This window comes from Paenibacillus contaminans, from assembly GCF_003285015.1.
Lineage (GTDB): Bacteria > Bacillota > Bacilli > Paenibacillales > NBRC-103111 > Paenibacillus_V > Paenibacillus_V contaminans.
On sequence record NZ_QMFB01000004.1, the window covers coordinates 230687 to 288357 of the forward strand.

Below are 57671 nucleotides of genomic sequence, written 5' to 3' on the forward strand. Positions count from 1 at the left end.
TTAACCGGGCCAGAGTGGATTTCCCGCTCCCATTTCCCCCAACAATCGCTACAAACTCGCCTTCATGAATTTCGAAGCTCACAGAAGCAAGGATGGTCTGTCCTTTGCGATAATAATAATGAACCTGGTCAAAAGTAAGCATCTATTACTTCTCCTCCCGATGCTTCCATGCAGTAAAAAAGGCCTCTGCTCCGTTAATGGACAAGACGGGCAGCGGCTTCTGCCAGAGGGTTACTTGAGAGCCATTTACGCCAAAGACTTCACCTGTAAGATCCGGATCCCGCTGCTCCAGGAGCAAGCCCACAAACCGAGCCACATCATCAGATTCCCCTACCTGCCAGAATGCCGGTAACGGCTCATTGCGTCTAGCGTACTTTTCTTTTAAATATTCAATTACCGGGCGAGTCATATCGGTTAAGGCAGCAGGAGCAACAGCATTGATCCTGATCTGATTGCTTCGCAGCTCGGCTGCGAGCGTCCACACCATCCCGAGCATACCTGCTTTAGCTGCGCTGTAATTAACCTGACCCACAGAGCCCATTAACCCGGCTGTTGAAGTCATCAGTAGAATGTCACCCCCATGAGAGGTCATAAAGGGGAGAATGCGCTGGATACAGTAAAAAGCCCCGCTCAAATGAACATCCAGAACCGACTTCCATTCTTGATCCGTCATCTGCTCGCATTTGCGATCGTGCAAATTACCGGCATTATGGATCAAGACATCAATTGCACCATAACGCGCCGCAACCGCCTCCACCATTGCCGTCACAGCTGAAGGGTCCGCAACATTCGCACAATACCCCTCGGCTGCGCCTCCTGCTTGACGAATTGCCTCCACAACGGAGTCTATCCGCTCTTCATGCAAACCATTAACCGCCACCTGATAGCCGCTGCGCCCGAGCTCCATTGCGATGCTGCGGCCAATCCCTCTGCTTGCTCCGGTAACCAACGCTGTTCTCACGGTGAGAAGACCCCCTCCTTCACTGAAAAAACACCTTCGGCAATGACTTCCCCATCCTCATCTTCTTCCGTAACCGTTACCTGAATTTCACCATTTCGAACTTTATAGGCAAAGCATGCCACTGCTCCCTGAATGAGCGGCCTGTTGAACTTCATGCTATAGGACTGAATCCAGTATGTCCGATGCTCTGTCAAATAAATAGATTGTGCCAACCCCATAAGATACATCCCATGGGCAATAGGAGCTTGATACCCGGCTTGTCTTGCAGCTTCGTCCTGAAGGTGAATAGACGCATGATCCCCGGTAAGATCGGCATATTCCCGAATGGCCGCTGCAGTAATTTGTTTTCTCATGATTTGTCACCCACCGAGATTAACACGGTTTCCACTGTCACGATGTGTTTGCCAGCGCATGAACAGGTCAGGGAATGCGTATATAAAGTCAAAGCGCCTTGACGTCCAGCCTTTGTCTCCACCTTCGTTAAGGATAGATCGCAATCCAGATCCATGCCTGCTGTCAGCGGAGCACCATAATGAAATTGCTGTTTCCCGTGAATCAGCGGCTCTGGCATGTCCAGCCAAGGCGCGTCGGCTATTTTCCAGAATGTTATCGGCATCGTTGAAGGTGCAATCAATGCGCCGCCTATTCGCTGCAAGGGAGCTTCTATACGGGTTGCATATTGGATGATAGAATCCTCAGAAAGATGAACCTGGAATCGAATGCTGTTCATCCAACCGCCTCCACTAAAACGGCGAGCCCCATCCCTCCGCCAATCCCCAATGTTGCTATCCCCCGCCTAAAGGGGTTCTGCAGCATCTCAGCGAATAAACGGGTCATCAGTATGGCGCCCGATGCTCCATAAGGATGTCCTAACGCCAACGCACCGCCTCCAAGATTAACCTTGTCCTGCGGAATTTGCAGCTCCCCCAGCGACGCTAGAACCTGGGAAGCAAAAGCTTCATTAAATTCCACAATGTCCAGATCGGTTGTCCTGAGTTTCTGGCGGCATAGCAGTTTGTGTACTGCTGGAACAGGTCCGATCCCCAAATAATTGGGATCTACTCCTGTGACCTGCGCATCTACGAAGCGTAATACAGGCTGAAGGTTTAGCTGCTCGCACTTCTCACGCGACATGAGCAGCACAAGAGCAGCCCCGTCATTAATAGGACAGGCATTGCCAGCAGTTACGGTGCCGTGGTCCATAAAAACAGGCTTTAATCTTTGCAATTTTTCTATGCTGGTATCCGGCCTTGGACATTCATCCTCCATAACCCAATTGCCGTTCACTTGAAGAGGCACGATCTCCTGCCGATACCTGCCTGTTTGTTGTGCGTGAACGGCCTTCTGATGGCTTTTCAAGGCGTAGAGGTCTTGCTCTTCTCTGGAAATTCCGTATTTCCGGGCAACATTTTCCGCTGCCAGGCCCATATCAGGATCGCCATAAGCGCTGGGTGTAAAGGGAGCGCGTGTATACAATCGAGGTGTACCCGTAAGTACCTCGGGCTTAAACATTTTCCAAGGTGCCCGGCTTGTGCTCTCAACCCCGCCTGCTAGATACACCTCCCCAGCTCCACTCTGGATGAAACGGGCAGCTAAATGAATAGCTTCAAGTCCCGATCCGCACTGGCGGTCAATCGTCAGACCCGGCACTGTAACGGGAAGCCCGGCTTCCAGAGCAGCAACCCGTGCAATATTTCCCCCGGGTCCTACAACATTGCCGATGATCACATCATCAATCCATTCCTTGGGCACATGCGTCTCCGAAACGATATGGCGAATTAATGGCGCAAGCAGCAGCTCAGGCTCAAGTGTGCTGAATCGACCGCCAATTTTGCCGATGGGCATACGTTTTGCCATGACCATTACAGCCTCGATCATTTCACCACTTCTTTCACGTATTCTTTCATCTGCTGACGCGCAACCTTCCCGCTGCTCGTATAGGTGAACCGATCCACGGTGATGAGCTGCTTGGGGGCTTTGTAGCTTGCCAAATAGTTGCGGCAGTATTCCTTCACTTCATTCAGGCTCAAACGTTGGTCTCCACGCCACTGAACAACCGCGGTTACCTTCTCCCCCCAGCGCTCGTCCGGCATTCCCAGTACAATAACCTCCTGAATAGCGGGAAGCTGCTGCAATACCGTTTCCACTTCTTCAGGAAAAACATTCAGGCCGCCAGTGATCATCATATTTTGGGAACGCCCGGCCAAAAATAAATACCCCTCAAGATCGACTGTCATGTAATCCCCAGTCTTAAGCCACCCATCCCGAAATACCGCTGACGTCTCCTCGCTTAACTGATAATACCCCAAGAACATCATACTGCTTCGAACATAAAGCTGCCCCACCTCTCCAGCGGGAACCTCGTGACAATGCTCATCGCGAATCGATATTTCAACACAAGAGAAAGGACGGCCCACCGAACCGGGTTTCTTCGCCTCATAAACGTCCATATAACTGATATAACTCGCTTCAGAAGAACCATAGTATTCATACAGCTTGGACTGTCCAAACACTTCACGGCACCTTTGCTTCGACTGCTCCGACCATTTTCCGCCTGAGCTGATCAGGGCTTGAATAGACGCTCTTCCTGGATTAGCCTGCTGCAGCAGCGATTCAATCATTGTGGGTACAACAAACAAAATCATATCCGGAACAGCCGTACATAGCTCCAGCACCTTATCCGCATGGAACTGCTCGACGAGATGAAAGGTGGCGCCAAAGTACAGACTTTGCATCAAGGCAAATAACGACAAAGAGTGAACAAGGGGTCCAGGAGCCATACAGTGCTTCATATCGAGCTGGAATGCTTCCCTCGTGGCATCAAAGCTTGTTTTCCAGGAAAGCGGTGTGCGCATAAATCCCTTCGGAACTCCTGTAGTTCCTGAAGTAAATCCGATAAACAACAATTCATTGCTGGCGCCAAGTTCTGCTTCCGGCGCGAATGAGGCTATCCATTGTTCATAAGCACCCGGGTTCTTTTGAGATAGTGTAACGATTTCAACTTGCCCAGCTTGCCCGCTTGGCAAATGAATATTTCGAACATAAGAATCCTCTGCAAAAATAATCTCCGGTTCACATTGCCGTAACACGGCGTTTACTTCAATAGAACTCCACTTGGGGTCCAAAGGCACAGGCACATACCCAGCGTAGACAGCCCCTAGAAAAATCTCCACAAACTCCACTCGATTTCCAGTTAAGATCGCTACTTTCCCTTGGCTACGGCCGCATTGCTTTAGACCGTTAGCAATTCTCTGGACACGCTCTGCCAATGCCGAATAAGTAAGACTGCCCCGGCTGTGGTTGATGGCGACCCGATCCGGTATTCGTGATGAATGACTTTGTAGAAAGGTTAGCAGATTCATTTGGATTCCACCTAAGTATAAAATTTTTCTTGTGAACTATTGCGCCTTCTCCTCTATAGGACTGATAGTTTTCAGCTGGAATGCCACCGCCGCTGCTATAATCGCTTTCATAATATCGCCCGGTAGATAAACAGCCGAGCTGATTAGTGCTGCCCAGATGGATGTATGCGTAACAAGTGCCATAACCGGAGCTCCAATCAGGCTGACTAGGAGCACGCCAAACAGGATATTAATTGTAACCAGCTTCCAAAGCCTGAGCTTGGGCCAGATCTTTTCTACTGTGTATCCAATCAGAAATGCGGCGATCGGCCAGCTAAATATGTACCCTGAAGACGGTCCAATAAGTACAGCCATGCCCCCGCGCCCCCCTGACAATATCGGCAAACCCAGCGCAACCAGGATGATAAACAAGATTAAGCTCACAGCGGCGGTCCTCTTTCCTAAAAAACAGCCTGCAAGCATAACGCCAAGAGTCTGTGCAGTCACAGGGACAGGAATAAAACCTAACGGAATCGGTGGAATCATTCCTAGTACAGCCATGAATGCAGCAAACAATGCAGCGAATACGATTTCCTTTGTCTTCAATTGTGTTCTCACTTGGCTACCTCCGATTTGTACCTGTAAGGGATGTATTCGAATGATGTAAAATGCTCCCTATCATTGATCTACTTGAGTCGGATCAAATAGATGCAGATGCATTATAGTCTTATCCATTCTCAATTGTCAACCAAAATAATCAGTACAGGTTAACAATTGAATAAACTTTTCATTGGCCATTTATTCGTGAGGAGAACCGCATTGTCCTTAGCAAAAGCCCCCTTTCCTTGGCAGCTGTTCGAGCATGTGAATCATCCCGTTTAACCCGCGGTATTCCTCTCTGAAGCCGTAAAGATTGTAGTGGGCAATATATCCGCAATATTGGTGCAGAAACTACACGGAAATAAAAAATCCCCGCTTGAATAAGCGTGGATTCATTGAATACCAATATTGCGAAGTCTCCGTTCTGTTCGTTTCAAAGCGTCTTGAGCGATTTGATGCACCCGATCGTTCGGGACGTTGCGGATACCCAGTTTATAAACGCTCCAGCAGCCTCAATAAAAGCCCCTTGCGCGGCTCCTGCGCCTTGCGGGCTAATGCAGCCAGCTTCTCCTTCTTGCCCCAGATCGGGTACAGCACCCGCTCAACCTCGTAATCCGGCAAGGGTTCTACATGCTGCAGCAGCATCGACAGCTTGTCTTCGCTTTCCAGCTCCTGTTGGAGCTTCTTAAGCTTTAGCGAATCGTGGGAACGACGCAGGCAGGCGACCACGGCGGGAAGCGAACGCTCCGTTACGCCGTTGGTTTCGGCAAAAACGGCTGTGAACTTATCATGCGCCAACTGATGCTCGTCATCCACTAGGGCCATGTAAGCTTCCACGAGCGGAAAGAACCGCTCATCCGTAAGACCCAGCCCGAATACGGCATAACTGCCCGGCATGACGCTGCTTTCGCCTTCCGTGTCGCCGTACCATTCATACTCCTCCATGGCTTCGCGAGCGTATTCCTCCAATAACGGATGCAGCTCGGAGTACGCCAGCGCATTCGCGAAGAAACGGTGCGTGTCCGATTTGGCAAGCCCCTTGACAGGCAGCGCTTCTCTTCTGCTTGATTTCAGCTTGATTTTGTAGCTTTTAGGGAAGTCCTTTCGGAGCAGGGAGAGAATAAACGTAATCGCCCGTTCATAGGCCTCCGCTTCTTCCTTGCGGATAACGATCGCAATGAGAGCAAAAACATCGTTCGCTTGGCATTCTACGAGCTCATGCCGCATTTGGACATCCTCTTGCGGGAAGCTCCCGCTGCCCTCCTTCAGCATGCGCCCGGCTTTGCCGCTGCCAAGCTGCGCGGCCAGTTCCAGAAACGTTTGGCCTTTGCTTTTGCTGTAGCTCGGCTCGTAACGAAGAATCATCACGGCGCCGTACAACAACAGATCGATAGGCTGATTCGGCTCTTCTTTGTTCTCCAGAGCGGCACCCGGTTTGATCGCATACTCGTTGCCCCTGTATTCCGACCGAACGACATCGTAGTAACGCGGCAGGAAAACCTCCTCCGACCAGCCGGTCAAGGCTTGTATGATGTCGCGCCGATGCTCGGCCAGCGCTTGCGTCCGTCCTTTATTCAGCTCCTGAATCCGGTCGAATAAAGCAATCGTCCTAGCGGTATCCGGTTCAGGAAATAAATGCGGGTCCAGCAGATGACGCGTCAAAAAGAAGGTTTCCAACGGCTTTGTCGGGTAAGCGCCTTTTTCCAGTTTGTTCTCGATATAGGATTGAATCCGCTCCAGAAGCTGTCGTTTCTTCTCTTCGCAGACGATTTCCAGCACCGTTACTTTCACAGGCCCGTCTGCCGCGGCGAAGGTTCCCTCCATAGTAAACCGGTAATCGATCAACAGCGACGTCTTCAGCTTGTCCAGCTTCTCCTTCACCATTTCGGCAAGCAGAGGCCGAACCGCATGCAAAATCTCTTCTCGCGTAAAAGGAGAAGCCTTCATCGTCTTGCCGTCCGCATCATGCCATCCAAAGTGCAAACCGTCAACGATGGTCCTGCCCGGCCGATAATCCAGCTCAACGCCGTTAAATAGGCCCGCTTGTAGCGTGGTACGCTTGACCGCTGCCTCTGCATCCTTGCGGTTTTCCTGCTCGTCAAACCATTCCCGGATCGCCGTTTTCATTTCCTCCAGCGCTTCTTCCTGCATGGTGTTCATCGTCTCCCGCCTTTCTGCGCAGTCCGTGGGCTGATCTCGCCGCATCCGTCAACGCCTCGCATCTATCTATTAAAATATCTTTTAACGGTGTGTTACCTATTATTGTACTCACCGGCACGCTCTTGAAACAATGAGTCTAACGTCCGGTTATCGGGATGAAAACGCCCCATGTTCTGCCAAACGCAGCCCTCGGGCATCAAGACCTCGGAGCGCGAGGATATTGGCGAAGCGGTATGGCAGCTACGCCGGTCCGCCATTCCATCCTCTTTTCCCATCGCTTAAATTCCTTATCTTCATTCCATATTACATTACCACGGTGTTTCAAACGGTGATGATCTGCTTCAACGAATGTATCTAGATCTGAGATGACGTAGATATACAGGCTGGTGACAAAAACATCCCGTTCTAGTCAAATTGGTGGGGCTTTAATTGGAAGTATGCTGGCAGGCAACGCTGGTGCTATTATTGGTTTCGCTCTGACCGGTCATTAATCAACCTCTATGAATCATTGTGGCTTCTCCAAATCCGTCTCGTTCATAATCATCATAAACTCCGTATCCTCATCGCCGCTTTTGGAGGAGCCGCTGCGCGGAGGGGCATCTTCGGCGTAGACGGGAAGATACCCAACATACAGCATGGATGGGCGGAAATAGAACTGCGAGAATATATTGTCCATGAAATCGACGGCAGGCGCCTTGTTGAGCTTGTCGTCCTCTCGCATGATGCCTGCCCATTCCTCTGGAAACGGCATCGCTCCGTACGGATGCTCCGTTACGTTGACGAGCTCTTCCATTTGCACGCGCGGTACATAATAATTCACTCGGTCCGACATACCGGCATTTCGATCCCGAATGAGGTAGAAGCGGAATTCCTTCACTTTCTCAAGAGGATTGTTATTCCATACCACATAACGGCCGGATGGATCCGATTGATCGGTGACTCTTACCTCCGGCCTTCCGCTCATGTCCACCCTGGTCACGCTCCACTTCCGCTTCTCCCATTTTAGGAATCCCATTCCGTGAATGCCTTGACTGGATATAAAAGGGACAAAAACATGTTCTTCGGCCAGCCTAACCCTGTCGAGCAGGACTGCCGCGTCGGCTTCCGAGTCGTACTCGTTTAACGCCGCTGTGATTTCGTCCTCACTCGGAAGCGGTCCCGGCTTACCGTCATAGGTACGGAAGAAGACGATCACCGCAGCCGCGATTATAAGGATTAGGACTATCAACAGTCTTCTTCCTCTCATTCTTCTACCTCCCTATTCAACATCGGCGTCTCAGAACGGTAGTAGTAATAACGATCCTTTGTAGCGAGCAATAATCCCTTTCCGTCCGCTTCCAAGTAAGCGGCGGCATGCAGACCGCTCCCCCAGCGAGCTTCTGCTCCGACCAGCGCATAAGGGAACCGTTCTTGCTGATAATGAGCGCCGTCCTCGCGTATCGATTCATAATGCCATTCCAGCGTACCCGACATATCGGCAGCCTTCACCTCTGCCAGCGAGCTCGCGAACAGCTCTTCTTCGAAGGTTGCCTCCCTCGCTGACGGATGAATGGAAACGAGCTTCGCTTCCTCCAGATTGGCCAAGTAAGTGGAAGGATCATTTCGGTCGTATAAGGAACCGTGTATGAATCCGGCAAGCAGAGCCGTCGCCAGAAACAAGTAGTTTGCCGCGAAGCCAATCCAAGCAAATTTGCGATAGTCCGGCCAGGACCGATTTCGTAGAAATAGATACAGAACCCAGAGGCCAAGCGGCAATAATGCGATATTCACGATTTGTCCGAACAAAGGGATTTTGAATGAAAACGAAAATAAGCCGGCGAGTGCCACCAGAAGCATCTTCCAGATAGGGAGCTTCGTCTCTTGCTTTCGGCGTTGGCGAATCAGCAGACCGATCACTGCGAGCCAACCAAGCAATCCCGCCGCCAGATCCACCACATTCCAGGAATAAAGCCAGTCAAATTGCATGCCATCACCTCGAGTTCTCTAGATGTTCTCGTAGAAAAAAGCAGCCTCCGTTCGGATAGCGAATCGAAGGGCTAGCCCCGGCTCGAATACCGAGCCTCTCTATTCACTGTAACACACCTAATTTGGAAAGGTCATCCTTTTCATTCATGAAGGATGGGCTGACCGCTAGAGCAGAAGTCGCGTTCCGTTCGATTGCATCGCTTTGCAGGAGGATTTAAGGTCCTAACAGCAACTTATTGCGGCTAGTGTTGATTATTAGCTAAAAGAAAACCACCTTGATGAAAGGTGGTTAATTAAGCTATCGTTCTCCGTTAGTTTAACAGCTGCCGATCCGTCACAGTAAGGTATCATGCTCATATTATTTTGCTGGGGCGTCTTTCATTTCCATAAATAAAACGCCTGACTGTTATGTTATAATATTCGTAATAATCCCCCTAAACTGTTTTATCCTGGAGAGATTCCTGATGCAATCGAAACTCGGCAAACCCGTCGGACTGTTAAATGTAAATAAGGAAAACCCCAAATTTTCAGTTTCTCTTCACTCGCCCTCCGCCGATGTAGCCCATTTTATCGAACATTACTGGGTCGTCCGCTGGGATCTTCGAGGGCAAGAACCGCATCTTCAGGAAAACTTGCCTCATCCCTCCGTTCATCTTGTTTTTGAAAAAAACAACTCCCGGATTGTAGGAGTTATGAAGGGGAGATTTTCCGTTCTTCTCCGGGAACAAGGTACAGTCTTCGGCGTCAAATTCCGACCCGGGGCCTATTATCCTTTTCTGAAGAATCCCGTTTCAGAAATAACAAACCGTATGGTACCGTTCCGGGAAGCCTTCGGAATAAGCAGTCAGGCATTGGAACAACAGCTTTTTGCTCAGGAAACAGTGGAACAGATGATTCCTCTTGTAGAATTTTTTATTCGGGAATGGCTACCTGAACCCGATATTCATGTCGATTATATCCATACGATCATCCAATGTGTCATTTCCGATAGAAGCATCGTCAAAGTTGACGATATTGTAAACCGCTTCTCCATTCCAATGAGACAGCTTCAACTGTTATTCCGTCAGTATGTGGGGATCAGCCCCAAATGGATTATTCAACGCTACCGACTTCATGAAGCGGTAGAAAAAATGACCAACAGGAAAATTCCCAATTGGTCAAAACTTGCTCTGGATCTTGGCTATTACGATCAAGCCCATTTCATTAAAGATTTCAAATCCATCGTTGGAAAATCTCCAGAAGAATACACCAAGTTACTGGGTGAATAAATCCTCGTAAGCTCCATTAAAGCGGATGTTTGTATAGCTCAATCACATTGCCATCGGGATCCTTTAAATGTACGACTCTGGCATTCCATTCCTTTCGATCATGAGGCTCGTTAAGAAATAATACCCCTTTATGTTTCAAACCGACGTAAGCCTCATCGACTTGATCCACCGCAAAACTGAGTAGAAATTTCGATTGCGACTCCACGTCGTTTGACAGATTTTTTTCGCCAATCACTTCGGATATTTGATGACGGGAAAAGATTTCGATTTTGGTTTCGCCGGTATTAAACGATGCGAACTGCATCCCCTCAGCGTACGTTCCTAAAGGAAATTCCATCACGTCTCTATAAAACACAACACACTTATGAAAATCATTGGTCATCAATCGGATTTGCGTTAGTTTCATTGTTTCACTACCTCTCTCTACAGAATGGAATTACACAGATGGTACAAGGTTTTCCTACGCCCAATGTAACAAAATCACAAAATCCTGTATTGTAAAAACACGAAAACGTTAGTTGAACGACATAACTAACTATTCTATTCAATCTGCTTCATCAATCTCATATTCTCCATCGAGAATACGGTCTATAAATACACTTGGGGACTTATTGAATTTTTTCCAATCTGCATCATGAAGTATAATTAAATTCTGGTGTTCAACTTCTTTAATCACTTTTGTTCTCTCTTCACCCCTCCTATTTTTCATCAAGGAGGTCAGATGAAATCCGCTGCGGTAAAAATGACCATTTGTTTCAGAATTAATTGAAAAAAAATTGAACACTGAATGATTCACTAAATGCATAAATATACAATAATCATTTGGGCTAACTGCAGATTCCCGATAAAGGTTTATTGATCAATATTGATTGACGAGTTTTCTCCATTCCAACTTACCTTTTTTCCAATCGACTCACCAATAAATCGAAGTGGAACATATGTTGAATCATCATTTATCAAAGGGGCAACGTCTAGTTTTTGTGGTTGACCGTTTACATAAGCTGTCATTTCACCAATGATCAATTGAATAGTCAACCCTTCTTTTGAGCCGGTTACCGTTTTTGAAATTTGATCCCATTCAACTTTTAGACCAAAAGATTCGAATAAGGATCTAAAAGGGACAAGTACGGTTCCTTCGACATTAATGGGATCGGATGTGACTGGAAGGCTAATATTATCTTTATAGACTTGAATTTGTTTTTTGCCAAAACTAACAAGACCGATATCATGATTTGTAGAATAAATATTCCCGTTTGCCCCAATTAAAACATTTGTTATTTTAGACCAAAACCCATTTCTTAAAAATACAAAGATTTCCTCCCCAGAGCTATTTAAAGCAATAATATTACCTGCATCCGTTGAGAAGTAGACATTTCCTGCTTTATCTGTAACCGGCTCTCTGAAGAAACCAAGACCATTTTTCTCTGAATCTCTGAGCTTATACTCCCAAATTTTTGCGCCGCTGCTGGTAATTTTTCGAAATCCCTCCCAATTGATAAAGTAATATCCACCTTCTCCATCGAAAGGAACACCTGCCGACTTTACATCCATTAAATCAATATTTTTCGACAAATCAACGATGCTGCCGTTTTGACCATTCAAAGCATGTAGTCCGTTTTCAATTAATATATACAATAGACCTTGATCGGAGAAATATGGATGAAAGCCTAAGTGCTTAGTAACAAAAGGTAATGGCTTCGTCCGCCATCGTTCTATACCTGTAGAATCAATTGAGATTACCTCGCCAAATGCGGAGTCTACATAAATATTGCTGTGCGAATCCAAGTAGATACTTACACTATGAGAAGTGTGCGAAATGTCATTCGGTTTAGAACTTGTTATCGATTTATTGACCCAATTTACATCTCCATTGGAATTTCGAGAAACTAATCCTTCATTTGAAAAGTAAATCAAATTCCCACGCGCGTCACCGGCAAACTGGCTGTCAAAATCACTATAAATATCACTGGACTGAAGCTTCCACTTTACCTTTCCTTCGGGCGTTAATGCATAAATCGATGATAGCCCATTTTCTGTATAATGATCAGAGCTGTGAGCATAGATTGTCCCGTCTTGTCCCACTACCAAATAAATAACGGAATTTTTTATTCCCATGTCCAAATGAATATTCCATTTTTCTTTACCATTAGGAAAAACTGCGCGCACAACATTTTTTGAATCTGATGTATATAGTATTCCTGTTGCATCCTGTACAAGTCCAAACATGAGGGGATTATCGATTTTCCATTTAACCTCATAGTTCTCTGGGTTAAGAATTTTCGGTTGCGGTCGCTTCGGAGGAGTCTCCGTAAATGTCCAATCTAATTCAAATCCCATGTCTTCGGGTAAGTAGGTAGAGGATTGGGCAAAAGCAAGATTTGAGATTCTTAAGAAACTACTCAGAACCAAAATGCTTATTAGGATTTTACAAATTTTCATGTGTGAATGGTTCCTCTCCCTTTACTATTTATATAGATGTGATATTCCAGAATGTATATTTGTTGCAAATTATCCTTTTGATTTGATATTGATTATTGAGTTTACTTCATCCCATTCCACTGTCGTCCCCAAAATTTCGGTTATGAACCTCAGTGGTACCATAGTTGTATTTTGGTACAACTGCGGCTTTACTTCAAAATACAAATCTCTATCGTTCACTGTTACTTTTCTAGAGCCGATTGTAAATCTCACTTTAGTGGTACCACTGTCCGCAGTTATAGTACTTGTTTTTTCATCCCATCCCACACTAACACCAAGTAGTTCGAAAATCTTCCTCATCGGAACCATCGTCCGATCGTATGAAAGTATAGGTGCTACATCGAAATTTGGGTTTTCTCCGTTTACTTTAATGATACTTTTGGAGATATAATCGGGCGGGATATCGATTTCTACTCCGCGAGCTTTTAAACGCTCAAGTACTACCTCCCCGTGAGCATCCATAGGCAGGTTTTTTACATATAAAGTATTTAAGCTTGTGATTTTTTCTAATGGTGTTAAATCAGAGACCTCCGTATCACTAATATTCAATGAATTAATAGGTTGATTTTCTAACGGAGTCAGGTCAGTTATTGAGGTATTCGCCAGGTTGAGTTTATGAATGTTTTGAACTTGACTTAACACTGAAATATCTTTTAAATATGGATTGCTTTCCAAAGATAAGCTGCCAAGCCTTAGTCCCCTGAGTGCGCTAATATCAACAATATTATTAAAATCTAGTCCAAGACTTCTAAGTTTTTTGAGATTAGAAATAGGAGTAATATCTGTTATTTCGTTATGATTTAGACTTAGAAACCATAAATTATTCAGGTTACGCAAAGGTGTGAGATCGGAAACTTCGTTATACTGAATCAAAAACTGACTTAGATTACTTGCATTCTCCAGGCCGTTCAGAGATTTAATATCATAGTCTTTATAAATTAATAGATAATTTAAGTCAGTCAAATTTTGTACGGTTAGTTCTGACACCTCTAATTTATTTTTAATGGCCGATTCTAAGTTGGCATCTTCAATTAGCGAATCCTTAGCCATTGTAAACGAGGGCAGTATTAAACAAGCGGTAATGATTAACGAAACAGTTGTTTTTAATTTCACGTTTTCGCCCCCCATAAGTGTGCATAACGGCTTTTTCAATATTAATTGGACCATTGTAAATCTTTCTATGAATTTTGAATTGAATGCAGTATATAATTATTCGCTTAACATTTCCAATCCCCTTTTTAGGAAGCGTCTTCCTTTAAATCCCGAAGATAGGAAATAGAAAAGAGAAAGAAAAACGGCTCAAAACCGAAATCAGTACTTGACTGACCCGGATGGTTATTGAGCGCCGCCTGTGTAAAGAGATGAACCCCTGTGGGCTAGCCGCTGGATGTGAATTTTCATATTCATTTGGGCTATCTCTCCTCGCATTTAGCGCGTCTGTCCTGGAATCAAGCACTAAAAAAAGAAAAAGAAAAAGAAAAGAAAAAAAGAGTTAAAATCTTGAAATGCTGCTTTTACTTGAGTTTTCATTTATTCTCTCCTTAGAATAAATTTTCGATTGCAACCTTCCAGATGATTCCATCGTATTAGATACAAATGAAATCGAGGTGATCTAAATGATAATTTCATTATTTGGAGTTCTTTTCTTCCTATTATTTTTCTTTGTACTTCATATCGCTCTTTGCGTTTGGGGATACCGCGATAGTATTAGAAGAGGGAAAAGCAGCGAATTTGCAATTATCGTTTTGGTTGGATTGTTGTTTTTCCCAATCGTCGGACTCATTGTTTATTTGATAATTCGAAACGATTAGGCTGATTACTTGGCAGCCTTTTTTTCTTTGTTCTCCTACCGTTTCTTGACCGTATACTCCTCGATTGTGATCCAGGCACCGAATTTCTTACAGTAGTCATCACGACGAGTGGCGGGAATTCCGGAAAGCTGGCGCCGAAAATCTTCAGAAAATAGAAATGTGTGGCGTCAAAATTAGTGAGAAAATAGCTGCGGAAAACCTTGATTTATCAAGGGCCATTTTCAGAGTTAGTGAGAACGACATTCCCCCGAACGGTGTTGTATTAGCCTGATTTTCACTATTGATGAGAATATCCTCCAAAGCCAAAATGTATATTTATTCACGAGATGAATAATCATAAATACTCCCTTCTAAGCACCTCTTCCGTTTAAAACAAACAAAAAAAATGCTTACCATTGGAAAACCAACGGTAAACATTTTATTACAAATCCATATTAGATCCGGCCAGAAAACAAGGCTAGTATAAAATCCCATTGATTAAATTAGAAGTTAGAAAAAATCTATAATTCTTTAAAACCTCGAACTTGAGTCCAAATCCAAAGAGGACGATTACAACAACCATAACTCTCAACCATCCGAGTAATAAATCGAAGAATTGAGCCGTTTTCCAAATAACTAGAATTACTGATCGCAATCTTGAGAGAAAATTAGCTAATCACAACAAGCTTATATCCTAATCCATCAAACCTTTCAAATATTAGCATCGAATGAAAAAGGGCTGTTCTTGTTGTCAAAAGCCGTATAAGCTCACCATCATCAATTAAATGCCGTATTAGAATCGAATAGCCAGAGGCTCTTGCTCCAAACGCACCGAATCCGCCCGCAAGAGGCATAAATTTTCTCCTTTCGATATTCGATGGGATAGAACAGCGATAAAATTAAAGATGACCGCAGCAACCGCAGCCTTCCTTAATTGATCCAGCTAAAGAAGCTAAGATTGAAAATATATTAGTCGTACAGTTATGGTAGCGGTATGACGCGAACCGGAATAGCTTTAATCGCAAAAACCGCCTAAAGGCTGCGTCAGCCGATTCAGACGGTTTGGTTTGGAGAACGCACTATTTACAGATGCCTACCGAAATATTTCCGCATTCTCTTGCAGAAATCCGTCCAGCGTCCGGGGCTGTTTGCCGAGCAAACGCGTGACGTCGTCCGTCGGGCTTTCTGGCACCAAAGTAGACATCGTCTGAATTTCCACAATGTGGTTTGCTAGCCATGGTGGCATGTGCCCTCGCTCGATCAGATTGCGAAGCATCTCTTGAGGCTCAACGTTTATATAGCGAATCGTCTTGCCTAGCAAGGCGGATAGCTTATCCGCGATCTGCGGATAGCTGTAGATCTCCGATCCGGTAAGCGTATAAATACGTCCGGCCGCCTCCCGGTTGGTCAGAACCTCTGCGGCAACGTCCGCGATATCCCGGCAATCGATGAAATTGCAAGGCGCATCGCCCATGACTCCGAAGAAAGCACCTTGAGCTGTAATCGTCGGTACATGGCGCAGCAAGTTTTGCATGAACGCATAGGGACGCAATACGGTGCGAGTCAAACCGGACTCGTCCAAAAACGATTCGATATTGCGATGCCAGCCGGCGACTGCCACTGGCGAACGTTCCTCGAAGGCTGGACTGGATATTTTGACGATATGCTCGATGCCGGCTTCGGCGGCAAGGCAAATGATCGAGGTTTCCATTTCGGCCTGTCTCGGGCTGTTGGACATGGCCAAGAAGAGCTGCTTCGCTCCGGCAAACGCGCGGCGCAGCGATTCGGGATCGGCGGCATCGGCCGCTGCCACCTCGATCGTGGGCTTACCTCCATCTCCGAGCCGGTCGCGCAGCTTCTCCGGTTCTCTGCTTAGCGCTCGAGCGGGCACCCCAAGATCTGCAATACGTTTCAAAAGTTCGCCCCCAATCATACCAGTTGCTCCAATAATCGCTATCATCTTCTATCTCCTCCGTTTAATGTGTAATTTTCTTCGAACACCTTGCGCCAACGCCATGTCATGATCGAGCTTGCGATCGTGCCGGATAACGGAAAATCGATCCAGACGCGATCAAACCAAATCGAATAGTCGCTCAAACCAATCATATCCGGCACTCTGTTCGTCACCCATGCGGCAAAAAAGCCGAGTGAAGCGCAGACTAGCGCGAACATGACAACGACTAGCAAACGAGGCGGCTCAACAAACCATCGTTTGCTCCTCCCGCGTTTACGCAGCCAAAGTCCCAACAGCCATGCGATCAGCACGGACGTTCCCCCAATCGTGGTCAATGCCGCGATCTGAAGGCTCCTGTCGCCCGTGATCAGTCCCCCGATGCCTGCCATGACGGCGGGCGAGACATAGGCCATCAGCACTTCGCGCCATAGCACAAAACCTTTCTCTTCGGAACCAGCCGATGCAAGGGCATAAGCAGGATCCGTTTTGTGCGAATGCTTCACATTGCTCATGTTGTCACCTCTTTCGTCCATGATGTGTTGCAGCTGTTTATATCGCCATATAATTAGCCGCCTAACCATATGGCGATAAATAAGGGCTAGCATGACTAGCCCGTTTTACCCTTTCTGTATGCTTCCCTTTCCCTTAGATGCGACCGGATCGTCGGTCAATGCCGAAATGCCTTGCGTCACCCGGCCTAGCAGATCGAGAAACACACTCCGCTCCTCGACCGTAAGCAAGCCGACCATGGCTTCCAGTCTCTCGAAGTGCTCCAAAGCCATGTCGCGAAGTTTGCTCGCTCCATTCTCCGTTAAGATGACCGATTTCTGACGGCCGTCCGCCGAACTGGTTCGGCGCGATATGTAACCGTCCCGTTCGAGATTGTCGATAAGCCCCGTCACGGTAGCGCGCGTTACGCCAAGATGCTCCGCCAATTGCGAGGGCAGCTCTTCGCCCTGATGATCTTCAAGATCCGCCAATAAACGATACCGCCCCGTTGATAAACCGAATCTGGAAAAATGAATCTCCGCGGCATGTTCAAGCTTGGCTCCGGCGGCCATCAGCCTAGACGCGACGAGTACGGCTTGTGCATCGACGTTCAACCCGTAGCGTTCAATCTGACGTTTCGTTTGGACAAGTGAAGGAACAGCATGATTATCCGTCATTACGTTTTTATCGTTTGCCATGTATGTAGTATGGCGCCTAATCACTTTTGTGTCAACACATTTTTTCGCTGCCATCGCCGATCCCGGTTTCCGACAGCCAGTCGGGAGAAATCCAACCTCTATCATACATAGTAAGCATTCGTTCCTTGCCTATACTTCGCACGCAGGAAAGGAAAACGCTATTGAGTTATTCACCAATCCCGACCGCTCCACGCTTGAAGTTTTTTTAGCAAATCAGCTCTTCCTGTTTTCTCATCCTAACTATCTTTCACTTTCCCATGTTAAGGTAGAGAACCGCCAACCTGCTACAGCGCCAACCTCACAATACGGCGATAATAACCTACAGTGAGAGCGGCAAACACGAAATAGACGAGCGTGTATATCGCCATAGCAATAACTACGGGAAATGTGATGTCCGACAACGTCAGCGCGGAGGCTGCTTTTACGGCAAAGATGGAATGGACAAGCCCGATCGCCAGCGGAATCGCGAACACAAACAGCTGTTTACGGATAATGCCGCCCATTATCTCACGCTCGCCGAATCCGAGCTGCCGCAGAATCGTATAGCTTTTCCTCTCCTGCTCCGCCTCTGTCATCTGCTTGAAATACAGAATGCTGCCTGTCGCGATTAAGAAAATAAGACCGAGAAAACCTGCTATGAAAATGATCAGCCCGAATTTTCGAAGCGACTCTTTATAATACGCGTAGAAGTCAGGCCTGAACTCATCTGCCTTGACATATTTCTTATAGAAACCGGATGCCGCTGCGCGCTCGCTCTTAACCGCAATCCGGTAGGTATCAATGAGTAAGGCTTCCTGTTCGGGGGAAGCAGACATCTGCTCGCGAATCGCATGCAGCGTCGCCTTCGGTACGACCAGTTGACTGCCGTTCACGCTGTAGTTCATCGCATAGCGATCAATGCCTTTGGTCACATGGATGTTGAGGCGACCCCCACTTGCTCCAAAATCGACCGCTTGAGGAAAAGCAGCCATTTCCGACTCCTTGCTTAAAGCTTTCTTCTGGCCTTTGTACCAGACGGCCTCGCCTTGCAAAGGCATGACTACATCGGCACCGCTCGCCTGCAGTTGTTCTGCTGCGAGCAGTAAGATGCTGCGTCCCTCCTCCATCCCTTTGCCGAAAGCGCCTGTCAGCCGAACGGCCTCGACAGGTTGATGAACAAACGAAATTCCGGCCTTCTCCAGCTCGACACGAAATGACTTCGCATCGCGCTCATTATTTTCAAAGATGAAATCGTAGGGCAGCATAGCCCGGGACTCGCTCTCGGCCGAATAGTAAAGCGAATAAGCGATTGCCACCATGGTCAGCGTCATCGCGGACAAAATCGTAATCAGCGTGAGAGAGTTCGCATTCGCTTTCATCCGATGCATGATCGGGGCCAGCGACAAACTGTTATTCAATCCGAGTTGTCCGTTCTTGCTCCTTCGAACCTGGTAGAGCAGCCAGCCTATCGTTACGCGAAACAGCAGATAGGTTCCGAGAATGGTCGAGGCGAGTATGGTCAGCAAATGCGCGAACAGATCCTGGCCGGGCGTTTTGCCGGAAAGCAGATAGCCGGTTGCGATCAACGCAATGCCGAGCAGCCCCATCATAGCGGACAAGGCCGCTTTGGGCTGTTTCGGATGCTCGCCCTGCCGATCCGCCTTGAACAGCTCGAGAAGCGTGGTGCTGTAAACTTTGACCAGCATTTGGATCAAGGTTAGGCCGATGAGTACGGCAAACACATTGGCGGTTTGAATGGCAGCCGAGCTGGAGAACGAGAGGGTGATGACGCTTTCGATACCGATCAATTTCATCAGAATGAGCAAAAAAAGCCGCGACACGAGCGCACCGGCGCCAATCCCGATTAGAAGCGCCCCCATCCCAAGGAACACATTCTCGGCAATGAGCAGAAGCCCCACTTCTCTGCGCGACAGGCCTACCAGCTGATAGAGACCGATTTCCCTGCTGCGCCGTTTGAGAAATATGCTGTTTGCATAAATCATGAATATGACCGCAATCGCAAGCAGCAAAATCCCTGACGCTTTAAACAACGAAGCGAATTGTACGTCTCCGAATGTCGCCGCCATAATGGAAGAATCGTTCTGCAAGGTAGCAAACACGAAGTAAAGGGTTGCACTCAAAATAAGCGCGAAAAAATACAGATAGTAATGTTTCATGTTTTTCCGCATACTGCGAATAACCAGCTCAAACAGTGACAACGTGGTCACCTCCGAGCACGGCCTGCACATTCATGATCTCTTTGAAGAAAGCTTGCCGCGTCTTGCTGCCGCGATATAATTCGGAATACAGCATACCGTCCTTCAAAAACACGACGCGGCTGCAATAGCTCGAGGCTACCGGATCGTGAGTCACCATCATAATGGTGATGCTGCGCTGCCGGTTAAGCTCCTCCATCATGCCGAGCAGCGCGGAGGCTGCCTTCGAATCCAGCGCGCCAGTCGGCTCATCCGCAAATACGATAGAGGGCCGGTGGATTAGTGCGCGTGCCGCAGACGTCCGCTGCCGCTGACCGCCGGAAATTTCATGCGGATATTTATGGGCAATCTCCAAAATACCGAGATCTGAAGCAATTGTATGAAATTCGGCTTCCGCCGCTTGCTTCTTCATCTTACCGAGCGAAACGGGCAGCAGAATGTTCTCTTTTACGGTCAACGTGTCCAGCAAATTGTAATCCTGAAAAATAAAACCGAGCTTGTCGCGCCGGAAAATGGACAGTTCCGCGTTGTTCATATTCGAAATGTCCGCATCTTCGACTACTATTTGTCCTTCCGTCGCTTTATCGATTGTCGCCAGGACATTGATGAGCGTAGACTTCCCCGACCCGGACGGCCCCATAATGCCGACAAATTCCCCTTCCGTTACGCGTAGGTCGATGCCCTTCAGCACCTGCTGAACATTGCCCCTGACACCAAACGATTTACGGACTTGCTGCGCATGCAGCACGGTTTTTTGCTTATTGTTTGGATTCATCTCTATAGCCTCCCGCTCTGATCTACCGTTCATTTTAGAGAAAAAGGTCTTGCCCGTCGCTCGCATCGGATGACAAGCAGGAGGTTGTACGTGACAATTTTGTCATTTTGAATGGATTTGAACACATTGCCCCCTGCATGACCGTCATGCCCGGACAGCTTCGAACGCATTACGTACCGTAAAGGTCATCTCCATCTCCGTTCCAGCGTGCAGCACCGACTTTACCGTCAAGCCAATCCCGATTTTGAGCGCAACAGTCCGTGCCAAATAAAGCCCCAGCCCGGTCGCCGCATTTTGCAATCTTCCGTTTCCCCCGGTAAATCCTTTATCGAAAATACGCGGCAAGTCGTGCTCGGCAATGCCCGGCCCTTCATCTTTAATCGTTATTCGGACATGGCCTTCAGGCGCGACTGTCGTCGACAGAAGGATCATCCCGCCCTCCGGACTATATTTCACCGCATTCGTGAGCAGCTGCCGGATGATGAACCGGCACCATTTCCGGTCCGTTCTAACGAAAGCCTCTTCCCCTTCAAACTCGACGGCTATATTTTTGTCCACGCACCAGGAAGCCAGCTCTCGCACCTCCAAGGCGGCAAGCTGCTGAATCCCGGCCTCTTCCAGCACGAAATCCGCCTCCAGCGACGGCATTCGTGAAATGTACAGCTGCTGGTCGATGAGCAGATGAATCCGCAGCCAGTCCATTTCCATTTTGCGCAGCGCCGGATTGCTCCTATGGGTATCTATCGTTAATTTCATTGCGGTCAGCGGCGTTTTCACTTCGTGCACCCAGGCGGCAATATAGTCCTCCTCCACCGTTCGGGCGGCACGGCTATCCGAAAGTTTACGCCGATACCAGCGACCCGCTGCCCGCAAGAGCCGATTGGTTGTTTCTTCGTGGTAAAAATGGGCAGGCGGCAAAGTTTCCACCCAATCTTCCTCTATCTCTTCAGCCAGATCCGTAAGCAGGCGCGCATATTTCATTTCTTTGCGAAAGCGGCACCCAAGAAAGACGGCCATGGACAGAATGAGCAGCGAGTTTAAATACAGCATCGAAACGGCTTGGATGGCAATGCCATTGTCGATCCAGATCAGTAAATCCACAAATAACAGGGAAAGCAGGTAGAAAACAATCCAGCTTTTCCTGTCAGCCAAATAGCGGAACAACAAGTCATTTCCCCCTTATAACGTAGCCGCCATATAGCCAAGCCCTTTCTTCGTTACAATGGCCTCTTCCAGCTGGAAAACCGTAAGCTTTTGGCGCAGCCGGGTAATATTCGCCGTCAGCGTATTGTCGTTGACGAAACGTTCATCATCCCACAGCCTGCGGATGAGATCGTGGCGAGAGATCACGGTATCCTTCGCCTTGACGAGCGCAACAAGTATAAAGAACTCGTTCTTGGTTAAAATCACGTCCTGTCCATCTTTACGGATCAGACCGCGCTTCATATCGATAATGGAACCGTTCCATTCGATTAGATCGGTTGCTTCCTCCCCGTAAGCATACGCCCGGCGAAGAATCGCCTGAATTTGGGCCAGCAGCACGTCCATGTGGAACGGCTTTTGAATATAGTCGTCCGCCCCCATATTCATCGCCATCACCATATCCAGAGGATGATCGCGCGAAGACAGGAAGAGAATCGGCACTTTCGACACCGCTCGAATTTCCCGGCACCAGTGAAAACCGTCGTACATCGGGAGCTGGATATCGATAATGACCAGTTGGGGCTGTACGTGAACGAAAGCGCTCATCACATCGTCATACCGCTCCGGTCCCATGACGCGAAACGACCATTGCTCCAATCTCTCCTTCAAAGAACGAAAAATAGCGGCATCGTCTTCGATTATAAAAATGTTCATATCCATAATGGCTAAATCCCTTCCCTCGATTGTTGCGCCAATGCGGAACAGCTCGCAATCCATCTATCGATTTCTCCATCATATCATTCCGGGCTTCCATACAAAAAGGGGCGGCAAATCATCGCCGCCCCTGATCAAGCCTGTGCTATTTCACAAAATGATTGCCCTTATTCCGGAAGCAGCATTCTGAACAGCAGCGCCGCCAGCTCTTGCTTGTTCAGCGCCCGTTGCGAGCCGTAGTCGATCGTACCGTTCGATTCGGTCACCTCCGGCCCGTGCAGCTTCCATTTCACTGCGGAACTGACGGCTTCGACTGCCCATTCCGACGTGCCGGGTGCCAGAGCAGCCGTAGAATCCGGCATCCTGATCCCCGTTCCTGCCAGCAAGCGGAACACGATAGCGGCTGCTTCTTCGCGAAGAATCGGACGGTCCGGTTCGAACGAGTCGTCCCCCGTCCCGTTCAGCATGCCGGCCTCGACAGCGGCTTGAATGTCTCCACGGTACGGAGAATGTTCAATGTCCTGAAAGGAGGACGGATTTGCGGATGCGGGAATGCTCCATATCTTGTTGAAAGCATGGATGAACGCTCCGCGGGTGACGGCTTCTTGAGGTTGAAACGGCTTTGTCGCATCGTCCGACAAGAAACCGAGAGACTTCAGACCGAAAATGTAGCCGGCATACGGATGACCTGCCGTTACATCCGGGAAGCTTTGCTGAACGTCCGGTATTTTGGCCGCATAGCTGAATAAATTAAAGTACTTCAGATAGCTGATGCGACCGTCTTCATCCTTCTTGAATGCAAGTGGCTTGCCCTGTTCATCCACGAACAGCAGATCGTCGACCTGCTTCAGTTGGTGACGGCTGGAAACATCGCTCACCAAAAGGGTGCCGTCGCCTGTCGCTTCCACCTTTGTCAGCAGTTTGATCCGCAAATCCGAATACAAGCCTTCGAACTTGGCGAGAACTTCTTTGGGCTGCGGCTTAAAGCCCTCCTTTCCAAATGTCGCATGACGACCGGCATAATAATGATCCATAAATGCGGTAAACAGGTCGTTTCGCAAATCCTGATTGGCATTATAAGAAACGAAGACACCCGTTTTGCGGTCGGGCAGCAGCCATAAGAGCGAACTGAAGCCAAGAATATCGCCGCCTTTGGAGATGACACCTTCACCGTTCGTATGGGACGGATCCACAGGCGATTCAAAGCCGTACGTCATATCCGGCAAATCCGGATGGATGAAGATGCGGTAGGTCGACATCGCCTTCACCGATCCCGGCGAAAGGATCGCCGTGCCGTCAGCCGTCCGACCTTCGTTCAGGAAAGCTTTCATAAACAGCGCCATATCGGAGGCTGTCGATACCATACTCCCCTCCGGCCACTCTCGCGGCGATAAATGGTACATTGGGATGGCGTCATTCGCCGGATTGTAAGAAGTCACCAGACGTCCAGCCAAATCCTTTGTCAAAGTAAAGCTGCTTGAAGACATGCCGAGCGGTTCGAACAGTTGCTTTTGTACATAGCTCCCGAAGGGCTCTCCGCTTGCTTGCTGGACGATGAATCCCAGCAGCCTCGACGCGAAATTATCGTACATGTATGACGTTCCCGGCTTGCGGACAACCGGCGGGAATACATCGAAAATGCTTTCTTTTAGCGAGACCGGCTTCTGGGAATCATCGGTCAAATAGTTGGCATCGGAAGGTTCCCGCACTTCAAAACCGGTCGTGTGCGTGAGCAGGTTCTCGATCGTAACCGGAGCATCGAAAGGATTCGTTACTTTGTAGCCGTCCAGATACTTTTCAATATTGTCCTGAAGCGAAATTTTCCCTTGATCGACGAGCTGCATAACGGCAGCCGCCGTGAACACTTTGGAGATGGAGGCGATCCGGAAGGCGGACCCGCTTGCGTCTACCGGCGACTTCGACGTTTGGTCGGTTACGCCATAGCCTTTGGAGACTAGCACGTTCCCTTCTTGAACCACGGATACCGCAACGGCGCCGGCTTTTTGCTTGATGGCATCTTGGGCAAAAAAAGCATCAAGAAACGCCTCGACTTCCTTGGCATCGCGCGGCCCGCTCGTAAAATCTTTGGAGGCCGCATTGTCCAGTAGCGCAAGGGCCGTGCTGCCGAAAGAGGCCAGCTGTTTAACGGCGTCAGTCGGATTCGGTTCCGGCTGCTGCTGCGCGTATACGCTTGCCTCCCCGGCGAGACTCAGCGTCAGCAGAGCGGTCAGGATGCCGTACGTGCGGCGGGTTCGTTTCTTATTCTTGTTCAACTAAAATCCTCTCCTTGCTTTCTTCTAAATTGAACTTGGACTGCCTGCAGCTGCATTCAGACCTAGTAAAGGGATAACCCAACCAGATTGAACAGGCCATTCGTACATACTTATTGTATGGTTTAGATCAGACACCGTCGTTCGATTCTGATGACAATCAAGAGGAGGAATGTTACATTCTTGTCACGTTCGGATAAGCTCAAATAAAAAAGGGAGATAAGACTCTTGTTTCACTCCCTTTGGATATACTGTGTTTCTGCTAGCGGTCGTAAGCGGTGAAGCCATGCCGACCCTATTTTCTTGTTACAAATTGGCTATAAAACGCGCATCCCGGAGCAAATAAGCGGCTGCCGCGTCGGCAATATGTTTGCCGCGCTGTGCTTCCACTTCATGAATGAACACCGCCAGCTTGCCATGCTGAAGCTTCTTCATCAAGCTGTTGGAAATACCGGCCCGATCGATCCAAGCGTTGTCCGTAAATAGCGTCACCAGCTCTTTCATGGAATCAAGATTGGCATAGGTCGTGAATGTCATCGTTACGCTTGCGGTATTCCCCGCCGTATCGGATGAAGTCACGACGAATGTGTGCATCCCCGGCGTCAGCGTGTAAAGCGGCAGTGGCGTTCCCCGCTTATAGGCATACGTATCCAGCGTAACTGTCGTCTTGCTGCCGTCGACACCGGACAAGTTATCGCTAAGCGTAACCTGAGGCGATAGTTCACCCGCATCGCTGAGCGTACTCCCGTTAACAAGACCGGCAACGGCGATAATCGGTGCGGTCGCATCGAGCCGGAGACTAATCGATCCTACCGCTTCCATGTTCCCGGCAAGGTCCGTCGACCGATAGCAGAACGTATATTGGCCGTTCTGGTCAAGTAGCACCGCATTCGAATAGCGAATCCATGTCGCGCCGCCGTCGAGGCTATATTCGGTCTTCTCCACACCGGTCAAGTTGTCGCTCGCCAGCAGACTCACGGTAATGGGGTAGGTATACCACCCATTCCCGCCGTCCGGCTGCGCCGGACTGAGTGATACGGCGGTCGCAGGAGCGGTTACATCGATCGTCACCTCGTGCGTGCCGATCGCTCCAGAGCCGTCGCCCGCGGCCGCGTTCACTTGAACGATCCCTTCCCGGGCGGCCGTAAGAAGACCGCTGCCGTCGATCGTCGCGGATTCGGTCGCCGTACCGTCAAGCCGGTAGACCGCCCATGTTACGCTTTTAGCGGTCGCATTGTCCGGCTTTACGACAGCGCTCATCTGCAGCGTGCCGCCGATCCGATTGAGCATGGAAGCCCCGTTCTCCCCGCTCACCGTAATGTCCGTGACGCGAACGAAGAGAACAAGCGCGTCGATCGCCGCCTGAAGGTTCGCCGCCGCTTCATCAACCTGCTGCTGGGTTGCGGAGGGATTGTCTCTTACCCCAACTGCGGCGGCAAGCGCCTCGCTCATGACCGCCCAAGTCGGAGCGGTATAGGCTTCGCGATGCAAAGACGGGGCCGCCTCGATCTTGGCCGACAAAACCGCTTTATCGGCCGCCGAATCGACTTTGACCAAGCCAAGCCAATCCAAATTCATTGACCCCTGAACGTCCCACATCTTGAGTGTAACAGGACCCTCAGGAAGATTCGTCCTGGTATGGACGATCCACGCTTTCCAATATTCCGGCTTCGTCCCCCAATCCGTGGTTGTCGGCGCTTCCGCCGAATAAAGCTGGGAGCCCAACTGAATTAAGCGCGTCGTCTTTCCGCTCGTTAAATCCCAGCCGCCAACGTATTTCATCACGAGATCGTATAGGCCGGCTTCAGGAACATACAGCTGATAGGTTATACTTTGCCCCGGATTGCCCCATCCGCTGACGCCTTTCCCGCCAGAGAGAAACGGACGCGTGCTGTACACGGATAATGCCCCGCCTTCGGTATCGCTATAACTTTCTGCTTCCGCAAAGACGTCCAAATTAGCTTTCACGGTATCGTAATCGTCCGTTGCGTCAGCCGGTGATTTGGCTCCCGAGCCTGCGCTGCGAAGCTTCAGGGTTCCGGTCGGGTTAGGCGCAATGATCTTGGCATTCGCTCCAAGAAACATTTGCGGTTTGGCACCGCCCAGTCCCTCGAAGAATATGCCGGACGGCGCCTCGAGAACCTCATAAAACCCTGCCGCATTCGTTAATGCTCCCCAAGCGGCAATGCCCCCGTTTCCGTCACCATAAGCGGACAGCGTTACGGTAGATGCTATGCCGTTAATCTCGACCGGCAAGGATACCGAAGGCATAGGTACCGGAGCCGGGACATGGCTCAAGCGCAGCTGGTGCTGGCCTGAATCGACATTGAGCGTTAAAGTGCCGGCCGATGAAACCCAATGTACACCGCGTGCATACACGGCCTCCGTGACGCTGCCGCCTTGCGGAATCGTGCTGTAGGACTCATCAAGAACCGTTGTAACGCCGGATTTGTGAAGCATGACTTGCGTGTCTTTCGTGCCGGTGATGGACAGCTCGTCGCCTGAGAGGGCAATGGTCGCCGTCTGCGTGCTGTCGATCAGCGTGACGCCGTGTCTGACCATCTTGGTGCCGCCTACCAACATGATCGAGTTGCCTTTGATCACAGCCGCAATGCCGTCGAATTGTATGCTTCCGGTATCGACCATACCGCTTTGCCCTTTACGAACGAAAACATCCGTTCCATCGTTGAAATGCAACATCCTGAAGGTGTCGTGATCTTCGGTGACGATGTTCTCCGGCGTTGAACCCACCTGGTAGGGTACATAAGTGGAAACGATCGTCGCATAATCCGTTTTGGGAGTTGTAAATCCGGCATGCTGCCGTACGCGCCCCAAAAACCTGCCATTAGAACCTGCGGACACTCCAGGAAACTGTTCGATACCGTTAGCATCGATGGCTTTGTCGGTTGTCGGTATCGCAGTCAGACCAGGATAATACAGATTTACCTTCAGCGCCGCTTTGTTCTGAACGATCGTGGCTTCGCTTTTTGGGGCATCCAGCGTCAATTTCGTATCGGCATGCAGCCAGTATTCAAAGCTGGAACCGCCAGGCTCCCGCGCTTTTAGATTATCGACGACCACGAAAGCGCCCGGCTTCACATAGATGACGCTTCGCTGAGCCTGATCCAGCCCAGTCTTACCCGAATCGGTATTATAGGCTGTTGTGGCGTCGCCGACTGCCGCGTCGAAATCTTTGTTCGTCGCAAAGCCCGTAATTTGCCCCGACGCCTTCATATCGAAATTTTTCTGGCCTTTTTTACCATCATACGTAATTGCATTTTTGGCAAAGGTTTGTCTGGTATACTGCTGATAATAGGCGCCCCCGTAATCATCGTAAAATCCGCCGTCTACCATAAGCTCCTCGCCAAACGCGTTGATGACCAGAGCGTTTTGATCGTTATGACTATGATTTAAGCTGCCGTAAGGGCTGGACTTGAAATAAGCCGATATCCGCTTCGGATCGTACAGACTGGAGTGCATGGCGACCCAACCGATATAATCGAAATACTTGGCCGTCGGCATCTCCACCGGCGGGCGTGCCGCCAAGCTGTTGTCGGCATATAAGTAGGTGAACAAGTTATTATCCGTTTGGTACGGATTCTTCTGCGCATACCATTGCATCCTTGAATCCTGAAATATCTGTGCGTTGCGAATCACACTTGCGTTGATATCAGCTGTAGACATGATATTAATGTCGTCGCCGAATACACCGCTTTTCTGGCCATACGGAAACACGTACATCGGGAACCAGGACTCGTTCCTTGTAAATGCTTTTTGATAGACATTAAAGCCCGTCGCCGAGTAGAGTACATCTATGAACCATTTGTCGCTGGTGGTGGACCACTGCCAGTAGCCTACTCCATTCCCCCAACCGCCGTCTTCTCCGCCCCAAGGCGGCATTAAATTAATGTAAGCCGGAACGACCAAACGAAACCATTCCTGCGCTTTCTGCGATACGAGGCTTCCGTTGATGACGATATTTTCGTGCAGAAGAGCGGTAGAAAGGATGCCTAAGTAAGCATAGACGGTCCAACCATGGGAATCGAAGGGCTTTGAAGAAATCGGGAAAGCGTCGTACAGAACATCGTCAGCCATCGTTTGAGTTCGATCCACAATCATCGTCAAAGCCGTTATCTTATCCTGCTCGCTAAGAAGATCGTAAATCCAGTCATACGTCATGGCGCTTTTCCGGGCAATATCCCTGTGTACTTGGTCATCGGCCGCATAAGTGGTGGCACCTGCTTGGGTTCTCCATGTGCTGATATTCAAAAGCCTCGATTTTGCATAGTTTCCATATGCGGAATCTCCGGTAATTAAATACACAAAGGCGGCGTTCATCATTCTATTCGTTTCCCTAACCGATCGCGTCAGAACGCTTTCTCTGGCAAGGTTGTCCGGATCCTGCGGACCGCTTATCGGAGGAATCGGCTTCGGTTCAGGCGGCGGCGGAAACAAATCTTTATCTCTCAGATCGATTTGGGACTTGCTATACACTTTATCGAAAGTTAACTTTCCGTCACCGTCCTTCCTGGCTCGGAATGCACTCAAATCATTGGTATTCGTCAGGATGCGCGGATGCGTGGCCGGTACGTCATTCAACAGTTGCGAAACAGGAGGCACAGGAAAGGGTACTGCATTCGCATCGATGCGGAATTTGCGAATATCGCTCCAACTCGACCAGCCTGCCGGCTTGTGAAACCTCACTCTCCAGAAATACGATTGACCGGCTGTAAACGTTTGCGGGAAATTATAATAGTTGTTGGCGATATCGTTCTTCCCGTAGGCAATGTTGTTAAAAGTGTTGTCTGTCGCTACCTGCAGTTCATATACATCGGCGCCCGCAATAAAAGGCCAGCCGAAATCCGGCGGATTCTGGGTCGTTACGAGATGATCGCCGGGTTGAAAGTGTCTGGTTTGGGCCGGATCAAGTCCGGTTGGCCATAAAAGCGACCCGGCAGGCGGCGTAGACGTTGGCGTGACAGTCGGGGTCGGGGTCGGTCCCGGCCCTGCATCGGCTGCTGCGAGCGTCACCTGATCGAAATAAACATCGGCTGTCCCGACCCCGGTCGTGGACAATTCCATCTGTACACCGGTCGTACCGACAGGCGGCACGGCAGACACCGATAAGGTTTTCCAACTGCCCGCCCCTGTTGTTTGCGCTTCCACAAATTGTTGGCCGGAGGAACCTATGAAGTGCATAATCAGAATCCCGTTGCCTGACAGCACAAGGGTATTGACGGTTGCCGTGTACGATTTACCGGATACAACAGGCGTTGCCGGACTCTTCACACTGTAAGCGTTCGTCGTGGAGCTATCGGTAATATGCAGCGACCTCGCACCGTGAGCCAAATAAGCAGAAGCGGTAACCGTCGCTATACTGGAAGACAGTCCATGATCGATCGCCGTCCAATCCGTCGGTCTTGTGCCTGCAACAGCTTCAAAGCTCGGATTGAGGAGCAACTCGGTTGTCTTCAAAGATACATCATCAAAGTAAGCGGTGCCGGTCACGGAAGAGCTCGGAATAACAAGGAGGACCCGCATATTCACGGTGTTGTAGGGCGGTATGTCGCTGACATCAAATGTCTGCCAGCCTGCAGCGGCGGCTTTCGTGATGCCTTTTTGCGAAATGAAAACATCGTTGACATCGAAATACCGGATAAGCAAGGTAGCCGCACCTGTTTCGACTTTCACTTTGACGCTGGCCTGGTAGGACGACCCTGGGGAATAAGGAATTTTCTGGCTTTCCACTGTTGCCGCATCAAGGGATGAATTGTCTGCGATCTTCATACTGCGTGCTCCTCCCGAAACCGGGTCGGTAACCCATCCATACGAAATATCGGCCCTCGGATATATTTTCCAGTTGTCAGGTGCACCATTGGCCCCCTGTTCGAAGCCGGGATTTACAACCAGCTCGGGCCCCATGACCGGATTGCTGCCGGCGGCGGCGAATGAAAAGGAAAACAAGTTCAGAATCAAACTAAATACCATTACGAATACCAAAGAAACAGCCGTGTCTCTAATCCTCTTTTTCAAATAGAACACACCTTTCTTTGTTTTGCGTTTAAAATATTACCTCTGCTCTTAGTTCGACTACATGGCGAACACGATGTCAAAAGCCGATGAAGTGCTATTTCTTCGATTTTTTCATCGAAACCGCTTTCTATCTTATCGTTTCACCTCTTTCGGGTATCGTATTGAAAACCGTTACGCGTTTCCCTCTCGGATGAATAAACTTTGATGCCTTGTATGCCTTACATGTCTTGCTGCCGGTTGCCATCCCCCCTCTCTGAAATGTTAATCAAGCCCTTTTCTCGTTTTCGTACCGAAACGATACTCGTAGCCCCCACCAGCAGAAGCCCGCATAGGATAACGGCCGCAGAAGGGCGATTGCCGAGCAGCGTGTAATCCAGCAAGGCCGTAAAGGCAGGCTCCATGCAAAATAAGATCGACACGGTCACGGGCGGCAGCTTTCGCTGTCCGAGCGATTGCAGCAAGTTCGCTGCGAAAGATACGAAAACGACCATATACGCGATGCCTGCGAGCGTCCCCGGCTGCGACGGCAGGAGCTCCGAGGATGACCATTCGGGACTGAACAGCGCGTACCCAATCGCAGCCATGGTGAAATACACGGCGGAACCCGCCACGCCGAGGAAGGATACCTGAATGACGGTTGAACGCTCGGCCGTTAACAAGCGGTCCATGATGACGATCGAGTAGGCGTATCCGAGCATCCCAGCCAAAGCCAGGCCATCTCCCAGGCGCAGGGTGAAGTCGCCCGGACTCAGCATCAGTGCGAAAGCGGCTAACGAGATGCCCACAGCCCATTTCTCACGGACGTTCGGCCGACAATTATAATGGATCCGTCTCAGCAGCGGAACGACGCCGATAATCAAACTATTAATGACGACAACCCGGGTTGGCGTCGTATGCTGCACCGCATAAATCGAGAATAAGCTAAGCGTAAAGTTAGCCAATCCGAGCCGGAGCAGCCCCTTCTTCCATAAGAGAGCGGGAATGCGTTTGACGGAAGGGTAAAAACAAACGACACAGATCGCCGTTACCGCCGCATACCGCCAAAATTGAAAAAGCACTTGAGGATAATCGGCAGCCGCGGTTTTCATCACGATATAGGACAATCCCCAAATGATAACGGCGCAAATAACGGCTATATAACCCAGCAATGAACATCCCTCCGCTCGGCCGCGCGTGCTGCCTCCATCCTCTTCACTACCCCTTCACCGAACCGATCAGAACACCTTTTACGAAATGCTTCTGGATAAAAGGATAGACCAGCAGAATCGGCAGCGTGCCGACCAGTATAAACGCATATTTGAGCGATTCCAGTACGACCCCTTGCTCGCCTGCGCCGTTATGAGTGACCGCATCGCCGATTTGCCCGACGATCACGATATTCCGGATGACTAGTTGGAGCGGATACAAGTTCGGTTCCCGCAAGTATAGCAGCGCAGAGAAGAAGTTGTTCCAGATCGCGACCGCGTAAAACAGACCGATCGTCATCATTACCGGCTTCGACAAGGGGAGAATGATGCTGTACAGCAGACGAAAATCCGATACGCCGTCGATCCTGCCGGACTCTTCGATTTCCCTCGGAATGCCTTGAAAAAAAGTTCGCATGACGATCAGGTTCCAGGTCGAAATCAGTCCCGGCAGCACCATCACCCAGACCGTATTCATCAGCCCGTAGCTGCGGACAACGAGATACGTAGGGATCATCCCGCCGTAGAACAGCATCGTGAACACGATGAACAGCATGATTGCTTTGCCGAATACAAGCGATTTCCTCGACAGCGAATAAGCCCCCATCGCGGTGAAGATCAGCGACAAGGCTGTTCCCAATACGACGTAGATAATCGTATTCTTATAGCCGACGAGCAGCCGCTTATCGCCGAGCACGTCAGCGTAGACGTCGAGCTGCAGCCCTTTTGGCCACAGGCCGACCTCATTGCGAACGACATGCTCCGGTGAGCTGACTGAAACGGCCGCCATGTGGATGAACGGAAACAGCGCAGCCAATGCGACGATTCCCAGGATAACAACGTTGACGATATCAAACAGGCTAATGCGCTTATGCATGCCACTTCTCCTTACCATAGGCTGGTATCCCCAAATCTGCGGCTCACTTGGTTGGCGGAATAGACGAAAATTAAGCCGATTATCCCCATGAACAAGTCGATTGCCGATGCGTAGCTGAAATTCGACTGTACGATTCCGATCCGATAGACGTAAGTCGAGATAATATCCGACGTTTCGTAAGTAGCCGCATTGGAGATCAGGAATACCTTTTCAAAGCCGAGTTCCAGAACTTTGCCGATCTGCAGAATGAACAGAATGACGATGGCCGGCGCAATGCCGGGGAGCGTCACGTGCAGCGCCTGCTTCCATCTTCCCGCCCCGTCGATTTTGGCTGCTTCGTACAACTGCGGGTCGATCGCCGTCAGCGCGGCCAAATAAATGATCGAGCCCCATCCGATCTCCTGCCAGATCTCCGAGCTCACATAGATCGTTCGAAACCAGGAAGCCTTCTGCAAAAAATTGATAGGCTCGAACCCCAGCCCTTGAATGACTTGGTTCACCCAACCGGTGCTCGGCGATAAAATCATGACCATAATGCCGGCGACGACGACGGCCGACAAAAAATGCGGCATGTAGCTGACTGTCTGGACGAACCGCTTGTATCTTTTCAAGCGAAGCTCGTTAAGCAGCAGCGCCAGCACGATCGGTGCCGGAAACCCGAACAGAAGCTTATACGCGCCAAGCAGAAAAGTATTCTTAAAAATGACGAATGCATCCGGGTTTTGAAAGAACATCCGGTAATATTTGAGTCCGACCCAGTCGCTTTGCCATACACCTGTGAACAGATTGTAGTCCTTGAACGACACGATAATCCCGAACATAGGCACATATTTGAACAGCAAGTAATACAGCAGCACTGGGGCGAGAAGCAAGAGATAGGTCCGATCGCGTTTCAGCTTTCGGATGAGGGACAGCTCCACGGTGCAGCTCCTTTCTGTGGCTCATGGAAAGGGGCCACCGATCGAAAAACGATGACGGCCCCTCTTTTCCTTATATCGTTATTTGCCCGTCTTATTCCGATCCAGTGCGGTTTGATACGTTTCCAGCAGCTTCGGCAGCCCGTACTGGTTCAACGAGGAGATGAACGAATCCCATTGCGTCATCGGTGTCTCGCCCATAATGAATTTGCTGATGGATGTCGCGTAATACTTGTACAACTGCTCGGATGGAATGGTGGTCGCGTCGAGCTCCTCCTTCGTGAGATTAGGCAATATATTGCCTACAGGGAACTGATATTTCTGCGCTTCCACATACGGCTCTTGTTCGTTCTCTTTCACAAGCGCTAGCCAAGCGTCAAAGTCGAACCAGCCGTACGCTCCTGCGGTCTGAATACCGGCTTCCCTGCGCAGGTCGTTCGCCTCCTTGAAGACCGGCTTGAATTTGCGCTTGCCGTTCTCGACCGTGTACGTCTCCCCTTCTTTGCCCCAGCTGAGAACTTCGCGGCCTTTCTTCGAGTAAATGAAATCAAGATAACGAAGCGAAGCGTCGAGATTGGCAGTTTTGGACGCTACGGCGAAGCCGTAATCTTCATAATTACCCTTCGGCAAATACGCTTTGCTGCCTGCTCCGAGGGGCGGAGCCATAAATTTGAGACGGCCTTCCTTCAGCTGATTGTTCATGATTTCGATCTGTCCGATATATTGGAGGGTGATAAACGATTTGTTCGCCGTTATGAACTGGGTCCACGCTTTATAGTCCATCGACAGCCAATCGGGCGGGAACAACCCTTCCTTATAAAACTTGCTCAAATACTCGATCATGGTTTTGTAGTTCGGGTCGGCTATGCCGTATTGCATATTACCGGTCGTCGGATCCTTATAAAAATCCGATAATACGCCAAATGTAGGAGCAAACGTCCCCAGGGTGCCAATCCCGTGGCGGAAAACGATCGGGTAGCTTTCCGGATAAAGCTGCTTCAGCTTTTTCGCCGTGGCGTACAGTTCATCCCAAGTCGTCGGCGCCTTCAAGCCGTTCTTCTGAAAGACGTCCTCGCGGTAAAACCAGACACTCTGATTGCCGGCGCCCGCACCGTCGTTGATGATGTTGTAAATCTTGCCGTCCGGCTGCGTGACTCTGGCGCGGATATCGGGCTTGGCGTCCAAATAGGCTTTCACGTTGGGCATTTTGTCCATATGCTTGGACAAGTCCAAGAACGCTCCCTGTGCGCCAAATTTCCGTACCTCGATGGGGAACACGGACATGACGTCGGGCATCTCCCCGGAAGCGACCGCAAGGGAGAGCGATTCCGGCGATGTTGCCGTTATCTGATTAATCGTTATGTTCGTTTCTTCTTTTACCCACTTCCACACGCCCCAATCTTTCTTGGCCGGCCATGCGGTGGAAAATTCGGTAAACAAGCTGATCGTCGCCGGAGCCGGGGTCGCAGCCGCAGTCGGCGAGCTGGACGCGCTCTTGTTCGGGCTGCCGGTCCCCGCCGAAGGTTCCGTTTTCGTGCCGCTTGCGCCACCACAGCCGCTTAGCGCAGTCGCCGTCACCGAAGCCAAGACAATCGCGGATACGATATAACGTCTTTTAAGCCATTTTCTCATTTTGAAAAACCCTCCTTTTAGTTCTAAAGCGCTTGCCATCCTAATAGATTGCGCTTACATCGCTTTTCTGCACCGACTTGCCGTCAGTCCGTCCACCCCCTTGCCCATCATGATAGGGAGGAACCGCCGTTCCCGTAAATGAACGAATTCAATTACTCCTTCACCTTTTTTCGAATAGCCGAAAAAAATCCCATCTTTCCGAAATAGTGCTCAATACCTGGCGGGGAAAGAAGAAAGCCCCGCAGTGCGGAGCTTTCGGTCAAATGTCAGAATCGGGCCTTTTCCGGAATTCGCTCGGGGTCGCCCCGATGTATTTCTTGAACATACGGTTGAAAGAAGTGATGTTCCGATACCCGACGGCTTCGGCGACATCCTGGATCTTGTACTTGTTGTCGGCCAGGAGGTTCGTCGCTTTCATAATTCTCGTTTCGTTAATAAAGTCCACGATATTCATCCCGGTCTTCTCTTTGAAATACGTAGACAAATAGCCTCCGCTCAAATTGAGCCGTTCTGCCAATACGTCCAAATAAATTTCTTCCGCCAAATGCTCGTTTACATATTCGACGATGAACGAGGTGACGGGATCCTTCAGTTGCTTTTTCTCTTTGAACGCTTCCGACGCTTTCGTACACCATTCGATCATCAGCCGTTCCAAATCTGCCATCGTCATGCACACCTGCATCCGGCTGTCGGCATGCTCGAAAATCGCTTGCAGCTTGCCGGGACCTATGACTAGCGGAGACGCTTCGCTTTTGATTTTGCCGATCAAGTCACCGCCGAATTCCCATAATGCTGAAGCCGTTGGCTCTTTCCCTTGCCACTTCCCGAAGGCGCGCTTGATCAGGTTCGCCAATTGTTCGGCATTCCCTTCGCGCAGATTTGCTTGGAACTCTTTCCACTGATCCGCCGTAAACCCGATCGCATCCTGCGGTTCCTCCCGTTCCGTTACGATCTGCGTCTTGTTTATCATTCGGCGCTCCCGGACAAGTCTCTGAACCTCCCGGTAAGCATCCGCGATTTGGCCGGAATCGTCGTACACGGACGAGACCGCGATCGTAACCGTTCCGAACGCTTTGTCCTGCTCGAACAGATGATCTAGCCTTGTCAGCAGAGCGATCAATTGCTCCCTGCGATCCGAATAAACGAGACTGACGATCTGATTATTCTCGATTCGGAACGTCAAGGAATCCGGGAACGCCTTGGCCATTCGATCTTCCATACATACGTTCATGTAGTTGAGCCACGTCTGAAACGAGCTGTGCTCCCTATCCTCCTCCCTTCCGCTCATCGCGTGAAACAACACGAACAGGAAAGGCTTGTCCGCGAAAGCGGAAGGCGCCTTTTCGTCAGGACTTCGGATTGCCTTCAACTGGTGCAGGAAGGATAAGTGCTTGTGCATCTTGTTCTTGTCCTGGATTTGGTGCCGGATAATATTGAACTCTCGGATCGATGAACGGAAGCCGCCTACGTCGTTCTCTCCGCGAATCGCTCCGATCATCTTCTGAAGCGGATTGTTAATGCCGGCGGCGAAAACCCAGGAGATGACGATGCTAGCCGCAACCGATATCACGAGCGCAGCGATCAGCGTGATGTTCAGCCTTGTCTGCGAAGCGATTCGTTCGACTGGTACCCGCTGGACATAGGTTAACCCGCTGCCCCCTCCCTTCACCTGGAAATAGTACGTGTCATCCAAAATGAATGCCGTTCCTCTATGACTACGAAGCTCGGCGGAATCGACGAACTGCCCTTGGGCCGATCTTCGGAACAACGTCTGCCCGTTGTCGTTATAGATCATAAAGTCCTCGTTGACCGTCCGATGAAACGCCTCGTTCATTTTGCTGGAATCGAGGAATACCACCATCAGGAAGTCGCTGCTGCCTGCTTTTTTAATAACGACCGGAATCAGTTCCCCGTGTGTCAACTGCTGGTCCCGGTATATATGATTGCCGAAAACCGCTGCAGGAAAGATGTGAAAGCTGTAGTCTGCATCAAACTGCCCACGCCAAAATTCGGGGGGATACGCTTCATTCTTATAAAAGACGTTGAACATCGTGTTCACGTCCGTGCTTGCTCCCTTTTCCAGAATCAATCCGTCGCGCTTCGAATAAAACACGATATTGTATACGAACAATTGGGCGTTCGAAACAAATGCAATGATGTCCTGTTGGATGACCGGAAAATCGATATATCTCGGATTTGTATGAAGACTTTGCGCTTTTTCGCTGAGAAAAAAATACTGCATTTGCTTTTTGATCATGTCGAAATGCTTCTCGTAGCTGTCCATCGTATGGTTCAGCATGAGCGTATTGTATTTGACGATTTCCTTGCGGACGTTCTGCTTGGAAACGAGGAAGGAATAGACGGTGAGGGAGCTGAGGAGCAGGATAATGCACAGAAATCCGAAGAGGAGCCGCAGGAACAAGGTGGTTGATCTGTCTTTGTTTAAGAAGAGCTGATGGAGCTTTCTCACGCGACCTCCGCCTTTTCCATTTATTGACGATGATACTAATCATTTAATCAGAGGAAGTACAGGTCTGTAAAGCGGATATCTTCCGGCGTGAACCGGTTCAAGCGTTCGTATAAAGCCGAATAGGCAGACATGTCGATGTCTACCCGGCACTTTTTTTGCGGTTATGTATGGCGATCTCGCCGTAACCTAGAGCTCCGGCAAAGCCAAGCTGAACCGAAACATCTCTTCGAATAGCATGAAATGACTGTCCAGAATCTCATCCGCCGTCAATTTCGTCCCTGGCGCAGCGAGCCCCATGTTCGATTCGAAAGTCATGCTCATCCCACCGCATACGTGATGAAGGGCTGTTGTCAGATTGAACGACGGACTCCGATACTCCCCTTGATCGACGACAACCTGGTTACGCTCCGTAAACGGCAGCCCCTGCTTCGCATAAGCGAGACCCAGACTGTGGTTGAACGCCTGATGCTTCAGCATGACGAATTTCGGGACGTGATGGACTTCGCAAAAATGAATGTGGTTGTTGGCGCCTCCATGCAGCAAAACCGTGAAATCCGGGGCTTCGCCGTCCGCAAGCCCGAGCAAAGCGGCGGTTTCCTGCGCCATCGGGGCGAAAAAATTGTCATGCATCAGATTGACGCCGTCATCATTAAAATAGCTGCCGAGGTAATCCGAATCGTTCTTGATCGGATGAACCGCTTTGCAGTCCGGCCATGAACAAAGTGAGCCGTCCTTCCACGTTCCTTGCATGTAATAGACGAACTTCTCGTAAGGCACGTCGATTAACGAGTCGATCGGCAGCCGGGCCCGTCCGTCCGGATTCATGCAGGGAATGAGCAGAAGACGGAACCGCTCGGCGTTATCGAACAAATAGTCATGTCGCTCCCCCCGGTAATCCGTACCGGTCTCGAGCAGATGGATGAGGTTCAGGACGGCGACGATGCCCTCCAGCTCGCCCCCGTGAATGCCTCCGACGATAAGCAGAACGGGCTTTGCCTTCTCCCCCTTGCTTGCGTAATGCTTCGGATTCCCCGCGCCGCAAGCCGAGCTGTAATTGGCTTTTCGCCCGAAATCCTCCTTCACTCCATATTCCGCGACAGGGATCGTTCTCCCGCCCGCAGATGTAGCTAACATACGTACCTTCCCCTTCTTGACGCTCGACATGCCTGCTTCGATATCCGTCAGCCTGCTTTTCCAGTACTCCGTCACATTATGTCCTCCCTGCTTCTTCCTTTTGCCTTCGACCAATCCGAGATGCTCCAAATCGCACCCCCTCCTTTGCACACCATGATAGGGGGAAACCGCATACCCGTAAATGGACGAATTCAACTACTCCTTCACCTTTTTTCGATTAGCCGAAAAAAATCTCATTTTCCTGAAAAATCGCTCAATCTTCTGCCGGATAAAGAAGAAAACCCCGCATTGCGGAGTTTTCGGCCATACTCGATAATCGGACTTTTATGCGGAATTCGCTCGGGGTCGCGCCGGATCGAACGCCTCCCCCTCCGATTCCACATCGATCACGCCATGTTCTCATTCATCTGTCCTTTTCCGATATTCGCTCGGCGTCAGCCCGGTATATTTTTTGAACATGCGGTTGAAAGACGTCAAATTTTGATACCCGACTGCCTTCGCGGCATCGTGGATTTTCATATCGTTATCGGCGAGGAGGCTTGCCGCTTTCGCGATGCGGGTTTCATTGATATAGTCTACGATGCTCTTGCCCGTTTTGCCTTTGAAGTAAGTAGACAAATAGCCGCTGCTCATCTTCAGTTTTTCGGCCAACACGTCCACATAGATATCTTCCGATAAATGATCGTTGATATAGTCGATGACGAAAGACGTAACTGGATGCTTTTCTTCTTTTTTTTCTTTAACGGCTTCGGCCGTCCGTTTCACCCAATCGAGCAGAAGAAGCTCCAGTTCCCGGATCGTGGCGCATTGCCGTATCTTTTCTCCCGCTTTCTCCAGTATCGATTCCAATTGAACCGGATCAAGCTGGAACGGGGTTACGGCGTTCCGGATTTTGCCTGTCATCGATTCGGCAAACCGCAGCATCGCGGCAGCCGTCGGCTCCTTGCTTCGCCATTTGGCAAATAGACGTTCCATAAGCACGGTCAGCTGCGGAATATTCCCTTCCCTCAAATTCGCTTCAAGCTCTTTTTCCTGATCGGGCGAAAAGCCCACTGCCATTTGCGATGCCGTACGACTGCGCACAATCTGCGTTTCGTCGATTAGTTGACGCTCTCCGACCAGTTCCTGCGCTTCCTCATAAGCTGCAGTCAATCGCGCCGAATCCGAATAAACCGAACTGATCGATATCGTCACGATACCGTGCTGACGGTCGTGATCGAACACATATTTCATTTGCTCGAGCAGCCTGGCCAAGTCCTTTATTTGCTCGGTAAAGACGAGGCTCAATATTTGACCGCGTTCGATTTGAAACGTCAGTGAGTCCGGAAATACCGGTTTCAGCATGCTGTCAATATACGTTTTCATATAATAAACCCAACGCTGGAGGGATGCCTGCAAGCTCGGCTCCTGTTGGTCGTACTGAATTTGAAAAAGAACGAAGACGAACGGCTTGTCCGCAAAATCGAGATTTATTGTATCGTGCTCATGATTTCGAATGGCTTTCAGATGGTTCATAAAAGACAATTGCTTACGCATCAGATGGTTGCCGTGAATTTCATCGCTAATAATATTAAATTCCTTGATGTTCGACCGAAAAGGCGCATCGTCATTCATGCTTCGAATCGATTCGATCACTTTTTTTAGCGGGTTATTGATTCGTGCCGCGAATAGAAACGCAATCACCACGCTAAGCGCAATCGCTGCCGTCATGATGACCACAAGCGTAATATTCAAACGGGACTGGTTGGCAATGCGTTCGACAGGAATCCGGTAAACATAGTTGAAGCCCGTTCCCGCTCCTGTCGTAACAAAATGATACTTGTTACTTTCAATGAACTCGCTGCTTCCGTATTTCTGTAAGTCGTGCAAGCTCATGAAGGACTCTTGCCCCTCGCTCTTGAACAAGGTCTGCCCAAGATCGTCGTATATGATGAAGTCGTTATGTGTGCTTTGATGAAACGCCTCGTACATTTTGACGGCATTGAGAAAAACGATCATATAGAAATCTTGATTTTCTTGGTTTTTGATCATAATCGGAATCAATTCGCCCTGCGTCTGCGGCCGATCGCGAAAAATGACGTTCGTAAAGGTAGCAGCCGGAAAAACGCGATATGTATAGGGTTCCGTGAACTGCTGCCGCCAAAAATCCAATGGATATTCGCGGCTCTTGTAAAAAACGTTGAACATCGCATCCGCATTCGTAGTCGTCCCCTTCTCTTGCACCAGCTCGCCATGTTTCAAATAAAAAACGATGTTGTCGATAAACAGATAAGGATTGGACACCCAAGCCGAAATTTCGCGCATGATAAGAGGAAAATTGACATATCTAGGGGAGTTTTGTAACCTCTGAACTTCTTCGCTGAAGAAATAAAGATACATCTGCCTTTTAATTAGATCCAAATGCTTTTCATAGCTGTTCCTCGTATTTTCGAGCATGAGCGTATTGTACTTCACAATCTCCTGCCTGACATTTTGTTTGGAAACCGAGATGGAATATATCGTAAGAGAGCCGAGCAGAAGAATGATACACAAAAAGCCCCCAAGGAGCCGTAAAAAAAGAGAATTCGAACGATTTCGGACGAAAAGGATCTGTTGAAGATTTTTCATCAAATTCGCATAGGATACTCCGACCTCTAAGGTCGGGGAGGAATAGGCGTCAAGCGTCAGCTTGAAGGCTCTCTGCCTATGCTTCTCTCCTTCGCTTGTGATTGTATCCACATATTGCTATAATGGGAACATATGTTTCCACAGGTGGTGAATCTATTGCTAATAACGATCACTGCTAAAATCAAACTCGTACCTTCACAAGAGCAGATTGATCTGCTTCAACAAACGGTTCAGACTTACTGCGAGGGATGCAATTGGGTATCGAGCGTAGTGTTCGACATGGACCACGTGATTCAAACGAGTCTACATCAGCTGACGTATCGAACCTTGCGTTCCGCCTTTGGCCTTCGCTCCCAGATGGCACAATCCGTTATGAAGACGGTCATGGCGCGATACAAATCGATGCGAACGAGTCGCCAAATCCGGTCGAAAGTGGTGTTCAAACGACCGAAATACGATCTGGTGTGGAATCGCGACTACTCCCTTGTGCAAGGCAAATTTTCTGTAAATACGTTACAAGGTCGGGTCAAGGTTCCGTTTGAATCCAAGGGCATGGAGAAGTACTTCAATGGTTCCTGGTCTTTTGGAACAGCCAAACTCGTAAGCAATCACGGCAAATGGTATCTGCATATTCCGATGACCAAAGAGATTGAACCTGCTTCCGAGCACGACATCCGGCAAGTGGTGGGGATTGATCTCGGCGTCAATTTCCTCGCTGTCAGTTATGATTCCAATGGCACCACAACGTTCGTTAAAGGGCGACCTGCGAAAGACAGGCGCAGGCATTACCAACAGCTGCGAAAGCAGCTTCAACAAAACGAACCAAGTCTGCACGCAAACGATTGAAAGCAATCGGTTCACGAGAAAACCGTTGGATGTCCGATGTCAATCATCAGCTATCGAAGGCACTCGTGGAACGATACGAACCAAACACGCTCTTTGTCGTTGAAAATTTGACCGGCGTTCGTCAAGCAACGGAAAAAGTCCGCAAGAAAGATCGCTATTCCACTGTATCCTGGGCGTTTTATCAGCTACGTCACATGCTAGAATACAAAGCGGCCATGAAAGGTGCAAAGGTGATTGCGGTCGACCCGAAATATACGTCTCAAACATGTCCCAAATGTAACGGTAAGGCACAAGAGAATCGGGATAAGAAGAAGCATGTATTTCATTGCACGCATTGCGGATATGCCTCCAATGACGACCGAATTGCAGCGATGAATCTGGAGCGAAAGGGAACCGAGTACCTCGCTCAAGTGACAGCTTCGGTATGACCGTTGTTGTCGGGTAGCCGTCAGCCTGCCCTGATGTTGGAACACGCCCGTTAGGACGATAAAAGGTAGGAGTGCGTGATGCACGATAGCACTACCGGTTACTGACAAGCCCCAACCTCTATGCGTTAGCGTAGGTGAGGGTAGTTGACGCAACCCCCGCTTGTCCACTTGCATATGGTTTTAATATCCACATCGTAACAAAAAGGCTGAAACGTGTAAATCGACCTTTTCATCCGTACGGGTAAGACGTCTACTGCTCTTTCTGTTTCATCAAGAAACGGAACGACTCTTCAACCATCACGAAGTGGCTGTCCAATATTTCGTCCGCCGTCAATTTCGTACCGGGAGCGTCTAACCCCATATTGGATTCGAACGTCAAACTCATTCCTCCGCAAACATGATGAATGGCCGACGTCAGATTGAACGACGGGACCGGGTAGGCGCCCCGGTCCTCCACGACCAGATTTTGATTGGCGTACGGAAGCCCCTTCTTCGCATACGCATCCGCAAGACGGTTGCCGAACGCCTGGTGTTTCTGCATAACGGCTGTCGGAATATAGGGGATCGGAATAAAATGAATATCGCTATTCGCTCCCCCATGCAGCAAAACGGTCATATCCGGCGCCTCGCGGTCGGCCAGTTCGAGCAAGGCTCCCGTCTCGCGAGCCATCGGGGCAAAGAAATTGTCATGCATCAAGTTGACGCCGTCATCGTTAAAATAAGAGCCGAGAAAATCCGAATCTTCCTTGATCGGATGAACCGCTTTGCAATCCGGCCACCTGCACAGCGTGCCGTCCTTCCACGATCCTTGCATATAATAGACGAACTTCTCGTACGGCACATCGATAAGCGTATCGATCGGCAGCCTCGCCCGCCCGTCCGGATTCATGCAGGGTATGAGAAGAAGCCGGAACCGCTCGGCATTTTCGTATAAATAATCATGCCGTTTTCCCCGATAATCCTCCCCGGTTTCGAGCAGGCGAATGAGGTTCGTCACGGCGGCGATCCCCTCCAACTCCCCTCCATGAATGCCTCCGACCAGAAGAAGAACAGGTTTGCTGTCCTTCGCTTTACGCGCATAATGCTCCGGATTCCCTGCGCCGCAAGCCGAACCGTAATTGGCTTTTCGGCCGAAATCCTCCTTCTCGCCGTACTCCACTGCAAATATATCCCGCCCGCCCGCGGAAGCAGCCAGCACTCGCGCTTTCCCCCGTTTGACGTTCGACATGCATTCCTCGATCTCTGTCAGCTTGCTTTTCCAGAACGGTGCAACCATTCCATGCTCCCCCCAATCTCGTCTCTCATCCTTTAACGGACCCGATCATGGCGCCCGACACAAAATGCTTCTGTATGAAAGGATAAACCAGCAAGATCGGCAGCGTACCGACGAGAATGACCGCATACTTCAGCGACTCCAGTACGACCGACTTTCCTCCGACCGCCGTGCTTTGAACCATTTCGCCTACTTGCCCGATCATGACGATATTCCGAATCATGACCTGGAGCGGAAACAAGCTCTCGTCCCGCAAGTAGATCAGCGCGGAGAAGTAATTGCCCCATATCCCTACTGCATAGAACAACGAAATCGTCAGCATCACGGGCTTCGCTAAAGGGAGAACGATTCTAATCAGGATGCCGAAATCCGATAACCCGTCGATTTTGCCGGACTCCTCGAGCTCCCGCGGCATCCCTTGGAAAAACGTCCGCATGATGATCATGTAATAGGAGGAAACGAGACCGGGAATCACCATCGCCCATATCGTATTCAGCAATCCATAGTTGCGGACGACGAGATAGGTCGGAATCATCCCGCCGGAGAACAGCATGGTGAAGACGACGATCAGCATGAACGTTTTGCCCAATATGAGGTTCCTTCTGGACAACGTGTAAGCCCCCATCGTGGTGAACAGAAGCGACAGCGAAGTGCCCAGCACGACATAAAGGATCGTATTTTTGTAACCGACCCAAATGCGGTTATCCTTAAAAACGGCTGTATACGCATCAAAATTGATGCCCTTCGGCCACAGGGAAATCTTATTGCCGAGAACGTATTCCGACGAGCTTATAGAAACTGCTGCCATGTGAATGAAAGGAAACAGCATGGAGCAAACGACGATTCCCATCAGCAGTACGTTTGCCGTATCAAAAAGACGAATTCGCTTATTCATTCCTTACTTCCCCTCTACCACAAGCTGGTTTCCCCTAATTTGCGGCTGATCTGATTGCTAACATAGACGAACAGCAAGCCGATGACACCCATAAATAAATCGATAGCCGTAGCATAACTGAATCCGCCTTGCAAAATGCCCGTGCGATATACATAGGTTGAAATGATGTCCGACGTATCGTAAATAGCGGCATTGGACAATAGAAATACTTTTTCGAACCCGATTTCCAGAATGTGTCCGATTTGCAGAATGAACAAAATAACGATAGCCGCCGAAATGCCGGGCAGCGTCACATGCAAGGTTTGCTTCCATCTGCCTGCGCCGTCCATCTTAGCCGCGTCATACAACTGCGGATCAATGGTGGTAATAGCCGCCAAATAGATGATGGAGCCCCAACCGACTTGCTGCCATACTTCCGATGCGATATAGATCGTTCGGAACCATTCCGCCTTCTGCAAAAAATGGATGGCAGGGAACCCGAGCCATTGAATCGCATGGTTGATCCAGCCGGTGCTCGGCGACAACAGCATGACGATCATGCTCGAAACGACGACCGTAGACAAAAAATGGGGAAGATAGCTGACAGACTGTACGAATCGTTTATAGATCGCGCTCCGAAGCTCATTGAGCAGAAGCGCCAGAACGATGGGGGCGGGGAATCCGAATGCGAGCTTATACAACCCAAGCAGAACCGTATTTTTGATAATGACAAGGGCATCGCGGTTTTCGAAAAATATTTTATAATACTTGAGCCCTACCCACTCGCTTTCCCCAATACCCTTGAACAGATTGTAGTCCATAAACGAAATGGCAATGCCGAACATCGGAACGTACCTGAACATGATATAGTAAATGAGTACCGGTGCAAATAAGAGCAAGAAAGTCCGGTCTCGCTTCAGCTGCCTAACGATAGAACCTTTCAATACGGCGTCTCCTTTCGGAATGAAGATCGATAGGGCCGAGGCTCATTTGTCAGCTGCCTAGCCCTATCGACATTCCCTTCGCTCTTTATTTCGCTTTAAGCCGATCCAATCCGGTCTGATACACATCGATGAGCTTCTGCGTGCCGAGCTTATTCAGTTCGCTGATGAAGGCGTCCCATTGCGTCATTGGCGTTTCGCCCAAAATGAACTTGGCTACGGACGTTTCATAATATTTCGTTATTTGTTCCGATACGGTCGTAATCGAGCTTTTCTCGTCCGCTTTCAACTGCGGCAGGGTGTTTGGCGTCGTGAATTGATATTTTGTCACTTCTTGATAGGAATAACGTTCGTTGTCGTTAAACAGCGACATCAAGGAAGAATAGTCGAGCAACCCGTACGTGCCGGCCGTCATAATACCCGCTTCTTTGCGCAAGTCGTTCGGCTCCTTGAACAGGGGCATAAGCTTCCGTTTACCGTTCTCGACGGTGTACGTTTCCCCTTCTTTCCCCCAGCTGAGAATGTCTTTTCCTTCCTTGGAGTAGGCAAAATCGAGATAACGAAGGACGGCGTCCAAATTTTTCGTTTTGGAGGATACCGCAAAACCCAGTTCTTCGAAATCGCTTTTGGCAATGTAGCCTTTGCCCGCAGTCCCTGCCGGCGGCGCCATGAACTTCAGATGCGCGCCGTTCTGCAGCTGCGTGTTCATAATTTCGATCTGTCCGATAAATTGAAACGTCATGAACGACTTGTTGTTCAATACGTACTGCGACCAAGCTTTATAATCCATAGACAGCCATTCCGGCGGAATGAGCCCTTCCTTGTAAAATTTATTCAAATATTCAACCAATGATTTGAAGCCCGGATCGGTCACGCCATACTTAATCTTACCGGAAGCCTTATCTTCATAGAAAGAAGGATAAATGCCGAATGACGGCCCGAACGAACCCAAGGTGGCGAGCCCGTGACGGAAGACGAACGGATAACTGTCCGGATACAGCTGCTTCAGCTTCTTCGCGGTTTCGTACAGCTCATCCCACGTTTTCGGCTCCTGAAGCGAATGTTTCTTGAAAATATCGTCCCGATAAAACCAGACACCCTGATTGCCCGCGCCCGCGCCGTCGTTGTACAACATGTACATTTCTCCTCCGGGCGACGTCATTCTGCGTGCGATATCGGGCTTGGCGGCCAGAAACGATTTCACATTCGGCATCTTGTCCAAATGCTTGGACAGATCCAGGAACGCGCCTTGCGGCCCATACTTCTGGGCATCGAACGTATACACCGCGAACAAATCGGGCATGTCTCCCGATGCGATCGAAAGAGCCATCGACTCCGGTCCCGTTTGCGCCTCTTGCTGGACCGTGATATTCGTCTTCTCTTTGACCCATTTCCATACAGGCCAATCCTTCTTTATCGGCCATGCCGGTTGATTTTCCGTCAGGAGACGAATCGTTGCCGCTTCAGGCGGTTTGACCGTGGCCGCAGTACTGGGCGACATGCTGGAATTAGGCGAATCCGTTTGCGTTCCCGTTTTGGTTCCCGTGCCGGAACAACCTGCCAGCAATGCCGTTGTCAGGATGACTCCAACCGTCCCATAGGTAGCTTTTTTCATTCTTTTCAAGTTGAACACACCGTCCCTTTTAGATTGTCTCAGAAAAGATCTCTTTCACGCTTGTTCGACTTCTCGGTAAGCGCATGGCATCGAAAGGACGCCGGTAGGCGTTTAAACTTGAAGTCTCAGAACGTATTTCCTCCGCTGATTGTTCGACTTCCCGGTAAACGCGCCGTTAAAGACGGCGAAGCCGTTTATCCTTGTTATTTCAAGAATCCGCTTTCAAACGTCGTACCCCCTCCTCACATCGTCATCATAAGGCAGCGGTTGCGATTCGGTAAATCAACAGATCCGATTAACCTGCAACTACTCTACGTTTTTCGGAGAATACTATCAGTTTCCAAGAAAACGCCTATCGAAAAAGAAAAACGGATAAGGCCATTCTTCTATGGCATTTCCGTTTCATTCAAGCTATAGGGCTTGCCTCCTCCCGATATTCCCGAGGCGACACGCCGAACCGTTTCATAAAGCAACGATAAAAATAAGGATAGCTGCCGAAACCGCAGCTTTCCGCAATTTGTTCCAGCGTCAGTCCGCTGTACTGCATTCTCTCGATGGCGATGGAAAGTCTAACGCGAATGGCGTACTTCACAATCGTCTCCCCGAACGCTTCTTTGAATAATTTCGCTGCGCGGGACGGGCTGAGCCTGACGCTCGCCGCCACCTCATCGACAGCGAACGTCTGTGTCGCATGTTCTTCAATATACCGCTTCATCCGGTGAGCCGCTACTCCTCTAACGTTGTCGCTTTTTCCGCCGTTCGCTTGTTTGAAGGCCCTTTCAAGCGTAAGGCAGAGCGCGCGAAGCAAATAATCGACAAGCTCGCCGTTATTTTCGCCGATCCTGCGCCGTTCCAAGACGATCCGCTTCCAGATGTCAAGCACGGAGCCGTCCGCTTGAATATGCGCCCGTTTCGGCTTATCGCCGCGCGATGCCCATCGATCGATCCATGCCCCCTTGCAAATGACGTAATAATCGCCGCTGCCTGCTTTGCCCTCTTCGTTCTCCTCCACCACCAGCCGATACGTCTCTTCGGGCCGCAGAAACAGTAAATCGCCCGGAACAAGCCGCTCGGATCGGCCGTCCAAGCAGATGCGGCAATTCCCCTCCGTTTGAAGGCGGAGCAAGTAATAGTCATTGCCAATCCACTCGTCGGGATACATCGGCTTGTCATGGTACGAGTACCCGCTGTACAGCACTTCCGTTTCCAATGGTTCCCCTCACTTTCGGCTTAAAAAAGATAGGTTCTGACGGTTTGGACAATACCTTCGTTTGCACAATCTAGGTAAAATGGGCTTGAATTAAAACCATAAGGAGAGAAAACGCCATGACCAAACTCAGAACAGCCATAATCGGCTGCGGCGCCATTACGCAGCATCGTTATGCGCCGGAATTCGCCGCTCATCCGCAAGTAGAGATCGTTGCTTTCTGCGATAAGAATCGCGAGCGGGCGCAAGCATATGCAGACCGATACGGCGGCAAAGCTTACGCCGACTACAGGGAGATGCTTCACGAACAGAAGCCGGACATCGTCACCGTATGTACGCCGAACGCCTACCATGCCGAAATGACGATCGCCGCTGTGCAAGGCGGGGCCCACGTGCTCGTCGAGAAGCCGATGGCCGCGACCAAGCAGGAAGCGGAAGCGATGATCGAAGCGGCTCAACGGAGCGCAGTAACGCTGATGGTCGGCCAAAGCCAACGCCTGATGCCGCCGCACCTGAAGGCCAAGGAGGTACTCTCATCGGGTAAACTGGGGCGCGTTCTGACGTTCCGCTGTTCGGCGGGTCATAAAGGACCTGAACTGTGGAGCGTTGACGGCCGCAGCAGCTGGTTTTTCCGGCATGAGGAGGCCGTCATGGGAGCGGCCGGCGATCTCGGCATCCACAAGGCGGACTTGGTGAGATGGCTGTTGGACGATGAAGTGACGGACGTTTCGGCTTTTATCGGAAACCGGGACAAGGAAGACTCGGACGTTGACGACAACATGGTATGTATCATCCGCATGCGAAGCGGCGCAATCGGCTCGATCGTCGCAAGCTGGACTTATTATCAGGGAGAAGACAATACGTCGATCTTCTGGTGCGAGCGCGGCACGCTCAAAATCGGATTCGAGCCGGATTACCCGGTCATCGTTCAGATGAACGACGGATCGATCGAGAAATACGGCGTAGGCGGCATTTCAACCAATGACAACCAGTTGAAGAGCGGCGTAGTCGACTCGTTCGTCAATAGCATTTTAACGAATACACCGCCTTTAATCCCCGGAGAAGAAGGGCTCCGATCGCTTAAGGTCATTTTGGCCGCCTTCGATTCGACCGCAACCGGACGAACGATCTCTGTCGGATAGCCGTGTCTAGTCTACTAACTCTAACAAACGTTTATTTCCTGATATTCAGTATATTAACAAAACCTCAACGTATTGGCATCCGCTTACGACAAAATGTTCGAACGTTCGTATCTTGCAACAAAAAACAAAGGGGGCACTCCTTTATCGGAGCCCCCGATCGTTTTCATCTATCCGGCCGACACGCTGCTACTCACTGTACATGTCAGCATGCATCAACAAACGTTTCAGCACGGCCGCAGCTTCAGCACGCGTCGTTTGCGCTTCCGGTCGGAAGGCGTTTCGCTCGTCACCCTCCATCATACCTGCCTTCGCCGCAGCGGCGATATCCGCCTGTGCCCAGTCTGCTGCCTCCCCTAGATCGACAAACGAAGTGCGCTTCTCACTGGAATCTGAGATTTCAATCGGTTTGCCGGCATAACGAGCCGCCCGCCTCAGAGTAACCGCCATTTCTTGCCTTATCATCCGCGCATCTGGTCGGAAGCTGCCGTCCGGATAGCCGCCAACCAAACCTGCATGCGTGGCCGCTCTGACGTCCTCTCCATACCATTCTCCTTTGACATCCGTAAACGAAGCATCGTCGGAGATGTGGTTCAAAGCCAGTGCCCGGACCAGCATGGCCGCGAACTCGGCGCGAGTTACCGGCTTGTCCGGCTCAAAGCTTCGTTCCGACGTCCCCTGCACCAGCAGTTTGTTGGCCATCGTCTCCACGATCGATTTACCCCAATGGCCGTCAAGATCGGCAAAATGCTTTTCCGCTCGAGCCAAGGCGTAGAGGCTGTTCCCTTTTCGGTATAACTTGGCGACGGTCTTTCCGTTTACAATCCGAAAAACCGTCGGCACCGGCAGCAGTTCTCCGGTAGAATCATCCATATAGACGCCTGTCGTTTGACCGGGCTCGATATCGAAGTCAAGCTCGAACAAACGCGGGACATACCGCGCAAACGTGGATAGAAGCACGGCGTTTCCGTCCGGTGTAATCGCTTGAACTTCGAATGCCACCGGCTTGACCAGCAGATCGGCTCCGATATTTGCGGCCCCTTGCTTGACTTTGCCCGCTTGCTCATCGTTCGTTTCTGTTATGACGATTTTTATAACTGCCTTGTCTGCATCCGCGCCCAGCCGGGCAACCCATTCCTCCGTAGTGAACTCATTTAGCGGAATCGAGTAGGATAGGTTCCCGACATGCATCTCGATGGCGGCAGACGGATTTTGTTTAGCCCATTTTTGGAGCAATGCCAGCGAGACTTGAACGGGACCGTCCGCAGGAATTCGTATACGACCGGTTTGTACTTGTTCGGCGCCCATCGGTTCGGTGACGACCATTTCGCGTGTTTTTCCCTCAGTATCGCGGGGATTGTGGACGTTACCAGCGTTGCCGTTGTTCCCGTTATTGCCTTTGTTCCCGTTATTGCCGTTATTGCCATTATTCCCATTGTTCCCGTTGTTGCCGTTGTCGCGTGGTGTTATCTTTACGCTTATCGTCCCCTGTTCCGTATACGTTGTAGCCTGCAAGTCGGGGTCGAGCGATTTGACGAGAAGCAGCTTGATGTCGGCGATTCCGGCAGCTTCCGCTTTCAGCGTTAGCCGGGTTAACGATTTCGACCCGCTTTCCCCGTCGGCATTGCCCGACTTCGTCGACCCGTATCGAATCGTATTCCCTTTAACAACGGGAGCAACGGAGAGGCCTCCCGGCAACAAATCTTCCGCGCTCACGAACGAAACGCCAGCCGGCAATTCGACCGTCCATTCATAAGCGTATAATCGGTCAAGGCCTGCCCCTTCTATGGTTACTGCGAAATTGTCATTTACTTTGACGGTTGTCGCAGCAGACTTCATAGCATAAGCAGTCGACTGACCTTCCGCAGCCAGGGTCGTCGATCCTTTGACAAACCAAATCATAATCGCAAGCAGAAGTACGGCTGCGCTTGTATGTAACCATTTGCTTCTTTTCACCAAGCCATCCCTCCAGAACCGGTTATGGAAATAGTGCCCCCTTGACGAGCAAGGGGACACTTCCAGCTAACTATCCGATTATCCGATTAGCGATAAACGCCAAATCCTCGATGTCGACGACACCGTCGCCATTGATGTCCGCTTTTTTGGCCGTCGCCCAGTCGGAACTAGACGCATCTTTCCCGTAATGGGCGGCTACCAGCACGAAATCGCCGATGGTTATGCGCGAATCGCCATTCATATTACCCGTTGCCGCCGTAATGCGGCGGGATTCGAACTGTGCGAGAGCGGTGGTCAGATTCGTCTGGGCGTTTTGAACCTGACTTGGTGTCGCATTAGTCTGATCCGCCACCGCCTGTGCCGCTTGAATCGCCGCCGTGAGCGCCGCCTTCAAGCCCGGTAACGAATTGACGAAGAACGTGCCGAAGGACGTTCCGGCGATCGCCTGGTCGCGGGCGTCCGTCGCTTGCGCGATTAACGCGGTCAGCGCAGCTTTATTCAACACGCTTACCGAAACGGTATGGTCGGCCAAAGCTAATTCTGTGCCCGACTCGCTCGAAGCGGTTACCGCAGATGTTGCAAAGCTGCCGGCAGTTGACGGAGCGTCCGGCTTAACCTGGAACTTCAGCGTCAAGAATGAATTGCCTGCAGGCAGCGCCCCCGTTCCCGTTCGCGCTGCCAGTATGCGCAGCTTGCCGGTCGTTTCATTGTTCGTAATGCTGACCGCTTGCTGCGAGTAGTCCTTCGCATAACCGGTATAGGTGAACAGGGTCGGATCGTACGACAGCGTCATGTCGACGCCGGCCGCCGAAGCCGCTTGTTCCAGCGCCACATGAATGTCCAAAGTTTGCCCGGGGTTGACGGACTCCGCGCCCGGCGTCAGCTTCACGGCCGGCTGATCCTGGACCTCGACTAAGCCGACCCAATCCAAATTCATCGGGCCCATCACGTTCCACATGGTCAGATCGACCGTTCCGGCCGGCAATTCCGTTCCGGTACGGACGGTCAGCGATTTCCAGTATTCCGGCTTTGTTCCCCAGTCCGTCGTAGTCGGCGCCTCCGCCGTATACATCTGGGAGCCGAGTCGAATCAAGCGCGTCGTGACCCCGCTCGTCATCTCCCAGCCCGCTACGTATTTCAGAACAAGATCGTATTTGCCGGCTTTCGGTACGGTAAGCCGCCAGCTAATATTTTGTCCGGGAGTTTTCCATTCGCTCACACCTTTTCCTCCCGATAGAAACGTTCGCGTGCTGTACACGCTTACCGTTCCTCCGGCGGTATCCGAGAAATTTTCCGCTTCCACAAAGGAAGTCAGACCTGCCCTCAAGGCATCGTATTCGTCCGAAGCATCGGCCGGCGTCTTGGCTCCCGAGCCTGCCAAGCGCAGCTTAAGCAGCCCTGCCGGCCCATCCAAAATCACTTTCGCATTCGCCCCCAGGAACATGGTCGGCTGCACGCCGCCGATTTTTTCGAATACTAGGCCATTCGGCGCTTGAAGAACCTCATACAAGCCTGCCGCATTCGATAATGCGCCCCAGGAGGAAACTCCGCCGCGCCCGTCTCCGTATGCCGAGAGCGTTACCGTCGAAGCGACGCCGTTAATCTCAACCGGCAGCGTTACCGGTGCGGCGGGGGCCGGAGCCGGGACGTTGCTCAACAGAAGATGATGCTGGCCTGCCTCGACATTCAATGTCAATTTGTCAGAAGCAATCCAGTGGACCCCTCGCATATAGACAGCTTCCGTTACGCTGCCGCCCATCGGAATGCTGCGGTACGATTCGTCGAGAATCGCAGCAACACTTGGCGCATGCAAAATGACTTTCGTATCCTTCATACCGGTAATGGACAGCTCGTCGCCCGAGAGAGCGATCGTTGTCGTCTGCGTGCTGTCGATCAGTGTGACGCCGTTCTTGATCAGCTTGGTGCCGCCGACAAGCAAGATCGAATCGCCCTTGACCGTAGCCGCGATGCCGTCGAATTGAATGCTCCCGGCATTGACGATGCCGTTTTGCGCATTACGGACGTAAACGTCCGTACCGTCATTGAAATGCAGCTTCCGGTAGGTGCCGTGATCTTCGGATGCGATGTTCTCAGGTGCGGAACCCAACTGGTAGGGTACATAGGTGGAGACGATGGTCGCGTAGTCCGTCCTTGGCGTCGTAAAACCGGCGTGCTGCCGTGTGCGCCCCGTATAACTGTTCTTCGGAGGCTGCTCGATGCCGTCGGCATCGAGATATTTGTCGGTTAAGGATGCCATCAAATTCGGATAATGCAGCCTTACTTTCAGAGCCGCCTTGTTCTGGACGATCGTGGCGCCGCTCTGATCGGCATCGAGCGTCATATTTTTATCGGCGTGCAGCCAATATTCGAAGTTGGAGCCGCCCGGTTCCCGCGCTTTCAAATTGTCGACGACGACGAATGCGCCCGGTTTCACGTAGATGACGCTCCGCTGAGCCTGATCCAATCCGATGTTGTTGCCCGGATCGGTATTGTAGGCCGTTGTGGCGTCGCCTACCGCAGCGTCGAAATCCCTGTTGGTCGCGAAGCCAGTGATTTGGCCCGAAGCCTTCATATCCCAATTTTTTTGCCCTCTTTTGCCGTCGTACGTAATGGCATTTTTGGCGAACGTTTGCTTGGCATATTTCGCATGATGATCGGTCGCGTAAGCATCGTAAAATCCGCCGTCTACCGCGAGTTCCTCGCCGAACGCGTTGATGATGATCCCGTTTTGATCCGCATGACTGTGATTGTAGCTTCCGAATGGACTGGATCTGAAAAAGAGCGAAATGCGCTTCGGATCGAATAAACTGGAGTGCATCGCTACCAAGCCTATGGTATCGAAATATTTCGCCGTCGGCATCTCTACCGGAGGGCGCGGCGTCAAGCTGGCGTCCTCATACAGGTAGGTGAAGATGTTGTCGTAATTATACGGACTCGTCGTTTGTGCAAACCACTGCATGACCGGATTTTGGAGCATTTGCGCATTACGAATCGTATTCGAAGCGGTGTAAGTCGGTGCGACGACATTGATGTCGTTGCCGAATACGCCGTTCTTCTGGCCGACCGGAAGAACGTAGAGCGGAAACCATGATTCGTTGCGCGAAAACGCCTTCCGGTACAAATTTAAGCCGGTAGCTGTATAGATCACATCCATGATCTCTTTGTTTGCCGCGGACGACCAGTTCCAGTAGCCGCTCCCATTCCCCCATCCGCCGTCCTCTCCGCCCCATGGCGGCAGCAAATTGATGTAGGAAGGCACGATCAGATTGAACCATTGCTGCGCCTTCTCCGATACGACGCTTCCGTTCACACTGATATTGTCATGCAGGAGCGAGGTCGCAATGATGCCCAAATAACCGAAAACCGTCCATCCATGCGAATCGTAGGGCTTTGACGAAATCGGCAAATCATCGTACAGCACGTCGTCCGCAATCGTTTGGGCTCGCGCCATAATCATCGTAAGAGCCTGTAGCTTCTCCTGTTGACTGAGGCGATCATAAATCCAGTCATACGCCATCGCGCTCTTATAGGCGATATCCCGGTGAACCTGATCGTCGCCGCCAGTTGCAGGCGTATAGGAAGTCGGACCTACGTCCGTTCTCCACGTGGCGAGATTCAATAACCGCGATTTCGCATAATCGCCATATGCCGTATTCCCGGTAATCAAATAGACGAAGGCGGCGTTCATCATTTTGCCTGTTTCCGTCACGGTTTGCGTGAGTACATTCGGGCCTGCGCCATTTGCGGGCGGCACAGGCTCGCCCTGTAGCGTAGTGTCATTCAGGTTGACTTTACTGAAAATCCGATCGTACGTCGCCTTGCCGCCGCCGTCTTTCCTGGCACGGAATGCGCTGAGATTGGAAGGATTCGTCAAAATGCGTGGGTGCGAGGTTGACACTTGGCTCAGCAGCTCCGAAAGGGGCGGCACCGGGAACGGAACGGCATCCGCATCAATCCGGAATTTTCGGACATCGCTCCAATTCGACCATCCCGCCGTCTTATGAAAACGAACTCTCCAGAAGTAGGATTGCCCCACGGCGAACGTATTCGGGAAGTTATAATAGTTGGTTGAGATATCGTTCTTTTGATAAACAACGTTTTGGAAAGCACTGTCATTCGCCACCTGCAATTCATACAGATCGGCGCCAACAATGAAAGGCCATCCGAAATCGGGCGGATTCTGTGTCGTAACCAATTGATCCCCCGGTTGAAAGTGCCGCGTTTGAGCCGGTTCAAGCCCTGTTGGCCATTGGAGTTGACCGGCAGGCGTCGGCGTTGGGGTCGCGGCCGGCGTCGAAGAGGCCGTCGGAGTCGGAGCCGGGGTCGAATCGGATGCCGTTAACGACGCTTGATCGAAATAGACGTCGGCCGATTGTGCACCCAGCGTAGCCAACTCCACTTGCACATCGGTTGTCCCTGCAGGCGGAACGGCCGTTACGGTCAACGTTTCCCAGCCTCCATTGCCCGTCGACGTTGCGTCCGCGGACTGTTGTCCGTATGCGCCGAAGAAATTCAAATACAGATGTCCGCTGCCCGCTAACGCCTTAGTCTTGACGGTTGCCGTATATGCTTTACCGGATACGATTGGGGTAATCGGACTTTTCAGGCTATAAGCATCCGCAACCGAGTTATCGACGATGTGCAGCGACTTTTTGCCGTGAGCATACACCGTATTGGTCACCGTTGCGATACTGGCCGTCACACCGTGGTCGACAGCCGTCCAGCCGTTCGGCCTCGTGCCCGTTATGGCTTCGAAGCTCGGATTGGGCAGCAATTCGGTCGTCTTCAGCGACGCGTCGTCCACATACGCGATACCGGTACCGGCCGAGCTCGGGATAAGGAGCAGCATCTCGATATTCACAGTGGTCGCCGGAGGCGTGTCGGTAACCGTAATCGTCTGCCAGCCCGGCGCAGCATTAGCCATCGAACCTTTCTGCGTGAAAACATTGTTGGCATCGAAATAACGGATCAGCATCGAAACCGCGCCGGACTCGACCTTCGCTTTGACGCTGGCCGCTATCGAGGTGCCCGGGGAATAGGCCATCCACTGGCTTCTTATCCCTGCCGCTGTGGCTGTTGTGTTGTCCGTGAGCTTTACGCTCCGTGTCCCTTCCGCCGCTTGATCAGTGACCGATTCGACCGTCACATCGGGCTTATTGTCGTACATGCTCCAATTTGCGGGCATTGTGCCTGATACCTGCTCGAAGCCGGGATTGACAACCAGCTCGGAACCCATGACTGGGTTCGTGACGGCGGCATGGGCGAATTGAAACGAAAATAAATTCAAAATCAGACTACATCCCATTGCAAATGCGATTGAAATAGCCATTCTGCGCTGCCACATGCTATTGATCAATTTGTTCGCGAATACAGCAGGCGACGGGCTCGAAATAGGCTTAGCCGTCCCCGATTTGCTCCCTATACAAGAAAAACCGTCAAGTAGTGCTGTTTTCAGGATAGTACTCTTAATCCCATATGTACTTCTTTTCATCCTCTTCAAGTTGAACACACCGTCCCTTTTTGAAAGTCTCGGCAAGCATACCCTCCGCTGATTGTTCACTTACTTGGTAATCGCAACGCCAAAAAATTAGCAATGCCTTTCTACACCCAAGTTGTAATCGCTTACAATTAGTTCCCCCTCCTTTCATCGCCATCATAAAGCAGCAGTCGATATCGGTAAATCAACAGATCCGATAAACCTACAACAACTCTACGTTTTTCTTAGAATACTTTCAGT

Annotated in this window: 40 protein-coding genes and 1 pseudogene (1 of these 41 cut by a window edge); 4 read left to right on the plus strand and 37 right to left on the minus strand. The window is 50.4% G+C overall.

Annotated elements, in window-relative coordinates:
* The 10 genes from DQG23_RS09780 to DQG23_RS09825 all read right to left on the minus strand — a co-directional run.
* Positions 1-142 carry the 5' end (the start) of an energy-coupling factor transporter ATPase gene (locus tag DQG23_RS09780; protein WP_113030639.1) on the minus strand. The gene continues 659 nt to the left of window position 1, outside the view, so only the first 142 of its 801 coding nucleotides appear in the window; it begins with the start codon at positions 140-142; its stop codon lies off the left edge, out of view.
* A gap of 3 nt (positions 143-145) precedes the next feature.
* Entirely contained in the window at positions 146-961 is an 816-nt protein-coding gene (locus tag DQG23_RS09785) for an SDR family NAD(P)-dependent oxidoreductase (RefSeq protein ID WP_113030640.1), read from the minus strand.
* Positions 958-1314 carry a MaoC family dehydratase gene (locus DQG23_RS09790; RefSeq protein WP_113030641.1) on the minus strand — a complete coding sequence of 119 codons (357 nt, stop codon included), beginning with the start codon at positions 1312-1314 and terminating at the stop codon, positions 958-960. Before DQG23_RS09790 ends, DQG23_RS09785 begins: the two co-directional genes overlap by 4 nt.
* Positions 1311-1691 (minus strand): FAS1-like dehydratase domain-containing protein, encoded by a 381-nt coding sequence (locus DQG23_RS09795; RefSeq protein ID WP_113030642.1) that lies wholly within the window; start codon positions 1689-1691, stop codon positions 1311-1313. Before DQG23_RS09795 ends, DQG23_RS09790 begins: the two co-directional genes overlap by 4 nt.
* Entirely contained in the window at positions 1688-2839 is a 1152-nt protein-coding gene (locus DQG23_RS09800) for a thiolase family protein (protein ID WP_113030643.1), read from the minus strand. The genes DQG23_RS09795 and DQG23_RS09800 overlap by 4 nt, the downstream gene beginning before the upstream one ends.
* Positions 2836-4323, minus strand: coding sequence for a class I adenylate-forming enzyme family protein (locus tag DQG23_RS09805; protein WP_113030644.1), 1488 nt, complete (start codon positions 4321-4323; stop codon positions 2836-2838). The genes DQG23_RS09800 and DQG23_RS09805 overlap by 4 nt, the downstream gene beginning before the upstream one ends.
* A 36-nt stretch (positions 4324-4359) precedes the next feature.
* Entirely contained in the window at positions 4360-4908 is a 549-nt protein-coding gene (locus DQG23_RS09810; RefSeq protein WP_113030805.1) for a biotin transporter BioY, read from the minus strand.
* 486 nt (positions 4909-5394) lie between these two features.
* Complete coding sequence (locus tag DQG23_RS09815) at positions 5395-7062, minus strand: DUF6138 family protein (protein ID WP_113030645.1); 1668 nt, start codon at positions 7060-7062, stop codon at positions 5395-5397.
* A 505-nt stretch (positions 7063-7567) separates the two neighbouring features.
* Positions 7568-8308: a hypothetical protein gene (locus tag DQG23_RS09820; protein WP_113030646.1), complete on the minus strand. Its 741-nt coding sequence runs from the start codon at positions 8306-8308 to the stop codon at positions 7568-7570.
* Positions 8305-9027, minus strand: a complete 723-nt coding sequence (locus tag DQG23_RS09825) for a hypothetical protein (protein WP_113030647.1) — start codon at positions 9025-9027, stop codon at positions 8305-8307. Before DQG23_RS09825 ends, DQG23_RS09820 begins: the two co-directional genes overlap by 4 nt.
* A 464-nt stretch (positions 9028-9491) precedes the next feature.
* Here DQG23_RS09825 and DQG23_RS09830 point away from each other — a divergent pair, with 464 nt between their 5' ends.
* Entirely contained in the window at positions 9492-10295 is an 804-nt protein-coding gene (locus DQG23_RS09830) for a helix-turn-helix transcriptional regulator (RefSeq protein ID WP_113030648.1), read from the plus strand.
* A 16-nt stretch (positions 10296-10311) separates the two neighbouring features.
* On the opposite strand, the gene DQG23_RS09835 is transcribed toward DQG23_RS09830, so the two are convergent.
* The 4 genes from DQG23_RS09835 to DQG23_RS09845 form a co-directional block, all read right to left on the minus strand.
* Positions 10312-10701: a VOC family protein gene (locus DQG23_RS09835; RefSeq protein ID WP_113030649.1), complete on the minus strand. Its 390-nt coding sequence runs from the start codon at positions 10699-10701 to the stop codon at positions 10312-10314.
* A gap of 138 nt (positions 10702-10839) precedes the next feature.
* Positions 10840-10971: a hypothetical protein gene (locus DQG23_RS43405; protein WP_272949039.1), complete on the minus strand. Its 132-nt coding sequence runs from the start codon at positions 10969-10971 to the stop codon at positions 10840-10842.
* Between the two features lie 176 nt (positions 10972-11147).
* The gene (locus DQG23_RS09840) at positions 11148-12734 is read right to left on the minus strand and encodes a stalk domain-containing protein (protein ID WP_113030650.1); all 1587 of its coding nucleotides are present in this window, start codon (positions 12732-12734) and stop codon (positions 11148-11150) included.
* A gap of 69 nt (positions 12735-12803) precedes the next feature.
* A complete protein-coding gene (locus DQG23_RS09845; RefSeq protein ID WP_158560376.1) occupies positions 12804-13886 on the minus strand; it encodes a stalk domain-containing protein in 1083 nt (360 codons plus the stop codon).
* Positions 13887-14389: 503 nt separating this feature from the next.
* Here DQG23_RS09845 and DQG23_RS09850 point away from each other — a divergent pair.
* Complete coding sequence (locus DQG23_RS09850; RefSeq protein ID WP_113030652.1) at positions 14390-14584, plus strand: PLDc N-terminal domain-containing protein; 195 nt, start codon at positions 14390-14392, stop codon at positions 14582-14584.
* A 1072-nt stretch (positions 14585-15656) separates the two neighbouring features.
* Here the strand turns inward: DQG23_RS09850 and DQG23_RS09860 are convergent.
* From DQG23_RS09860 to DQG23_RS09935, 16 genes are all read right to left on the minus strand, one after another.
* Entirely contained in the window at positions 15657-16523 is an 867-nt protein-coding gene (locus DQG23_RS09860) for an SDR family oxidoreductase (protein ID WP_113030654.1), read from the minus strand.
* Positions 16520-17029, minus strand: coding sequence for a hypothetical protein (locus DQG23_RS09865; RefSeq protein ID WP_192894571.1), 510 nt, complete (start codon positions 17027-17029; stop codon positions 16520-16522). Before DQG23_RS09865 ends, DQG23_RS09860 begins: the two co-directional genes overlap by 4 nt.
* A gap of 105 nt (positions 17030-17134) precedes the next feature.
* The gene (locus DQG23_RS09870) at positions 17135-17704 is read right to left on the minus strand and encodes a MarR family winged helix-turn-helix transcriptional regulator (protein WP_113030655.1); all 570 of its coding nucleotides are present in this window, start codon (positions 17702-17704) and stop codon (positions 17135-17137) included.
* Between the two features lie 284 nt (positions 17705-17988).
* A complete protein-coding gene (locus tag DQG23_RS09875; RefSeq protein ID WP_238177823.1) occupies positions 17989-19911 on the minus strand; it encodes an FtsX-like permease family protein in 1923 nt (640 codons plus the stop codon).
* The gene (locus tag DQG23_RS09880; protein WP_113030657.1) at positions 19889-20674 is read right to left on the minus strand and encodes an ABC transporter ATP-binding protein; all 786 of its coding nucleotides are present in this window, start codon (positions 20672-20674) and stop codon (positions 19889-19891) included. The genes DQG23_RS09875 and DQG23_RS09880 overlap by 23 nt, the downstream gene beginning before the upstream one ends.
* Before the next feature lie 144 nt (positions 20675-20818).
* Positions 20819-21841, minus strand: a complete 1023-nt coding sequence (locus DQG23_RS09885) for a sensor histidine kinase (protein ID WP_238177824.1) — start codon at positions 21839-21841, stop codon at positions 20819-20821.
* Positions 21842-21853: 12 nt separating this feature from the next.
* A complete protein-coding gene (locus tag DQG23_RS09890) occupies positions 21854-22537 on the minus strand; it encodes a response regulator transcription factor (RefSeq protein WP_192894579.1) in 684 nt (227 codons plus the stop codon).
* A gap of 161 nt (positions 22538-22698) precedes the next feature.
* Positions 22699-24804 (minus strand): serine hydrolase domain-containing protein, encoded by a 2106-nt coding sequence (locus DQG23_RS09895; RefSeq protein ID WP_113030658.1) that lies wholly within the window; start codon positions 24802-24804, stop codon positions 22699-22701.
* Between the two features lie 303 nt (positions 24805-25107).
* Entirely contained in the window at positions 25108-30834 is a 5727-nt protein-coding gene (locus DQG23_RS09900; protein WP_146762275.1) for a DUF4962 domain-containing protein, read from the minus strand.
* 218 nt (positions 30835-31052) lie between these two features.
* Positions 31053-31982, minus strand: a complete 930-nt coding sequence (locus tag DQG23_RS09905) for a DMT family transporter (RefSeq protein WP_113030660.1) — start codon at positions 31980-31982, stop codon at positions 31053-31055.
* A 46-nt stretch (positions 31983-32028) separates the two neighbouring features.
* Positions 32029-32895: a carbohydrate ABC transporter permease gene (locus tag DQG23_RS09910; RefSeq protein WP_113030661.1), complete on the minus strand. Its 867-nt coding sequence runs from the start codon at positions 32893-32895 to the stop codon at positions 32029-32031.
* Between the two features lie 11 nt (positions 32896-32906).
* Entirely contained in the window at positions 32907-33815 is a 909-nt protein-coding gene (locus DQG23_RS09915; protein ID WP_238177825.1) for an ABC transporter permease, read from the minus strand.
* A gap of 78 nt (positions 33816-33893) precedes the next feature.
* Positions 33894-35444 carry an extracellular solute-binding protein gene (locus DQG23_RS09920; RefSeq protein WP_158560377.1) on the minus strand — a complete coding sequence of 517 codons (1551 nt, stop codon included), beginning with the start codon at positions 35442-35444 and terminating at the stop codon, positions 33894-33896.
* Between the two features lie 259 nt (positions 35445-35703).
* Positions 35704-37914, minus strand: coding sequence for a helix-turn-helix domain-containing protein (locus DQG23_RS09925; RefSeq protein ID WP_113030663.1), 2211 nt, complete (start codon positions 37912-37914; stop codon positions 35704-35706).
* Positions 37915-38100: 186 nt separating this feature from the next.
* Entirely contained in the window at positions 38101-39177 is a 1077-nt protein-coding gene (locus DQG23_RS09930) for a M14 family zinc carboxypeptidase (RefSeq protein ID WP_113030664.1), read from the minus strand.
* A gap of 270 nt (positions 39178-39447) precedes the next feature.
* Positions 39448-41580: a helix-turn-helix domain-containing protein gene (locus DQG23_RS09935; protein WP_158560378.1), complete on the minus strand. Its 2133-nt coding sequence runs from the start codon at positions 41578-41580 to the stop codon at positions 39448-39450.
* A gap of 231 nt (positions 41581-41811) precedes the next feature.
* Between DQG23_RS09935 and DQG23_RS09940 the strand changes: the two are divergent.
* Positions 41812-42929, plus strand: a pseudogene (locus DQG23_RS09940) (RNA-guided endonuclease TnpB family protein).
* Positions 42930-43179: 250 nt separating this feature from the next.
* Here DQG23_RS09940 and DQG23_RS09945 read toward each other — a convergent pair.
* The 5 genes from DQG23_RS09945 to DQG23_RS09965 all read right to left on the minus strand — a co-directional run bounded on the left by DQG23_RS09945 (position 43180) and on the right by DQG23_RS09965 (position 48842).
* Entirely contained in the window at positions 43180-44205 is a 1026-nt protein-coding gene (locus tag DQG23_RS09945) for a M14 family zinc carboxypeptidase (RefSeq protein ID WP_113030666.1), read from the minus strand.
* A gap of 25 nt (positions 44206-44230) precedes the next feature.
* A complete protein-coding gene (locus DQG23_RS09950; protein WP_113030667.1) occupies positions 44231-45097 on the minus strand; it encodes a carbohydrate ABC transporter permease in 867 nt (288 codons plus the stop codon).
* Between the two features lie 14 nt (positions 45098-45111).
* Complete coding sequence (locus DQG23_RS09955; RefSeq protein ID WP_238177826.1) at positions 45112-46020, minus strand: ABC transporter permease; 909 nt, start codon at positions 46018-46020, stop codon at positions 45112-45114.
* An 85-nt stretch (positions 46021-46105) separates the two neighbouring features.
* Positions 46106-47632: an extracellular solute-binding protein gene (locus tag DQG23_RS09960; protein ID WP_238177835.1), complete on the minus strand. Its 1527-nt coding sequence runs from the start codon at positions 47630-47632 to the stop codon at positions 46106-46108.
* A gap of 406 nt (positions 47633-48038) precedes the next feature.
* Positions 48039-48842: an AraC family transcriptional regulator gene (locus DQG23_RS09965; RefSeq protein WP_113030669.1), complete on the minus strand. Its 804-nt coding sequence runs from the start codon at positions 48840-48842 to the stop codon at positions 48039-48041.
* A 116-nt stretch (positions 48843-48958) separates the two neighbouring features.
* On the opposite strand from DQG23_RS09965, the gene DQG23_RS09970 reads away from it, so the two are divergent.
* Positions 48959-49981, plus strand: a complete 1023-nt coding sequence (locus DQG23_RS09970; protein ID WP_113030670.1) for a Gfo/Idh/MocA family protein — start codon at positions 48959-48961, stop codon at positions 49979-49981.
* Between the two features lie 186 nt (positions 49982-50167).
* Here the strand turns inward: DQG23_RS09970 and DQG23_RS41785 are convergent, their stop codons facing one another.
* Entirely contained in the window at positions 50168-51934 is a 1767-nt protein-coding gene (locus DQG23_RS41785) for an S-layer homology domain-containing protein (RefSeq protein ID WP_146762278.1), read from the minus strand.
* 70 nt (positions 51935-52004) lie between these two features.
* Complete coding sequence (locus DQG23_RS09990; RefSeq protein ID WP_158560379.1) at positions 52005-57221, minus strand: DUF4962 domain-containing protein; 5217 nt, start codon at positions 57219-57221, stop codon at positions 52005-52007.
* Between the last annotated feature and the right edge of the window lie 450 nt (positions 57222-57671).

Bases quoted from the DNA above. Each gene is read 5' to 3' on its own strand.
- DQG23_RS09790 (WP_113030641.1), bottom strand. From the start codon at position 1,314: ATGAGAAAACAAATTACTGCAGCGGCCATTCGGGAATATGCCGATCTT.
- DQG23_RS09795 (WP_113030642.1), bottom strand. From the start codon at position 1,691: ATGAACAGCATTCGATTCCAGGTTCATCTTTCTGAGGATTCTATCATC.
- DQG23_RS09800 (WP_113030643.1), bottom strand. From the start codon at position 2,839: ATGATCGAGGCTGTAATGGTCATGGCAAAACGTATGCCCATCGGCAAA.
- DQG23_RS09805 (WP_113030644.1), bottom strand. From the start codon at position 4,323: ATGAATCTGCTAACCTTTCTACAAAGTCATTCATCACGAATACCGGAT.
- DQG23_RS09815 (WP_113030645.1), bottom strand. From the start codon at position 7,062: ATGAACACCATGCAGGAAGAAGCGCTGGAGGAAATGAAAACGGCGATC.
- DQG23_RS09820 (WP_113030646.1), bottom strand. From the start codon at position 8,308: ATGAGAGGAAGAAGACTGTTGATAGTCCTAATCCTTATAATCGCGGCT.
- DQG23_RS09825 (WP_113030647.1), bottom strand. From the start codon at position 9,027: ATGCAATTTGACTGGCTTTATTCCTGGAATGTGGTGGATCTGGCGGCG.
- DQG23_RS09830 (WP_113030648.1), top strand. From the start codon at position 9,492: ATGCAATCGAAACTCGGCAAACCCGTCGGACTGTTAAATGTAAATAAG.
- DQG23_RS09835 (WP_113030649.1), bottom strand. From the start codon at position 10,701: ATGAAACTAACGCAAATCCGATTGATGACCAATGATTTTCATAAGTGT.
- DQG23_RS09840 (WP_113030650.1), bottom strand. From the start codon at position 12,734: ATGAAAATTTGTAAAATCCTAATAAGCATTTTGGTTCTGAGTAGTTTC.
- DQG23_RS09850 (WP_113030652.1), top strand. From the start codon at position 14,390: ATGATAATTTCATTATTTGGAGTTCTTTTCTTCCTATTATTTTTCTTT.
- DQG23_RS09860 (WP_113030654.1), bottom strand. From the start codon at position 16,523: ATGATAGCGATTATTGGAGCAACTGGTATGATTGGGGGCGAACTTTTG.
- DQG23_RS09865 (WP_192894571.1), bottom strand. From the start codon at position 17,029: ATGAGCAATGTGAAGCATTCGCACAAAACGGATCCTGCTTATGCCCTT.
- DQG23_RS09870 (WP_113030655.1), bottom strand. From the start codon at position 17,704: ATGGCAAACGATAAAAACGTAATGACGGATAATCATGCTGTTCCTTCA.
- DQG23_RS09880 (WP_113030657.1), bottom strand. From the start codon at position 20,674: ATGAATCCAAACAATAAGCAAAAAACCGTGCTGCATGCGCAGCAAGTC.
- DQG23_RS09890 (WP_192894579.1), bottom strand. From the start codon at position 22,537: ATGGATATGAACATTTTTATAATCGAAGACGATGCCGCTATTTTTCGT.
- DQG23_RS09910 (WP_113030661.1), bottom strand. From the start codon at position 32,895: ATGCATAAGCGCATTAGCCTGTTTGATATCGTCAACGTTGTTATCCTG.
- DQG23_RS09920 (WP_158560377.1), bottom strand. From the start codon at position 35,444: ATGAGAAAATGGCTTAAAAGACGTTATATCGTATCCGCGATTGTCTTG.
- DQG23_RS09945 (WP_113030666.1), bottom strand. From the start codon at position 44,205: ATGGTTGCACCGTTCTGGAAAAGCAAGCTGACAGAGATCGAGGAATGC.
- DQG23_RS09950 (WP_113030667.1), bottom strand. From the start codon at position 45,097: ATGAATAAGCGAATTCGTCTTTTTGATACGGCAAACGTACTGCTGATG.
- DQG23_RS09960 (WP_238177835.1), bottom strand. From the start codon at position 47,632: ATGAAAAAAGCTACCTATGGGACGGTTGGAGTCATCCTGACAACGGCA.
- DQG23_RS09970 (WP_113030670.1), top strand. From the start codon at position 48,959: ATGACCAAACTCAGAACAGCCATAATCGGCTGCGGCGCCATTACGCAG.